Below are 57,671 nucleotides of genomic sequence, written 5' to 3'. Positions count from 1 at the left end.
CGCGCTCTTCAAGCGTAGCGTTTGGGCGATATCGCCAAAGCTCTGCCCCATGGATTCCATCGTTGGCGACGAAGTAAATCTCGTCGCCAAGCGCGATGTAAGAACGCGGGCTGGAACTTTTCGTCGCTCCCGAGATATCAGGCACTGGGACGATACTTCCGTCCCCTCCGTTAGACTCCGGCCGATAGATCCACAAGCGATCATCTATCCGCAGCGCAATCGCGTCCCCGAGTGCGACGGCGTGTTGCGGTAGCGACGCATTCAGATCAACGTCGGACATGGCAACCTTGGGCCCTACCATTTCCAATTTCGCAGGCAGGGACGAACCCTCGGGCGTTGGCGTATACCGCCACATTGCCCAGTTCCTAAAATCAGCCCTGGCGAGAAAGTAAAGGCTGTCTCCACTGGCGTGAAATTGGACGGCCGTGTCCCACAGCAGTTCATCGCTGACCAGTTCGATGCCTCCCATTGCGTTATCTAACGATGGATCGACACTCCACAGCATTGGGCTGGTTTGACCGTTGCGCATCCTCAAATACAACTTGCCATCGAGAACGACGAAGTCCGATGGATAGGCATCTCCGGCACCAACGTAAACATCACTTACCAGCGAAGTAATTCCAGTTCCGTCGTTACCTTCGGGATCGTACGACCAGAGTTCCATGCCGTGAATGCCGTCGTCGGCCGAAAAGTAAACTTTGCCCCCAACCGCAGCCAGATTGGGCTCCGAGGTGTAATGTTTCAGATTATTGACCACCATCGAGAGCGTGCCTGCTTCGCCTGCCGCCGGGTCGAACTGCCAAAGCTGAAACTCCTCGGCTGGGGCTACCAGGTAGAAATAGACCTTATCATCGGCAACGACCAGTTTGTCAGACGGGTGGATCGAATTGGACATGGTCCAGACCACAGTCGTCTTTTGTTCGGCAACTTGGTAACGAACCAGCCCGAAGTTGCCCTCGAAATCGCTCGTGCGAAAGTAGAGCGATCCGCCAACCGCGACGGCATCGCTGGCGCGGTCGACCAGGATATCCGTCAACTTGGTCAATTCCCCGGCTCCGTCGGCAGCGGTTGGGTCGTATTGCCACAACGAACCTGAGCCTGCGGCGAAGAAGATCTTCCCATCGACGATGACGAATTTACCTGGATTCTCCAAGCCAATCTCGTCGCCGCCAAGGTAGCTCAATTGGCCATTTCCCGAATTGGCTTGCGGATCGTAGCTCCAAAAGCTATTCCGCGAAGTCGGTTCGGCTTCACGCGAGCGGCCAGCAAAGTAAAGGACTCCATCGAGGACGATCCCGTGCCCGTACGAAATTGCCGGGGCCTGCTGGTTGATGTCCGCCACCAATTGCGTGACCGAAAGCAGGCGGCGGTCTTCCAACACTTCGGCATGACAAGCAACGCTCGGCAAAGCCGAGGCCCATTTGCGGCGCGAAGTTCGCTTACTGGCAAACCATGTAGAAAGAGTTTGGAGAGGTTTCACAAGAAGTCACCAAGCTGGGGCTAGGGCAAACGGAAAGGGCGACGGAAACCATCCACTTGCCAGAATCGATGGGGAGATGTCGTCGATGAGATCGACGAGTTTCGATTCTATTTAGAAGCTACCAACCAATAAAGTTAATTGTAGTAAGTATTATTCGCCCCGTTTTTAAGTAGGCCCAATACCATGACGATCAACCTCGCTATTCCATATACAGTTCAGCAGGAACCAAGAGTCGATCAGACGTTCTCTCGGGACGATCGTCGTTGATCCGCCCCTGGTCACTCGTCCAAAAGATGATAGGAAATGACGACTCATAAACAATCAAGCCATACATGCCGTGACATTCCTTAAGGATGTCGACCAGCGCAGTGCGGAACTTCATGGATGAAAAGAAAATGAACTGCAGGCGTTTCGTCCGGGGCCAGATTTCAATCGAAAAACAGTCGGCAGCGCGGATGTATTGTGCTTGCGGAGCGTAAGTGAAATCGATGATTCCGCAAAGGGTCGAACCGTCGGCAAGTTTGCGCAAGCCGTGCAACTGTTCCGCAGAAGCATCGCTGGGAGCCAGGAGGCAGATTTCAGCATCCCAAGAACGATTATCGAATTTGGCTTCCTCAACCAGATGTCGATGATCGGGATCACACCACTGCGCAAAATGCGCCCGCACACGCTCACGCTGATCGTTCCGAAAGCACAGTTCGATGGAGTAGTCGGGAATCACGTTGAATGTTTACACCTTACACTGTCTATCTTGCACTAAGATGAGACCACTTTCCTCGGAGTCATTAGGAGCGAATTTCACAGCTGCCAACTCGGAACGCACGTATCTCACTTGCTCACGGAATTTGGGAAGAGATCGATGCGCGAATGCTTTGGCAATCAAACAACAACAAGGTATCCTTCCAGTCTTCTAATTCATCGCCGCCGTCACGCCGGAAGCTGGCGACGATCATGTCGCCAAATCGCATAAAACCGTGGATATCAGTGCAGAGTGACTTATCTCCAACCAAACTTGGATACAACTGTTCCACTGGTCTTGGTTCGTGATTGGCAATCGCAACTTCATCGATCAAGGACATCGAGGGCACATCTAGCAAGAACGACCGACCAGCATTGGTGCCGACCATGGCGTACTGATCGTCGATGTAAGCGAACGAGCAGCCGAAGCAGTCATCGTCAGCGAACGGCCACTCCAATCGACTGAGTTCTCGTGTGTTCGGATAGCTAATTCGGCAAATTGCTTGATAGTTCTCCAGAATCAGAAACTCAGCTCCATTAGGTGAAAAGTCTGGTGGTGTCGTGTCCTCTAATAGCGCGTCTCGTTTAGCGTGCAATTTCCGATCGCAGGTAAGCCAATAGATTTCTTGTCCGTCTTGCCCGCCCGCAATCCAAAGTGCCAATGTCTTGGAATTGGGGACGGTATGAAAGGAACAGGAACTCCCACGATAGGGATCCTCCAACTCTACTTTATGTTTAATCGTCCAAAGAATTGGATCACGCACCTGTATTTCCAACTTTTCCGTCGAACGTGCCGCAACACTCCAAAGGGAACCGTCTTGTGGGTGAAACTGGCAATCATCAAACCCGCCGTTCAACCATGAAGGAGAATCGTCACTTAAACCAGGTGAAGCATCTCGGAAAATGATGTTTCCGCTTAAGTCGCAGATCGACAGGCAATCGTTGTCTGTGAACGCGAGCAAATCACTTGACGGATGAATAGAGATCCCGCGCAGGTGTTGCTTCACCGCGCGGATAGATTCGAATCGGAATTGCTGATCAAACAAACTCACATGGCCATCTTGCGCTGCGACCGCAAAGCGCTTCCCGGCATGTTTCATATAGTAGGCACGATGCGCCAATTCAATCGACCTGCTCGGGATTAGATTCATTTGGCCTTAGTCTTTTACGATACTTGATGATCTATTCGGTTAGCGTAACGCAAGTCTTGCCATGCTTCGACCGAGGCGGCCCGCTTCTTCTAACAACGGCGAGTTGGCAAGGCTATTCTATGGGGATGACAGTCCGAAAGCATGCCTTTGTCTGCGTGCACAGAGGGCGATAACTTGCCGACAGGGCTTTTCTGATCACGAGTGGTGTTTACGGCAATCTCTCTCGGATCGGAAGGATGTCATTTGCAGCCGTAACCGCTATTCTACGTGATCTACCTTTCCTCTGGATCACCAATCCGTTTTAACTCGCGATCGATCCAGACCTCGGCGTATGGCATGAAACGGAAGCCGCGCCGTTCGTCGAACATTCTTGTGGCCACGCGGGCCGCGTATCGGGCTGCTGCCAGGGAGACTTCATCGTGACGGCCCAATTCGTGTACGTAGGCATGAATCAATTCGCGGTGCCCCTCGACCACCGCCTCTCTTTCTGCGTCGATCTGTCGATTTAGCGAATCAATCTGGGACTCGATGTCCAAATAGTCTTCGATCGTCAATCGCAATATTCGTTCCAGACGAATCCGCTCGGCTGCGTTGCGGGGAAACTCTTGTAATGCTCGGGCGTCGTCCAGAAGTGGCTTCTCCGACTGTCGACTCAAGCGTTCGTAGGCAAGCGGCAAAAGTTGAACGGCGTCGTAAAGCTCGACCAACTGAACATAATGTTCCCGCATCGCCTCTCTGTTTTGCGGAGCATGCTCCCACGATGCGTTCGCCTGATCGTTGACCTGTTCCATACGTTGGATCAAATCGGGAAGGCACTTCTGAAAATGCGCAACGTCCTTCACCGAGGTGCGCCGACGAATCAGCTCTTCATCGTCGATCATATATTGTGCGTATTGAATGTGATAAGCCGCGGACATTCCCATTCGATACATGGCGAGTTGGATCTCGCGTCGGAAATTACGCATCCGTTCAAAATGGTAGGTAAGCTCGTCTGGCGTCATGGCATCGGGTTGTCAAAAACAGTTTCTCTCCGCGTCACGTTCATCCCTATCGAGTAGGAGACGGCTTAAGCTATCACGATTCAAATTGGGAGGCAACGAATTGGCATCTGCCAGCTAGATTCTTCTGGTCCGATCCGTTCTTAAACTTTCTTCAAACATTTCGCTTGACCTTAACCTGTTCACTGTACTACAACTGTGTACTCCTGAGGGCGTGAAGTGAGGAATGGGTATGTACATTCGGATTGAACGAGGTGCGGCGACGCCTATTTCGCGGCAGATTGCTGAGCAGGTTCGGGCTCAGTGCTTGGCCGGACTGTTGCCGCCGGGGCAGTGTTTGCCTTCGGTGCGGCAGCTTGCGGCTGAGTTGGTCGTGAATGTGAACACGGTCGTCCGCGTTTACGAAAAGTTAGCCGCGGAAGGGTTGGTGGAGATGCGACATGGCGAAGGGACGTTTGTCTTGCCGCAGTCGACCAACCATCAGCAAGCAGCCGAACTGAAGCAGCAGCGCGAGCAGTTCTCGCGGGAGTTCCAATCGATGGTCCGTCGAGGGCTGTTGTTGGGGCTGAATGCCAGTGATCTGCGGCGTGAGCTTTCCGCAGCCGTGGCAGAAGTCAAATCGCATATTTCTCCAGTTAAGGATGAAGGGAAACGGTCATGAGTGAGCCTGCGATCATTCTCGATAAACTGGCTAAGACTTTTGGATCGAATGAGGTTCTCAGCGACGTTTCGCTAACGATCGCCCCGGGGCAAACGTTTGCCTTGCTTGGTCGTAACGGCGCCGGGAAAACAACGACCATTCGTATTCTGCTGGGCCTGATCGGAGCAACTTCCGGAACGGCCCGCATCGGCGGACTCGATCCAGCCCAGCGGCCGCTTGAGGTTCGTGGCAAGGTCGGCTACCTGGGGGAAGATCAAACGATGTACCCCTGGATGACACCGATCGAACTTTGCCGGTTTCTCGCTTCCTTCTACCCTACCTGGGACGCGGCCTGGGCGGATCAATTGCTCAACCGATTCGAGTTGCCCCGGCATGCACGTATTGGCAAGCTCTCGAAGGGACAAACGGTGAAACTGGGGCTGGTCGCGGCGCTAGCCCATCGCCCGTCGATTGTCATCCTGGACGACCCGGCAATGGGGCTCGATCCGGTCGCTCGCAAGGAATTCAATCGGCATCTGGTCGAGCATCTTCAGGCCGAGGGCTCGACGGTGCTGTACAGTTCGCACCTACTGGACGAAGTGGAAGCGGTAGCCGATGGCATTGCGATTCTCGATCGTGGCCAGATTGTCCGCTCCGCTGGAACGGATCGGCTAAGGGACGATATCAAAAGGATTGTCCTTCCCTGGGATGCCTTGGCGGAAATTTCTCGACCTGAGCAACTGCTTGATCTACGGCGACATGAAGATCGAGCGGTCTTCGTGGTTGCGGACGCGTCAACCTACCTAGGTCAGCTTGACGCTCGGCAAATCGAGTATGACGTCGTCGACTTGGGCTTGGACGAGATCTTCGAGGCCTATGTCATCGGCCGCACCGAAGGCAGGCCCGATGCTTCTACGCCTGCCGAACCTGTTTCCGTTTAACCAAATCGCGTCAGGAGGAGGATTGCCATGAGAAGTTTGATCTGGAAGCAGTGGCGGGAGAATCGGGGCTATTTGCTTTTGTTCAGCGCGTGGATGTTGCTAGGGACGGCGTACTGCGTTGGTTACGAGTGTGCTTACCAGTTTCGTGCCGCGATCGGTAGTTTTAGCGGCACGGCGATGCTGTATGCAACGTGTGCCGCCGTGTTTCTGGCGATGCGAACCGCCCAGGAAGAGCGAACCAGTGGCACGCTTCCCTTTACCTCCGCGTTGCCCGTTTCCATGCGTCGAGTGGCTGGCGTTCGTATGACGGCCGCCGCGGCAACCTTGGCTTTGCCGATCGTCTTGGGTGCCATTCTCGTCACGCTTGCTCTTGCCACCGGGCTCATTGAACAAGTGTTGCCCCGCGACGCTGCTTACACAACCCAACTGCCCGACCGTGCTACGGGCTCGCTGATCGTTTCCTTGGAACAACTGTGGAGCGTCACGACGATTGCCATCTTGGGTGGCGTTGAACTGTTGATTGTGCTGAGCCTGGTTGGTTGCTGGTTAGGTAATCAAGCGCAAGTTGGCTTCCTCGGCGCCGTGTTCGGACTGGGAACGATGATTCTCGCAGGTTTCGGATGGATGTCGCAACCTCGGAATGAAATGTTTCAACTGGTTTACGGCTCCTTCATTCCGCAATCATTGGTCGTGCAGTGGGGATATGGCACCGAGACCGGTTCGTATACCGATCACGAGTTGGCCACCTATCGTTGGGCCGCGATGGGACTGGCCAGCTTGTTGCTACTTATCCTGGGTGCGATTTTCACGACGCAGTACGGCCGATTGCCACGTCCTGCTTCCGAAAAGACTGGCGGTAGTTGGCGTTGGCGATTGCCGTCGGTTTGGTCGTATGTTCCGTTTCGACCAGCGGGTCCCGCGATGGCGCAAATCTGGCTTGAACTTCGTCAAGCGTTTCCGCTTGCCTTCTATGGTGCGCTGCTGGCAATCCTAGTGACGGTCGCGACAATCGTTATGGAAGGGGATATCGAGTCACCGGGTAGCTCGTTCGCTCAATCCTTTCAAGCCCAGCTACCCCACACCGTGTTCTTTGTGGGCATGCTGTGGTCAACGGTCGTGGCAGCAGGACTCTATTCGGCGGACTTGGGAGAAAGGTTGGGTTCGTTTTGGCGGTCTCGCCCGATTTCACCGGCGATGTGGTTTTGGACGAAGTTCTTCGTCGGTCTGCTGATGGTGGAGATTTGCTTAGATGCCGTTTCAATCGCGGTTTCATGGAACGGACCACGGGGCGGCATGACGCAAGGGATGAGTTGGTCGTTCGTCGCCTGTTTTCCCTTGCTGCACGCTTGGATGTATACGCTGGCCGTGCTTGGGACATGCGTGGTGCGAAAGCCAGTGATCGGCGGCTTTCTCGCGATCTTCACCTACATGGTGCTGATGATCGTCGTCACGTCGTTCCCTCAGACGAACTGGATGGAGCCATTGCAAGTTTACAATGATTTGTTGTTCGCAGAACGACAATCCAACGACAGCTTCTTTGTCCTGGACAACCCGCTGCTTTATAAGTACTCGGTGGTGTATGGAACGATGGTGGCTTCGATCGTGTTGTTTTCTGTGTTGGCGTATCGCGCGGCGCGGCCGTTGGAACCAGAGCAGCGGTGGACACGATTTTTGACGGCCTAGCGACGTTACGCGCATTTACTGGCGCGAGCGCGGACCGCAATCGACGGCACTACGCCTGGCTTCGTCCGAGTTCACCTGGAGACACATCTTCCAGTAGCTGTGGGCTCACGTCACTCGAATGATTTCCGTGAAGGACAGAGATGTCGCCGGTCGTTTCAAAGACAACTGCCGCAACTTGATTCAGATCCCATACGTTCGCCTCACGCAACTTGGCAATGAGGTCGGCCCGGGTGACCTGGGCTTGGTTGAGATTCTCATCCAAGACTCGTCCGTTACGCATCAATAGGAGAGGTTCGTTATCGACGATGCGGCTAAACCAGGATGATTTACGCCGTGCCCAAGCGATTGCGAATTGGCTCGCAAACAACGTCGCTAACGCCACAAGGCCGGGTCCGAATTGCTGTTCAGGCGAAACAGCGGTGGACGCAAAGAGCGACCCAACGGCCACGGTCATGGCGAAGTCGGAGGCGGACATCTTCGAGAAGCTCCGCAGCCCCGTGAGACGCGTGTAGTATAGAATCGCCCCGTAAACCACGACGGTGGCCGCGACGATTGTTAATAATTGCTCAGCCGTCCCATCCATCGCTCGGTCCTGACTGTTTCATCCTAAGAAGAGATTCCTGTGGCCCTAGAATTCACGCGAATCGGGCAAGAATAAAAAAAACGGTCCCGAGGCTGTGGAGGCCTGGGACCGTCTTCGGAAGCAGCGAACTATTTGCTGCCGTTGAAGGCAGGGTTATCTACGACCTCCCAGTCGCCCCCAGTGTTCCACGGTCCCTCGTAGTCATCGCCTAGTTCGCCTGATCCGGTTGAATCGTTGAAATACTTGTTCACCCACTTCTCATCAATGGGCATGTTCCCAATTTCGAGCGGACCTTTCTCCAAGCTTTCGAGCGCCGCACCAAATGCCTTGAGATGAGTAATCTCTCGCGTCATCAGAAACTTGAGCGCGTCTTTCGAGCCAGGATCATCCGTAAAGTTGATCAAACGTTCGTAGGTGATCTTCGCCCTGGCTTCGGCGGCCATGTTCGATCGCAAGTCGACCTCCAACTGGCCAGAGACTTTCAAGTAGTCGGCCGTCCACGGATTGCCTTGCGAGTTGTTGAGCGAGATCCCGCCACCACCTACCACGGCAATGAGCGGATCTTGTTCCGCCGCTTCACCCTTTTCCTTCAGTGGCTTCAGATGGGCACGGGCTAGGGCACCGATTACTTCTAGATGGCTCAGTTCCTCGGTACCGATGTCCATCAACATATCTTTGACGGCGGCTTCTTCGCAGTTGAGCCCTTGCACGGAGTATTGAAGAGCAGCGGCCAGTTCGCCGTTCGCTCCACCGAATTGTTCGAGCAACATGCTGCCGAATCGCGGATCAGGATCATCGACCTGAACGGTATACATCAATTTCTTTACATGGTGATACATGAGTGTGTCCTTTCACGTTGTTCGGGGTGACGTCGCCGCGCGATTCGCCCGGGGTTCGGGGGCGAATCACGCACGCGAAAACATCTTGTATGAGAAATAGGTCAGGCCAATCAGACCGAAGTCGACGCATTACCGCTGCAAGTCGATGTTGTCTGGGAGCCGAAGCACCTAGTTGCGATATCGAGTTTGCAAAAGGTGCGCCAGTTCATGAGAAGAAACGTGTTGGACTGATTTCAGTGCGGATTAATCACGACGGAAAGCGGCATAACCAGCGAGAATCGATTGTTTTCGCTAGGCATTCGCTTCGCAGTTTGCCCTTTTCAGGAATGATCGATCGAGCACCATGTTGATTGACTGCTAGCCAGCACTCGAACAGAAACGGCGATTGTTTATGCTGGACGCCTCCCGCCAAACAGGTGACAATCCGTCCATCACAACAAGTTTGCCTGGCACCGCCTCCATCCTTTCCCGACACCTATGCAATACCTTCGAATCTCGATCGTCCGAATTCTGCTGGGTGTCTGGCTGCTGATTGTGATCGGGGTGATTTACGGCAACGCGCGGTTGTATGCTCCTTCGCCACTGGCCGCCAGCCTGAGCAAGGCTCCGCCTCAGCTAACCTCCCAACTTGCGGCCAATCGAGCGGCGCTCGAATCTGGGGCTGCCACGCGAATGCAAGCTCTTTTTCCAGAGGGCTATTATTTCAGCTACCTCTTTCACGGGCTCGCCTGGGTAGAGTTGGCAATGCGCGACGCAAGTCATACCGAAGAGGCGATCGAAGAAGCGTCATGGTGTTTGCAGCACATGGAATCACCAGAGGGCCACGCACCGTTTCCACCAGACCTGCCGCCCGACCACGGAATGTTCTACGCGGCCTGGAAGTGCCACCTGCGGGGCGGCATCGTGACGTTACAACAAGCAAGCGACGAAAAGCAGTTGGCTTTGTGGCGGGACGAGTGCGACGAAATCGTGACTGCTCTGCAAACATCAGAGACGCCATTCCTTCCTTCGTACCACGGGGCCGCCTGGCCGTGCGATACGGTTCCGGCCATTCACGCGCTGTGCACGTACGATCATCTGTTGAAGGAATCGCGTTATCGTACCTTTGTGAAACAATGGTTGGTCGAAGTGGAAGAGCGACGCGATCGCCAGACCGGTCTCTTGTTTCCGCATACCGCCAGTCTGCCGGAGGGAAGGGCAGGGAGTGTTGCTCGCGCTACCTCGCAGGTGATCGTGTTGCGGCTCCTTCCCGACATTGCCCCCCGGATTGCGCAGCTTGAGTACGAGTCATTCCGCCGAGATTATGTGACGACCTTCTTGGGCGCACCGTGCGTGCTGGAGTTTCCTCGTGGAATGTCAGGAACTGGTGACGTCGACAGCGGGCCGCTCGTATTCGGACGAAGCCTTTCCGCGACCGTCTTCCTGATGGGGGTCGCGCAAGTTTACGGCGACCACGCGTTGGCCGACGCCATCGCTCAAACGGGAGAAGTGGTTGGCTTGCCCTGGACATCCGACGGAAAGAAGCAATACGCCGCAGGCCTACTTCCGATTGGTGATATCATGGTCACTTACGCCCACGTGGCCCGGCCGTGGTTTGCCCAGACCCAGCATCACCCTGATCAACCTTACGAAATGTGCGCTTGGTGGCGTTTACCAATCCATGCGGTCTCGTTGTTAGTGCTTCTGCCAGCGCTGCTGCTGGTGTGGCGAAGATGGCGACACGGTTTGAAACCTAAGCAGGAATCCCAGGAGAGTTCGTCGCGACCATGAAGTATCTGTGGCACTTCCCGATCTTGATTGTTACCTTCTTCGCATCGATTTTCGTTATTCGGGCGTGGAATCCATTTTACGGAATGGGGACAGGCGAGGCGATGCTGATGATATTCGGTGGGATGCTTCTATTTCACCTATTTGCCTTGATTGCTGGCTTCGTTCTGATAGAGAAGACCTGGTGGCGAGCTTTCGTTGTCATTGCCATCGCGATGTTTCCGGCAGCGCTGTTCTCGCTTGTTGAAGGGCAAAATGCATGGCATTTGCATTACGTGGCTGTCTATGACCGTTTTCGCGACAACCTTGCCTCGCCCATCCCGGAGTCGGTGGAAGATCTCGAGTTCATATCGCTTGAAGAGAAGCATGCGCCCAATCTCTCATTCCGCTTCAAGATCTCTCCAGACGACCTGGACAAAATCATTGCGGCCAAGAATTTTGTTGCGATCGACCGAACGCAGTTTCCCCGGCCGGATGACTCATTCATCTACCCTGAATATCTCCCTTTAAAGGAGCCGACGAAGTTCTACATCTTCGAGGACGTCGACCAAGGTTACCCCGATGAAGGCATTGGTGAATTGTACACCTTAAAGGTCAGCGCGGATCGGCGTGAGGTAATCTTTCGACGAGAGTCTGCTACCTACTATTTCTATCGCTATTGGGAAGGCGAAGACGACTACGCCCGCGAGAGAAAGTTTCTGCGATCGATCGGTGTGCCTAAGCAGAAGGTTGCCGAGCATCAGTTCGTTAAGAAGCCGTCTGGTGAGGATGACGCGCCGTAGCGTCACGGCCTCGATACTTTCATGCGAGCGAGAGTTTAACGCCTGAGCGAAGGGTAAAGGTCGCACCCCAGGACGAGGTCTGGGGCTGGCATTCTCTCGCATAGAATATGCCATGTGGCAACATGGCGCAAGGTAACAGCCCAGCGCTTTCCTATGGCTATGGTTTGTGGTAGCTATAACTTATACGCGTCTGCTAACTGTTCTATAACATCGGATCTAGGTACGTGTTTCATGACATCTCCATTGGGTGCAACGCTTGAGGATAGTGGTTGTCGCTTTCGTGTGTGGGCACCGCATGCCGAGGAGGTCAGCGTGCTGTTGCAGACCGGCTCGACATGGGATTCTACCGAAACACCGACACGGGTTGCTTTAAAGAAAGATCAAGCAGGCTACTGGAATGGGTTTGCGGACGGGGTCGGCCCCGGCCAGTTGTACCGTTACGAGATTAAGAATAACGGCACCTTTGAACGAATCGATCCGGCGGCTCGGGATACGATTCATTCTGAGCTAACACGCAGTAACCGCGGTAGCCACAACGCTTCGATCGTGGTCACGAACGAGCCATACCCCTGGTCTAAATTCGATACTCCCCGCTTCACGAACTTCTTGATCTATCAGTTTCATTGCGGCAGCTTTGCTGGGCGAAACGATCACCTCGATAAAGAGATCGCCACCTTTCAAGATATTGAAACGAAATTGTCGTACATCCGTGATCTAGGTTTCAATGCTATCGAGCCACTGCCGGTTCAGGAGTTTGCTCATACCAGGTCATGGGGATACAACCCGGCAGCATTCTTCGCACCTGAGTCGGCTTACGGACGGCCGGTCGACCTGCAACATTTCGTTGAAGAGGCACATCGCCATGGCTTGGCGGTGATTTTTGACGTCGTCTACAACCACGCCGGTCCAAGCGACAATGTTCTTTGGCAGTTTGACGGCTGGTCCGATCACTCGCAAGGGAAGGATGGGGGCATCTACTTCGAAGGAGGCAAATGGACCGATTGGGGGCGCGGACCAGCGTGGTGGAAGCAAGAGGTTCAGGACTACTTCTTCCAGAATGCATGCATGTATTTCGATCACTACAACGCCGACGGCCTACGATTCGACGTCACCACGCAGATCGACGGCAACCACCTTGCTAAGGTCTTGGGGAAGTTGAAGAAGGCCTATCCCGACAAGTACTTCATTGCGGAACATTTACCGGCCAGCCCCTGGATTACCACGTTCGGTAACTTTGATGCCAGCTGGTTAGCCAAGTCCCATCATGAAATGCAGCGGGCATTGAACGGTCAGAGTCCGATCGAAAAGGTAAAGATGTTTCTCGGCTGGGACGGCTTCGCGCATCCGTGGAATCTAGTGAAGTACACGATGGGTTCGCACGACGATGTTGGTGACGACAAGAACGGCAATGCCAAAGATGGCCTTACGAACTGGGATGCCCGACATCGCTACTTCATCGATCAATTCGGCGGGCGTGACAATTGGCATGCCCGCGCCAAGTGCCGCTTGGCCTGGGCCTTGAATGTCGCGATGCCTGGTACCCCGATGATGTTCATGGGAGGCGAGTGCCATATGGGCTCGCCCACGGTGGCATGGGGATATTGGCACGACGGGCATGACAACCACGGCGATCATCGCTTCGATTGGGATATCGCTGGCGACCCGATCGGTATCGAAATGCGCCGCTTGGTCGCGGCTGTGAATCACGTGCGGTGGGCCAATCCAGCCCTACGAAGCGACACGCTAATCATCACGCATGAAGACGATACGAATCAGGTCATAGCGTTCAAGCGTTGGCAAGATGGCAATCTGATTCTGACCATTGTCAACATGAGTGATACGAACTTTAAGGATCACTCCTATGGCGTCGCCACCGACCAGCAGTACGGTCGGTGGTCGCAGGTGTTGTGCACGCAGGACAAAACGTTCGGCGGTTGGGATGGTGCCGGGAATGCCTTCCACGAACCATATACCCAGTCAGATGGGCGCGTTTATATTAATCTTCCGAAATGGAGCGTGGTGATGCTTCGTCTTCAGGCTGAGTCACCGTAGCGACCAGGTTCCATCGATAGATCGATTGAACTTGCATGGGGTGGGGCCAATCAGAAGTGCGTTCGTTCTAGTTCATTCACGAAAACGCATGCCTACTCGGCATTCGTACTTTCTGCACGTTGGTACGCACTGAATGGTTGGTTATTGAAATCACCGCCGGTGAACAGGAGATCGTTTTGCTTCTTCTCGGCGACCGTTAACATGAGGTTCATGGATTCGAGATTGCCGAAGGGGTCGCCATTACGCGGAAACCACATCAAAAGATGCGGGTTGCCATGGATGCTAGTGACAGCAAACGGACATTCTTTGTCCGCGAATTTCATCGTCCCCGCCATGTAGATTTTCAGGCTACGCTCGGTGAAGGCTTCGGCATGTTTCTCAGGTACGTTAGCCAAGACGGAAGGATCTGATTGGAAGGATAGCTTCGACGCAAATCCTCTTTCGCGTCCGGTGAGACGCTTTGTGAGGTTCGCTTCCGCTATCCAGTTCCCTTCCAAACGGCTGGCGACAACGTTCTCGGGATCTTTCTCAATGGTCAGTTCGGCAGCGAACCCTTGCATGCTGCTTAGAAGGAGGAATGTTGTCGTTAGCAAGAGGATACGAATTATGGACATGACACTTCCTGGTCTGGGGATAACGTATGGTGGACAGAAACTTGGTCGCTAGTTAGCGTCGTTCTGCGGTTTGGAATTTCGTTCGATGCGTTCCAAGACGTTCCGCAAGGTCGGTACGATTTGTTGATCTCCTTCGCTGGCTTTGATCTCGCGGCGAAGTTCGGGCAAGGCTGCTGGGCCGAGGGCTTCCAATTGTTGGGCCGCCTGGCGACGTTCCTCCGCATGGGGCGAACCAAGTCGCATGGCCAGTTCATGGACGATTGCAAAGTAGTCCGGGGAATACTTCACCTTCACGTGCACGGGTGTTGGATCGTACCAGAAGCGATCTTCCACGCCCCGCAGTTCCATGTCGTAATCGCCGGGCGATAAGTACGAGAAATCAATCGGCTGCGTCGGTTGAATCTTCTGCCACGGCTCGCCAGCGACGCGCCATTCAAGCGCTGTTTGCCTGCTCGCTTGCGTGGGGATCACTTGAACTGGCGGGCCCCACTTGGTGGTTTGAATCGTGTAAGGCTGCTCGGTGCTGGTCCAATTCGTCTCAGGCATCTCGAAAGCGGCTTCCACTTCAAACTCAAGGAGTTTCGGCTGGATTGCCCCTAGCCAGATCGCGCCGACCGAACATTGATACGTGCCCGCATGAGGAAAGCGAAACAAGATCTTGTCGTCGTCGGTCGGAGTTACCTCTTGTCGAACTCCGTTGACCGTGGTGAACAACTCGATCTTATCTTTCAGCCGTGTCGGTTTTACTTCAATGGCAAGCTGCATTTCACGGCCGACCCGCTGATCGATTGGTGGTGCTTCGATCTTAAGTTGCGAAGCGGACAAACGAAGGGCTCGGGGATGGTCGCCATAGTACGTGGTGAACCAGACGTCGCCATTGGCGGCCTCCAGGATCTCACGCACGTTTTGGGCGGCTAACGGTGTCCCATTCAGGTCGAGTTGGACCATTCGATCACGAAAGATACGATACGGCTGACTTCCGCCGTGCGACATGAGCAGCCACGCTCCCTCGTGACGCGACTCAATTACGCGACCGTAATAGTTGGGTAAAGGGAATGAGTTCATCGCCAACTTCGCAATAACGGCCGACTGGAACGACCGATGGTACGCCGCTAAGTCATAAAACACGCGCATCTCGCCTTCGACTTGGCGGACCGGATAGTAGCGGCCTGGGTGAGCTTCGATCAGTTGCTCGTCGAGGGGCTGGAACTCTTTCGGTCCTAGCATCAACGGCGGCCCCGATCGGAGCGCCTCTGGATCCTTGACCATTCGCCCGTCAACAGGTCGGTAAAGACTTCCTCCTTGGGTTCTAATTAGCACACCTTCGTCGGTTTCAAACAGATGGTAAACGTCATCTTGAAAGCGAGCCTCCTTCCACTTGTCACCCTCCCGCCAGAATACGCGACGATCGTTATGCTTGCCGTACCACAGTTCCCCGTTTTCGGTCAGAACTACCCCAGAGAATTCAGGCGAGGGATCGAACTGTTTCGCGCCTGCGGCGACGGCGGCAACCAAGGCATCTTGAATCGATTCATATTCTTCGACCCCATCGGGCCCCACGTCGAAAGCAGCTGACCGGAAGCTTTCGAGAATCAGATGGCCTCGGTCATCGACAATCGAGCCTTGGGTCTCTTCCGGTTTGAAGGGGACTGGCTGATAGGTGACTTGATCCCCGGTGCGGCGGGTCATTTGGTTGTTGTGTTCGACTTCGAACATCGCGAGCGTATCGTCGGTAAGCTGCCACAAACGGCTCCGACTTACCAGTTTGAACTCCTTCCAATCCTCGGCAATTTCTTGAATGGGTTCTAACGGCTGGCCAAGCTTCATCCGCGCGACTTGATGACCGCGTCGATCATGTGGGAACCATACCTCGCCTGTGGGTCCTTCCACGACGACATTCACTGGGGTGAACAGCCCATAATTGGCATCGTATGTGGTTAGCTTGCCGTCATGATAAAGGGCGATTCCAAATTCAGGTAAGCCGACAACGATAGAGCCGTCACTCGCTTCCAGGATCGACTTCGGAAACATCCGTAGTCGTGCATTGCTCCAGGGAATAATCCGCGAGCCGGGCAACTCGCGTACTTTGCCATCGACGTCAAGTCGACACAAGGCGAACTGATGAATCCCTGAGATTCGCGCCAACATGAGGACCGAGCCATCACGACATTCCATAAAGTCGGCGTAACTCCGCGGCTGGCCCTCTTCCGGGACAAGACTCAACTCGATGATTTCATTCGTGCGAACGTTGAACGCGAATGGTCGCGGTGACCGGTCAAGTGTGATGATCACCCGATCGCCATTCCAACTGCACGTCATGGGCGGAACGGGATATTGCGATCGCTGGTTGTGGGCGGCGATTGCCTTACCAACTTCCTCTGGCCCATCCTTCGCTGAAAGGATACTGTCGGCATCGCAGTGGTAAACACGATTATCCATGGCCGAGTAGAGATAAACTTCGTCTCCCAAATCGCAGATCTCAGGACGATAGTAGCCTGCTTTCCGATGGAACTCGCCTTCGATCCGCTTCCAATGCTGGCCATCAAACACCGCCAGGAAGGTCGTTCCCCAGTTGAAGATCCGTCCATTCTTCGAAACGTAAACGCCTGGCTTCTCGTGCCCGACCTCGTAAAAGAACGTGGTTATCTCTTCACAGTTACCGTCCCGCAGGCGATAAACGATTCCCTCTTGAGGATTCTTGCTCGTTTGGGTGAGAAAAACGCCACGATCCGGACCGCCATAGAGACCTGAGGTGTAGCTGCCGGAGCGAACGACTTCCGAATCGAGCGCGATGAACTGCTTGCCGTCGAAGTATTGCACCAGTCCACCCGCCAGAACCCACGGAGTCCCCGTTTCGTCGATCAGCATCTCTTGAAAGCTGGGAGAGCGCGTCGCTTGGAGCTCGAAGGTTTCTAAATGCTCGGCCGAAGCGAGCTGCGCCGGAGCCAAAAGAAATAACAACGCGACCATCAACGTCGATCGACGTAGCTGGAATGACACAAGCAAACTCCTTGGGGCTGGGTGCCGTGCGACAAGATGACAGGATGGTACGAGGATACCCCGATCGAGCGTCCATTGCCACCAATTTGCTCAGACTTTCGCCGGCTCAATCAGACGACGAAGGGGCCGCGACCGGTGGGTTGGTCTCAGCGGGTTGAAACTCGGGCGGAGGGAACAGCTTCCACTGGCCGAAACCTTCGTACACTTGGCCTGGGTCGTAGATATACTCTCGATCACCCCGTTTGATGGCGGCGTGAAGCTGATCGAGATTGCCAGCCCACAAGCGACTCTTCTTTTCCGCCGCCAAGACTTTGGCAATGGCAGATTTTGCTTCCTCGATCTGGCCGAGCTGTAGCAGTGCCGCAGCACGAAACGCAGGCAGGTCTTTGCTGGGATAGTCGTACACACCCTCAGGTCGGCTCCAGGAATCGCAGACAGCCAAGGCGACGTTTGGCGCGTTTTGCTGACACGCGTAGGTGGCAGCGTCGAACGCGAATGCATGCGGAACCCAGGTCGCATCGTCATCGAGACTAGTGAGTGGGTGCTCAGATCCTTTCTTAATCGCGGCAAGAGCTTCTGCATGTCGACCTTCTTCTCGCAGGTAGTTCGCCAGATACCACGAGTGAACGAATCCCGGCGAACGCTCGACCCAAGCCGTCAACGCTCTTTCGTGCTCGGCGCGGTAAATATCGGCTGAGAACTTCACCGCGCCGTATTGGGCCCGCCACCAATCGGGATAGACTTTCCTTGCCGCCAGGCACTCGGCGTGCAGATCATCGCTTCGGCCAAGAGAAAACAACATGGCCATCTTGGCCGTTCGAATGCGGCGATTGTTTTCCTCTTCCTGATAATCTGCGATACGCCGATCGTATTCGGCTAGCGCGGCTTCCACACGCTGCTGTCCGGTGACTACGCTTACCGTGGGTGTGACTCTGGGAAGCGATACGTTCGCAAAGCCGCCATGCCAACCTTCGTAGTTCCCTTCATCGAATTCGTAGCTGATGCGAATGCCGGAGAAGATATACAGCGAACCAGTCGAACCGCTATTCGACCAACCAACCCCTTCTGGGATATCCACGGGGAATCGCCGTTGTAAATCGTCCAGCGTATAAGGCAATAAGCCCGTTTCTGCTCGGTAGTTCACAATCGCTTGCACGATCGGCACGTGTTCCTTCGCAGCCTGACCGCCTCGCCAGCTGAAATACCAATTCGGTATCGCAATCATCAGAACCATGATCACCAACACGACGCCCAGCTCGATCAAACGTTGAGGAACCCGGAAAGGTTTACGATTCAGCCGAGTTTGCATCTCACTGGGAAGGTTCATTGTGGTTGAGTCGCCGTGGTATCGCGTGAAAAGACGGCATGTTTGCATCTTGCCAACCGCGATTGTACAGCTACGCTCGTTTGTGTCACGTGTTTGAACGACTTCGAAACGAGGACCTACTTGCCCAAGCATTATCGACTGGATGGCTTTGAGGATGCGAACACCTCCTGTATCTCGCTGCGAGTGACGCTGCCATCGCCGTTCCGATCAAACGTCGCGATCAGTCGTCGTCCCGGCTGGTTGTCAGCTTCCTGCCGATCGACCGTGCCGTCTTTATTCAGGTCGAGGCGTAAAAAGACACGATTCACTTGTTCGGCAGGTGGCAAGCGGAGGCTATTATTGACCCGACCAGGAGCGGCGGACAAAGGGGGCGAATTCGATGGTTTCAGCGGCATCTCAAAGTGTTTCGAGATAAAGGCCACGGCACGGCGAGCCGCTTCATCCGTCTCGGCATTTCGTGGACTACCGAAATAAAACCCATGCGGTCCGTTCTCGGGCATATAGACCTCGACCTCCCGTTTCGCTTTCTCCAGCACCTTGACATACGCCTCGATGACATTGGGCGGAGAACTCCAGTCATTTTTTCCGCTAACCAGCAGCAGTGGACATCGTAGTTTGCTGGCCTCTTCAAATATTGTGGGACCAGGCGTTGGATTGCCACCTGCCAAAACCCTTTCGAGAGCGGGACTCAGTTGATAACCGGCAGCTTTGGCCTTGGCAACTTCTTCCAAATTGATCGCTGGGGGCGCACACGCGATGGCGCAGCTTAGGCCGTGGCGCGCCGCAATCCGCAGCGTATTGTGACCTCCATGGCTACCGCCAATCATCGCAATCCGCGTTGGATCGATGAACGAAAACTGCTTCGCGTTTTCAACCGCGGCAATCGCATCGTCCCATTCAATCGGTTGAAATTCGGATCGACGGCGAAAATCAATTGAATAGACCGCCCAGCCTTGCTCGATGAAATTGGCCGTAGGTGACTGCTGCGATCGTCCCAGGCTCATCGTACCGGTGGTGGAACTGCCACCCCCATGCAACATGACGACCAGCGGAAACGGCCCATCGCCGGCAGGTTTACGCAGGTAAGCGGCGATTGGTGTCCCATTTTTTCCTGCGTACTCAGTTTCATATCCGAATGAACAATCGGGTAGCTTTCTCCAAGCTATTTCGCTTCTGGCGGTCTGTTTGCCTGCGGGTGGCGTCAATTGAAACGCGGATTTGAAAAATGCGAATCCCTGCTCTCCTAATGCCTCGTACAAGACGTTTGGGTTATGGATCGCAACGTCACGGCGCGGATCGTAAGTATGGGCGATTTTGTGTTGGTCGAGCATCGCATGCAACTCGTCACACTTCGCTAGAAATCCTTGCGTGTTTCCTTTCGCCCGAGGCACCAAACGAATGGTCGTTCGTCCACGTAACTTGTCGGCATTCTTGCCCAACAACACGAATGGGTTGTTGGCCTGATATCGTTTTGCATCGCCGCCAAGAGCAAAATCGATTTGCCCCTGCCAAGTTGGATGGGGCGCCGCGTTAGGATCGAGTCCAGTAAGAAATGCGGGATCGAGGATCGATATCACGCCGAACGTTTCAGGATATTGGAAACCGAGGTGCGCCGCGCCGAAACCTCCCATCGAGAACCCCTCGATCGCCCGTGCCTCGCGGCGAGCGTGCGTGCGGTAGGAGGTGTCGATATGCGGTATCAGGTCGTTTACGATCACCGATTCAAGAGGCCACTTTCCGTCTGCCGAATCGCAATAGAGGGTCGTGCCTCGCAATCCGTTAACGAGAACCATGATCATCGGCGGCATTTTTCCAGCCCGGATCTGCTCGTCTAAGAGGTTCGCCAGGTCAGCCCCTCGGCTTTGCTTGCCGCCGGTACCGTGTAACCAATAGATGACTGGGTAACGCTGAGACGATTGCTGCTGGTAATCGGGCGGAAGGTAGATCAAATAGCTGACGTCCTGCCGAATCGTTTGACTACGGAACGTTTTGTAGATAGTCGGTGCTGGAGCGGTTGTATCGGGATCGAGCCACGCGCGATCGAGTTTGTCGATGTTCTTGTTTGGCACGCGTCCGTTACTTGCGCTGGCCGGTGAGCGGCTTGGATTCATCGGGCGCTGCCGTTGACGCATGTCTGTGTTATCACGACGACGAGTCGGCCGCTCGGAACTCATCATCCCCACGATGCGATCGACAAACTGGTTCCAGCCAGAAGGATCGACGAATGGGTTGGCCAATTTGCCGGCATCAAGGCGATTCGCCTTCTCAAAGGTCTTGTTTTGATTGGGATGAACGGCCAGCCAGACTTCGATATCGCGCATTTCCTTCAAACGCTGGACGGTCAGTTGAGCGTCGCCTACTCGATTAGCGATGCCACCGATCAGGCCCGCTTTCACTGTTTTGCCGTCGGAGGAATGTAATGGCCATTCGATCGCCATCGTTCCTTCGGTCGCTAGTGGCGTGCGACGAAATGTGAACTGACGTCCTCCCCAATCAATTGTTTCTTTCTCTTTAATCAGCCGATCTGCTTGGAAGGGTGGATACGCCTCGGAAGCACGAACCTCACTTAAGTCAACCTTTTTTCCACCGACACACAAGGCATTCGCGGCCGCTGTCGCGTCGGCTTCTTGTATCCACACCTTTGAGCCAAATACTTTCTGAAAATACCACGCTCCTCCCGAGTGATCGATCGCCGCATGTGTCGCGATTACCAACTTCACGTCGCTTGGCGCAAATCCAAGCTGGCGAATGCTATCTATTAGCATCGAAACCGTGTGGGGAAAGGTCGAGTCAATCAAGATCAAACCGTCTTCACTTGTCAGAAGATGGCACGAAACGGCCGAGTTGCCGACATAATAGACACCGTCCATGATCTCGAATGGCTTGACCGGCGTCACGCGGCGGGCGACCTGATTGGGCATTTTTTCCAAGTCGTAACAAACCGGTGGTTCGTTTTGAGCGACAGCGGTTGAAGCCAGGAGGGCCGCTACCAGAATCGCACCACCCATGGCAGCCGCGAATGGAGGAAGAGAACGAGGCATCGCGTGTCTCCGAACAAACTTTTTTAGGGGGAAGAGATTTGCAGAATTCGACGATACGTTTCCGAGACTGGCTCGACGAAGCGTCGTAGTGGTGGTGTCAATTCACCGAAAGTTAGCGCACGGGCAACGCGCATCATCACGCCGTGACACTCAATAGCCAAAAGCAAGGGATCGTCGTTGCGCATGACACCCAATTGCTGACCACGCTCGATCACTTGCTGCATCGCGTTTGTTGCGGTGGGAAAACGTTCGGCCAGGCGAACGTGCACCCGGTCGCCTAATTGCAACGCGACGTAATAGAGATCCCAATCGTCGTCGAACAAGCCGAACGACAAATCGACAATCTGTCGAAGCTGATCAAACGGATCTTCTTCGCTCTGCGCGATTTCCGCCGCCCGGCGTCCTAACGGTTCGACCGCCGAGAGAATCAACTTCTCAATTAATTCGTCCTTGCTTGGGAAGTAATAGTGAAGTGTTCCATTGGAAACCTTAGCCTCGGTCGCAATTTCGCGAAGACTCGTTTCGGCGATTCCCTTCTGCGCGCATAGTGTTGCCGCAGCGGCGATGATTGTGTCGAAACGAGAGACCTTGGGAGCTCTAGAAGAAGACATAACCCATTATCCATTTGTCACTTAGCACGATTAGTCGGGCGCCCGACCGATACGCAACACTGATACAAACCCCTGGCTGAGCGCGTTGGTTTCGCAGAAAAAAGCAATTTCATGAGAATTGCGGACGAAGAATGCACCGGACGCGTGCTGGGTGCCACCAAATCGAGAGGTCAGTCCGTTTGCTCAGTCAGGTACTTCCCGTAGTAGTAACGGAACTGGTGATAACTGAGGCCTAGTTCTCGGGCGGCGGCGGCTTGGTTGTTTTGGGTTTGGGACATGGCTTCGCTGAGCATTAAGCGGCAGAAGTTGTCGAGCCGTTCTTTGAAACTGCCGCCCGGGATTTCCGGCGGGGTAGCGGCCAGCATACCGATGTCGTCGGGAGTGATCTCGTCCGTCGTGTCGCGATACGCGGCGCGTTCGATGATGTTCTTCAATTCCCGAACATTGCCAGGGAAGCGGTACTTTCGGAGCACTTCGATCGCCGAGCGGGCCAGCTTCTTACCGGCGAACAGGGGAATCTCTTTGGCGAATTGATCTAGGAAATGCTGGGCGAGGACTTCGATATCCCCTTCGCGTTCACGCAGGGGTGGCACTTCGATGACCTCGAACGCTAGACGGTCGTAAAGGTCGCTGAGGAATTCACCTTCGCTAATCTGCTTACGCAGGTCGACGTTTGTTGCGGCGATGATGCGGGCCGTGGTATGCAGCTCGTTACGACCGCCGACGCGGTTATACGTACCGTACTCGACCACGCGTAAAATCTTTCGCTGAAACGGCAGCGACATGTGGCCGATCTCGTCAAGGAACAACGTTCCTCCACTGGCCTGACCAAACTTACCATCGCGTGTTTCATCGGCCCCAGTGAAGGCACCTTTTTCGTGGCCGAACAGTTCGCTTTCGAGCAAGTCGGTCGAGAACGCCGCGCAATTAACTGTCACCATCGGTCGGGCATGATCGCCATGAGCAAAGTGAATTGCGCGGGCGACCATTTCTTTACCAGTGCCTCGTTCGCCTTCGATTAACACGGGCCGAGGAACGGGCGCTATCAGGCGAATCCGCTGGACAATCGACTGGATCTGGGGCGACTGGCCGATGATCTGCCCGCGGAAGTGAAGCTCTTCCTGCAATCGCTCGTTCTCGGCATCAAGCGACCTGGCCTCGCGCAGCACCTGCAGGAGGTAACCCATCTTGCCGAGCAACGTCGCTACGCGGGCGTTGAGTTGCGGGCCACGAACCAGGAAGTCGTTGGCCCCCATAGTGATCGCCGAAGCCGCCGTCTCGACGCTTCCTTGATCGGCGGCAATGACGATGAGCGCCGTCGACGAAAGCCCCCGCATCGCGGTGACGATCCCGGAACTAGTACGACTGCCATGAATCACGAACAAGCTGTCGTCAGCCTGGTCGCGAAGTTCACGCAAGATGTCAGGGTCTTCGCGTAAGACTTGGACGTTACTTTCGGGCGCAGCATCACGAAACGCGGAGCTTAGGTCGTCCAGCGGATCGTTGGGGGGCGTGAGGATCGTAATTCGAGCGATATGCATGGCCCCAATCGTAACTTGATGTGAGACTTTTCACTACATCTAGCGAAAAGTCTCACATCGCAAACCAGGGTCACTTTTCGTAAGTGTCTACTGCCTAGCAGTTTATGGATTTCGAAATAATTTGGCATGACCGATGCGTTAAGGAGCGGAAATCTAACCCGCACCCTTTGTGGAGACCATCGATGAACTGTGAATTGAGTTGGACTCAGTTACTAACACGCCGGGCAATGATGTTGGCAGGTATCGCCGCATGTGCCGCAGGGACCGAAATGAGCGTCGAGTATTACCTCTGGCCGAGCGTCGCCAACACGCTGGCGATGCATCAGTTCGATTCGGCCGGTTGGTCGCAGACTATGCAGTCGGCGGTGGCCTGGCATTCGATCATGCCGGTCGCATTGTGGTCGGCTGTGATGGTAGCCGCGGCGGTGCTGTTTGTTCCCCTGATGATCAGTCCGCGCTGCGTAGCTTGCAAAGTGGCTCGCGCGGCACGTTCGAGCGGATCGTCCCACTCGTCGCTCGGATTGTTAGCCGTCGGCGTCGTGGTTCTGGCCACGGTTGGTTGCCGCCCGTTCGATCGACCGGAGTTCGAGGAGATCGATACTTCGGAAACGGGTTTCCTGATTCCGCTGGAAGGCGAAACCGATCAACAAGTCACCTTCGAGTCGGAAAGCTATTTGGCCAAGCGTAAGGTCGCTGCCAAGCGAGTTCAGGTACCGCATCGCTGGGTACCAACCGGCCGCATGTACTATGACGGTGAATGGCTCGATACGGTGCGTCTGATCAAGGTCGATCGATCACCTGTCACCCGGGAATGGACTGCGGACGTTAACAGTGGGACCAAGAACGCCAACGAAGCGATTTGGATCGAGAGCAAGGACTCGGTCGGTTTTTCGGTCGGCTTCAACTGCACCGCGTTCATTGAAGAGGAAGACACGGCTCGTTTTTTATACATGTATCGGAGCCGCTCGCTGGCCGACATGATGGACTCGGAAGTGCGGGCCCGAATTCAATCGGTCGCGGCTGAAGCTGCCGCTCGCTATGACTTGGATGAACTTCGCTCGCGCAAACAAGAAATGGTCGACGACGTGCGCGAAGACGTGATTCCGTTCTTCAAAGAACGAGGGATTACCATCACCACGGTCGGCATGTTCGGTGGCTTCACCTACCAGAATCCCAAAATCCAGGAAGCGATCGACGAAACGTTTGTGGCTCAGCAAAAGAAGGTGGTGAATATGGCACTGTTCGATGCTCAGCAGAAAGAGAACGAACGGATTGAACTGGAAGCGGAAGGTCAAGCCAACATGGCCCGCACTGTGGCCGAAGGGGAAGCGGACGCAATTCGTAAACTGGCCGAAGCAACTCGGGAAGCTAAGTCCGACCCACTGTTCGTCCAGCTGAAACAATTGGAAGTCGAGCACGATCGAATTGAGAAGTGGAACGGCGAATATCCTAGCTACCTTTTCCAAATGGGCGGAGGCAGCGATTCACCGAACTTGCTTCTTGAACTGCCCGCCCAATCCGCCCATACCGAGTTGGGTAAATCGATCAGCAGCACGCAGCATTGATCGAGCATGCTGCGTGAACATGGCACCCAGTCGTAGGTCAGGCTGTGCCTGACGGAAGCTGGTACAAGCATGGTGGAACGATTCCCAAGGCGTGTCAGGCACAGCCTGACCTACGGAGCTGCGTTACCTGGAAGATTGCGTGCAACGCAACGAAAACGAACCACTCGTCGCGAAACATATTATTTGACTTGCCCGCTGCCGAAAGCAGTGGGCAATTTGGACGCAATCTCAAAATTAGCGAAACTTCTGCCCATCTTGCACTTGCAGAAGATCGTCGACGACGATCTGTTCCCCTTCGGAAACGCCGGACGCAATGACGAACTGGTCTTCGGTTTGGCCCTTGACTTCAATCTCACGCCGGTGGGCTACGTTTTGATCGTCGACCACGAAGAGGTACCGTTTGCCATCTTGCTCGAAGGTGGCACGTTGGGGAACGACCGTGGCGTCCTTGAACGTTTTGCTGATATGGATCTTTCCAGGCCGCGCGTGAAACGAACTTCCCCGGCGATTCTCGAAGCTGGCATGCATAATGACTTGTGCTGTTTCGCTAAGCGTTTCGAAGTTTGGCTCAAGCTGACCAAGTTCCCCGTAGGTCTTGCCATCCTCAAACTGAAGTTCGATCTTCAGATCACGTTGTCCTCGGTACGCCTCGTGTATTGAATCCGTTACATGGAAGTCGGCGATTAGCGGACCATGCTCGGTGACGCTCATCAGAATGTTTCCCTTGTTGAAGTCTTGCCTCGCAGGCGTTGTATGATCGATCACGATCCCGTTGCACGGAGCTCGGCACTCAATGATCGAATCTTTGGAATCACTCGCATTCTCGCCATCCTCCGTCGTCGGAGAAAACGTGAAAAGGAGTTCTCCTTTTTTGACGCTCTGAAAAGTACGAGAATACTTTTTATCGAAGCGGCCCTTGGCGGGTGATGGGATACTGTGAATCTTTGGCCCACTCACCAATGCCACGTGCTGATGTTCGATGGTGACCGTTTTCGATTCGACGCGGGCAACCTTCGCCGGGTCGCTGAAGGGTAACTGGGAAATGGATGCCGCAACTTTCTCCCCGTCGCGCACCTCGCGAACGCGATCCAAGACGATCTGCTCGCCTTGGCGGATACCAGAGGCGATGACGAAATTGTCTTCCGTTTCACTTTCGACGAAGATCTCGCGTTGATGAGCAATTCCCTGATCGTCGACGACAAATACGTAGTGATTGCCACTTTTCTCGAATGTGGCTCGCTGTGGAACGACCAGGGCATCATTCATGGTGTGTGCCAAAAGCACCGTTGCAGATTGCCCAATGCTCATCTTCCCATCAGGGTTCGGGAACTCGGCTTGCAGGTGAACATTTCCAGATGCAAGTTCGACTTCGCCGTCGATCGTAGTCAGCTTTCCAGGCAGGTCGTACCTCTTTCCATTCGAGAACATCAGGGACAGCTTTAACTCGTTGTTCGAATCCCACCGGATGATCTCCTCCAGTCGACTCGCCGGAACGTTGAAGTCGACAACCCCAGGTCCAGCTTCGGACAGGATGATCAGTTTATCTCCTTTTTTGGTCCGATCTCCCTTCTTGAATTTCACGCCCCAGACGAATCCATCAAACGGCGCTTGGATCGCACTGTTGGGGTCTTGAGCAGGGGTGTCACGATCACTTGAGCTTTCGGCCGATGTGGTCTCGAAAATCAAATCTCCCTTGCGGATCTTCTGCCCTGTCGTGACGTAAACTTGATCGACCGTCCCGTCCACTTTCGCCTCAACGTATCCGACCGTTCGCTTCTGAATTTCTCCGACGTAACGATTGGTGATCGTCACCGATTGAGCTTCCACGGTTCCGACTTGGATGGTCTTGGCAACTGGCCGATCGGCTGTTGTGGTAGGTGCCACCACCTTTTCTCCATCTTGGACCTGGTCGATGCCATCAACGATGACTTGCTCACCGACTCTTACTCCTGACTTAATGACGTAGCAATCCTCCCATGGATTCATTACGGTAACATCACGCAGGTGAGCGATTTGATGATCGTCCACAACCAACACGCAGGTTCGATTGTCCCTCCGGAACACGGCCTCTTTCGGGACTAGGGTGACATTTTCGAGCGTTGGGTTGATCTCGATCCACGCCCTTGTTCCCGTCCCAACCTTTCCTTCCGGATTGGGGAATTCGGCTTGCAGTTCGATGTTTCCATGCGAGTCAACCTTCCCGTCAACCTTCGTCAACTTTCCCGCGTGGTCGTACTTCTTCTCGTTTTTTTCAAACACGAGCTCCATTTTCGTATCGCCGTTGAGTACGCTTTGCACAAACAGCAGACGTTCGTCTGGAGAAATATCGAAATTGACGATCGCCGGACCGTTGGCGGATAACAGCATCAGCATATCTCCCTTTTTCACCTGGTCTCCCTCGGCAACCTTCAACCCAATCACGAAGGCATCGAAGGGAGCCTGGATAGCTTCTTTCTCGTTGTCGGCCGAAACAACTTCCGCAATCAGGTCTCCCTTCTTCACCTCTTGCCCAAGGTGAACATTCAAATCCTTGACTACGCCATCTCGGTTCGGGGTCAAGAATCCCAAAGCACGCTCTTGGAGACGGCCCAGATAGAGGTAACGAACCCTGACCGTCTTTGCTTCGACCGCGGCAACTTTCACACGTTTGGCAGTGACTTTCACCGCTTCCGCAGCGGGCTTTTCAGCAGGTTGGGGCTCGTTTACTGCGACCACTTCTCCAGGCTTTTCCTGAACCGTCGCAATGAGTTTTTCCCCCATCCTAATGCTGAACTTCTTCCGCGAGATGGTGATATTATCACTAGGTTGATCGAGGACAATTTCGTAATTGCCGCCGTATAGCTTAGTGACTTGAACGCCGGGATGGATTTCCAAGTCACGATAGGCCTGTCCATCCCGGCGAAGGTGGATGTGCAGGTTGGCGTCTTTGGAATCGATGATCAATTGGCCTTTGGAGGTGTCGAGGGTAAACCGGGCACCGAGAATTAGCAGTGCCAAACATGCGGCCAGGGTGGTCCATTTCCAAATGTTGTGCGGCGGCTGCGATTTGATAGGTCGAGGTATCGCGCTGGGTGATTCGGAATGTCCGTCGGCATCCGGAGATTGATCGCGTGCTGTCTTAATTACGCGATTTAGTTCTGACGTATCGCAGTACGGAGCCAAACGCTCGGCGACTTCCTCCGCCGACTGCGGCCTTTGTTCAGGATCGCGAGCGAGCATCTGCATCACGAGCTGCGTCAAAGCAGGAGGAAGATCGCCGCGAATGGATTCGATCGGCGGCGGATCGTGGCTGGCGATGAGACGTAACTTCTCGATCGGACTTCCTGCCCGGGAAGCCCACAGGGGAGGGCGGCCAGTCAGCAGACGATAGAGCGTTGCACCCAGGGCATAGATATCGGCCCGTTGATCTGGCAGTTCGCTTCCTTCAGCCTGTTCAGGGGCCATGTAATCGAGCGTTCCCATCAACTGACCGACGGTCGTGAGCTGCGTTGCTTCGTCACTCCACAGTGACATCTGCGCCAGGCCAAAGTCTAAGATCTTCACCTGGCCGTTCTCGTCGAGCATGAGGTTCGATGGCTTGATGTCGCGATGAACAATCCCTTTTCCATGGGCATACGCTAAGCCGACGGCGGCCTGACGGGCGATTTCGCAAGCATCGGCAAACGATAGTGGTCCAAGATTTCGGCATACCTGGCCGATATCAAGCCCGTCGATAGCGTCCATCACCAGGAAATGGATTCCATCAACTTCGCCAGCATCGGTCGCCCGGACGATCGCAGGGTGATCGAGCTGACCCGAAGCGCGAATCTCACGTTGAAAACGGGCGACAATATCTTGTTGTTGGGCGGAAAGGGCTGGCAGAAGCTTGATGGCAACCTGCTTGTCGAGGTTTCGGTGCCGCGCCAGGTACACGGCTCCCATCCCACCACGTCCGAGGAGACGAATGAGTTGATAAGCTCCGATGGTCGGCGATGTAGCCATTGTCAGATGACTGGCCACTTTCAGGCGATCGGCCAGGTTCGCCGAGAACGCTTGGGCCGCGGCGATTTCTGGACTAGCATCTACGGAGCTTACTCGATCCGAGGACTTCCACTTCCGCAACACTTCGACCATCGAATCGGACTCGGCTTCGAGCTGATCGATTGTTTGTTCGCACGATTCGCACTGATCTAAGTGGCTTTCCAGGTCAGCGGCGGCGATGCTATCCAATCTACCAGAAAGATACTTCTGCAGATCGTCAAGATCTGGACAGTGGGCTGCGATCATGTTGGAACATCCTAGGAAATAAAAAGATACGTGTTACTATTATCAAGATCGCTGCAGGTGTGACACGTCTTTTCTTGGAGTTTCCCCGATGGCTCGCTCGTCGGAATCGACCAGTCCCAGCTTGATCCTTCGCGTGCGGAACGACGATTCGGCTGCCTGGCGGGAATTGGTCGAGCTCTATTCGCCGTTGATCGCCTATTGGTGTCGGCGAAAGGGTTTGCAGCCGGCCGCGATTCATGATTGCTTGCAGGAGGTTTTCTTTGCCGTGCTGAAGTCGCTCGGCTCATTTACCCCGACCGGTACCACTGGCTGCTTTCGTGCGTGGTTGTGGACAATTACACGCAATAAGATCATCGATTCGCTCCGCCGCGAAGGCCAGCATGCCGACGCGACCGGTGGGACCGAAGGGCTTGCCGCGATGCAAGCACTGCCCGACTTGGCGGAGGCGGATGAACCAACCGATGATCTCCACTTCAATCAACTCTTGCACCGAGCATTATCGCAAGTGCAGAACGAGTTTGAAACGAAAACCTGGCAAGCGTTCTGGCGAACCACGATCGACTCGATCTCTGCTCGACAAGTGGCCGAGGAACTCGAGATCAGCCCAGCATCCGTTCGCAAATATCGCTCTCGTGTGTTGCGACGTCTGCGTGAACAGTTGGGGGATGCGGGCTAACTAGCATTCGGATTTGCGACCCGAGTTTTGACGCTCAGTCTCGACGTGATCTTACCTCATCCAGCCGTCGCGCAGTCGTGCCGAGCACCCCTAATTGTGGCTTCTGGTAATGGCATGAATCGAGCGTTGTCGGAGAGATCGACCAAGCTGCGGCGATTTGCATGACGTGATCCTCGTCGGGATAGCTAAGATCTTCGCGATCCCAGTAGGAATCGTCTTCCGCCTCTGGTAAACGTTCGTCGAAGAAGCGGAAGCCTAGATTGTGTTCTTCCGGAGTCATCTCGCCTTCGTCCCAGAAGGTTTCGCCTGACTCGCCGAGGTAGCCAAAGCCGCGAATGAGTTGTCCCGATACCGCTTTAGCCCAGACATTGTAGCCGACCACTCGGTGGGTAGAAAAAGCCTGAGCTTCGCCGAAGACCTGACTCAGCTGAAGGAGCGGATCAATCACCTCTTGGCGTGCATTCGTGCTACTCGGGGGCAGATCAAAGCCTGCCACGAACGTCCATTTACCGATCGGCGGTGCCACGAACACCGACTGCTGGTAAGCATGCAGGATGCCGGTTTGCCAGTTCGCAGGCTGCGGATTTTGAAGTTCAATGGCAGCGACCACTGCGCTGGTGTCTTGCGTTGGGAATGCCCACCAGGTGTTCTTGTAGCCGAATCCAGAGGGAAGATCCGGTATCTGTGGTTGCAGACAATAGACCGGCGGCGATTCCGATTTCGGTGGGGTCGGCTTCTTGCGTCGAAAGGGCCACATGATTTACCTGGACATCAGACTCGGTTAGGACGGTGCGACAAATTAGTATAAATGGTTTTGAGGTTCAGCTACCGTTCATCTTGCGACTTGAAATCGCCAAGTTTCTTCGTCCGTTTCTCCGCGTCAACTTCTGGAACGTAAGCATGATAACGATTGGTGTTGGGCTTCTCTTGAAACCATAGTCGCCCACATTCGTCGCACTCTACGGCCGCGAGTGTAAGATCCAAAAACTGAGTCACGAGTAGGTCGTGAATCATGTCCCCTGGCGAGACGGTGGTTGGGTAGCCGTCGCCCAAATGTTCTCGTCGCCAACTCTCGACGTCGTCATTAGCAAAATGCTGAACGTAGCTATCGACGATTCTTGAAATCGAGATAAAGAATTCATCCATGCAAATATCCGATAAAAGACAACCTGAGACATCACTCGGACTTAGCGTATCCGAGATAATATTCCCGCAGGTACATCGCAGTTTGCTCATGCCATTTCTCCATTTCGTTTTCGCTGAAGTGAAACAGTCTTGCATTGAGACATGCCTATTTGCGTTGTTATGCAAAGCTGATGCAACCTCCTAACCTATTCCGGTGAACCAAAGCTTACGAAACCTTGTCGGAGAAACTGTATGCGCCTTAATTCCAACCAATCGTCTCACTTTCTTAGCTTTGTGTAACAAACATGTCACGCCGTATTTGCTTCATTGGCCTCGATCAACCTCAGAATGACTGGTTCCGCGCTCGGATAGAATCGCCGATCGTTTGTTACGAAACGTTGCCCAAGATCGTTGTGCGGGACGGCCAGCTGCTGGTCGAAGCGCTGAGCGGGTTTGGTTATCGGCCTGTTTCCGATGTGGTGTTTCATGGCATCTTCGCGGACGATCACGACTTGATCGCGGGACTTGCGTTGTGGGGAGGCCGTTGTTTGCCAGATGCGCGGGCGATGATGGATTGTCGCTTGAAATTACCATGTTTAGTTCGTGCCCTACAGGTCTCGCAGTTTGCTGCGCCGAACCGGGGGTTTGTTTCGGCGGGCGCGACCTTTACCACCGACCAGCCGCGGGTAGCGAAATGGGGAAACTTCCATTGCGGCGAGAACAAGCAAGTCTTCGATGGCCAGTGGCAAGCTGAAGAAGTGGCGATTGTTGAACCTTTCCTTGCGGGGGACGCCGTGCGTGTCGTCGTCATTGGCGAACGAGCATGGCAAATCAAGCTGGAAGGGGACGGCTGGTTGAAGTCGATCCACCATCCCACGGCCCAGCTAATTGAAGCCGACCCAAGCTTGGTAAGCGATACCCGGCAAGTCGCAAAGGCGTTGGGCTTGGAGATCGCGGCGAACGATTACATTGTCACGCCGGACGGACAACCGCATCTCTTAGAAGTGAACCACATCCCGAACGTCACCCGTTTTCCGGAAATCTGGGAAGCGTATTCGCAGTACGTGGACGAGTGGGTGCGTCGCGGCCAGTGAATTGACAATCGATAGACGGTTATCCAAATTAGGCAGTGAAAGTTCGTCCGCGATTCCCTTCGAATTCCTCTCACGAATGTCCCACATCATGGCCAAGTCGAAGCGAAACTCGAAAAAGACTATGAAGAAGCATTCGATGCCGCGGCTTAAGTTCGAACACGCGGGCAAGCCTCTCACGACGGCCGAGCTCAACTATTGGGCTTCCGAGCTACGCCTGACCGAAGAGCACCAAAAGCTGTTGAAGAAGTCGAATGGCGGTCGGCCTGATCAGGAGTATTTTCGTTGGGAGCGGCCCCATGACGAACTCGAAGTCATGTGCCTCGACCGCTTTTTCGGACTTGACCCAAGTCCCTTTGGGCCTGACCGAAGTATCGACTGCTTGAGCATCATGGTGCGATTCCGCGATTACTTGCCACGTTACGCGATACCGGTGGCGGCGTTGTCTTCGGATGATTTACTGCTCACGTTTCACTCTGGTCCTCGTGTTGGGCAGATCTGGCTCTTCTATTCACCCCATCATGTTGACGTGGACGATCCGGAAGATGGCATCGCGTTTGTGGCGAGCTCGCTGAACGAGTTTCTGAACATGCTGACCGCGCCGGAAGATCCGTACGATCCGATAACCATCGCGCTCGATTCGCCCAAGGTGCGGGGAAAACAACTCGCGATCTTATTGAAGTCAGTGGGATGCAAAGTGTTCAAGTATAAGGGGGTTATGTACTCACAGGTCGCCTTGCCACCCGCATGGGAATGGCCAAACTATCGCCGCGCTGCCGGTGGCCTAGAGGAAACAGATTTACCAGCCTTTTTGGCGGTCGAAAAGAATCTGACTTACGGATACGCACCGAAGTGTGACTTGCGTAAGAAGGGGCATCCGATGCTACGAATCAACGTTACGAAGTCGCAGCGAAAGAAGTGCGTGAAGGAACTACTTGGCCTGCTTGGCGAGCACGCTGAGGTCGTGGACGCTTAGGTCGTGGTGAACTTGGATTGAAACCACTCGGCCTATTTCGCTTCGTGATCCAGCAGTTCGCTGAATACTCGCTCCAGGTCGCGGATATCGACGGGCTTGACGATATATCCGTTGAAGCCAGCGGCGTTGGCGACCTCGCGGTCGGTCGCTTGGCCGTAGCCGCTCATGGCGACGATGACCGTTTGCTGATCGGTTTCGCGAATCTTACGAACCATCTCGATACCATTCATCATCGGCATCGAGATATCGGTCAGGATCACCTCGGGGCGAAACGCTTCGACTTTGTCCAAGCCATCCAGCCCATTCACCGCTTGCTCGACGGTGTGACCAAGCTTTTCAAGCAGACGCACAAGAATCGCACGATTGGCCCGCGCGTCTTCGACGACAAGCACGCGGACGGCACGGCCATTTCCGGCTTCTTCGTATCCGGATGCTGGTAGTTTGGCGGTCTCCATTCCTTCCACTAGAACTGGGAGGCGGACGATGAAAGTCGAGCCATGCCCGACCCCTTCGCTGCGGATTTCAACCGATCCCTTATGCAGCGCCACCAGCGACTTCACGAGCGACAGACCAATTCCCAATCCGCTTTGGCCATGCTGCTGCTTCTCTTTGACCTGATGGAACATCTCGAACACGCGAGCCAGTTCATGCTCTTCGATGCCAATTCCATTATCGCGGACCGAGACGACAACCTCGTCTCCCTCTTGCTTTGCCGTCAGCCAAATGTCGCCTGGTTGTTCGGTGTACTTCGCCGCATTGTTCAGCAGGTTAATCAGGATTTGCGCGAGACGGGTCGAATCGCCTTGCACCAGCAGCGGTGATTCGCCAATGTCCACATGTAGCCGGTGTCCCAAGTTTTCGATCAGCGGCGTCGCCGATTCCAAGGCGCTGCGAATGGCACTTCGGACATCGCATGCCTCAGTCTTCAACTCGATTTTGCCGAGGCTGATGCGGGAGATATCGAGTAGGTCGTCGATCAGTCGCACCATTTGCACGACCTGACGATCGATCAATTCGCTGAGCTCGCGAAACTGGTCCGGGTCGTTATCGATCAACCGCATCAATTGCGTCGCGGACTTGATTGGCGATAGCGGATTTCGTAGCTCGTGCGCCAAGGTCGCGAGGAACTCATCTTTGCGACGATCCGATTCGGAAAGCTCGGCAGCAACGCGTCGCAATTCCTCTTGTAGCTCGTGCTGTTCGCTGATGTCGGTATTCGTACCAAACCAACGCGTGACGTTGCCCGCTTGATCGAGCAAAGGCATAATCTTCGTGAGAAACGGGCGGAAAACACCGTCGGCCCCGCGAAGTGGAAACGACATGCTGAACGGCTTGCCTGATTTGATGGACGCCTGCCAGCGTTCCAGCACTTTCGGCAACACGTTCTCGTCATGAACCGATTGCCATCCCCAGCCGAGCATGTCTTCTTTGGTCGTGCCGGTGTATTGATACCAACGATCGTTGTACCAATAGATGTGCCCATCAGGATCGGCCATCCATGCCAGCTGCGAAATGGCATCGGCCAACTGGCGGAATTGTGTCTCGCTTTCCCGCAACTTCTCTTGGATCTGCACGCGATCGGTGATATCGATCACAGTTCCATCAAAGCTGATCAGCGACCTCTCACTGCCATAATGCTCGAACGTTGCCCGCCCTTTGGCATAAACCCAGTGGATCGATCCATCGGGATGAACTACTCGATACTCGGCTGCGTAGGTTTCGGGATTTTCTCGGTCTACGGCGCGCGCCACTAGACTGCGTACGCGGTCGCGATCGTCTGGGTGAATCGCCTCGTACGCCTGCTCGAGATTGATTTGTTTCGGCGATCCGGTGTAGATCATGTTAAACCGAGAGTCGCTAGTAAGCGTGTTGGTGCGTTTGTCGACGTTCCAGGCACCCATCCCGGCCGCTTCTAGGGCCAGTCGCCATTTGGACTCACTGACGCGCAGCTGCTGTTCTGCACGACGTTCGCCAGTGATGTCGACCACCACGCCTGGAAGTCGAACTGCTTTTCCATTTTCATCTCGTTCGACCTGACCACGAGCAATCAACCAGCGTGTTTCGCCTTCGGCGTTGATCACGCGGCAGGACATTTCCAGCGAGTTGTCATTCTCTAAGGCTTTGGCAATTTTCGCGGCGACTTCTTCCCGGTCGTCCGGATGGATAGCCGCGGCGAACTCTGAGAAGGGCCCTCCGTCGGCCGACTCGTCGCTGACGCCAAAGATGCGGGCCATGTTCTGGTCGGCATCGACCCGATCGGAGGAGATATCGAATTCCCAAGTTCCAATCTCGCCAGCGGCCAAGGTCGTATTCAATCGCGAGCGGGCCGAGCGGATCGCTTCTTCCGCCTGGCGACGTTCGGTAACATCGCGAAAGACCAACACGGCTCCGCGAACCTTTCCCTGGTGGTCGCGAATGGGTGCAGCGCTATCGTCAATTGGAAACGTTCGCCCATCCTTGGCAATCAAAATTGTATGATTTGCCAAGCCGACGACGTGTCCCTCTCGTAAGCAGCGGCTGACCGGATTCTCCGCAGGAAGACCGGTTACCTCGCTCTGGATAACAAACACCGTTTCCAGCGGTTTGCCCCGGGCATCGTCGTTGGACCAGCCAGTTAACTGTTGGGCAACGGGGTTCAGAAACTCGACCTCGCCCTGTTCATTCGTCGTAATGACCGCATCGCCGATGCATTCCAGGGTGACTTGAAGAAGTTCGTTCTCGGCCAACTGGTGCGAAACGTCACTTTTACGAGCAACGAGATCATTCTGCAGCGACGTAAGTTGAGCTTGAGTTTCGGCGAGCTGACGCTTTAACGCGTCGAATTGTTCCTGCAGACTATCATCCGCCATATCAGAGATCTCAGGCTCCCGTTATGCCACTGGCCGTACAAATCCCGGCGGCCTGGGCCGAAAGATGTCTGGGGGGGACGTTTGAATTGTGGTAGTTGACCACTTTGGGTGATCTTAGCCAGTGGTTGCCGGATTGGTAAATCCTACACGGGGGTTTCGGACGCAAGAAGGGTGAAAGTTGCGGTTAAACACGGTTATTCCGAACTTTACCGCGATTGATCGAAGATGTTCCTAATTCCGCCGCGACTTCCTCGGTTAAAGCAAGTGCGATCCCTCCCGAGCACCCAAGTTCCGCCACTTAACCGGCAAGGTCGCCTTCCTTTCCAATCCCGCGAGAAGAAGATTTGTATCGCCAGACGAATCTTCGTAAACTGCCGTCATCGTAGCATGTTACGTGTGCGCCAGAACTGTGCGCGATTCCGGAAAGGGAGCGTGCAGTTGGTCGATTTCTCGAATCTTTCTGTGTAGTAGGCCAAAGTCTAACCGTGCAATCGTCGTCTCATTCGTTCAAACGGGCCGAAGCGGATCTCTCGCTTATCGAGCTACTGGCTTTACAGTTTCCTAACATCGACGCGGCAATCGCCGAATCAGCACGATTGGCCGCGGTTCAAACGCTCCCCAAGGGGGTCGTCCATGTGATAAGCGATATTCATGGCGAAGATAAAAAACTACAGCACGTGATTAACAACGCCTCGGGAACGCTCCGCCCTCTAGTCGAGGAGATGTTTGCCGAGACACTGACCGAAGCCGAACAGGAAGAGTTTTTGACCCTGATCTTCTACCCGGCCGAAGTCACCCAGCGCGTAGGCGAAACGGTCACCGAGCCGGATGAAATCCGGGCCTATGCCCAGCGGATGTTGATGCCGCAATTGGAGCTGCTGCGGTTCCTCGTCTCGAACTTCAGCCTGCGTCTGGCAACCAATGTGTTTCCCGCCGAGTACCGCGAACTGCTGCTGGAAATGATGCACGCTCCGTCGACCGAGCGGGGGCCAGCGTTCGTGGGTGCCATTTTGGATGAACTGGTTCGACGGGATCGCGCGCTGCATTTGATTCACTTGCTGGGACGGTTAATTCGTAACCTGGCAGTGGACGAATTGATCATCGCAGGCGACCTGTGGGATCGTGGGCCGCGAGGTGACCGGGTGATGGACTATCTTCGCTTGCAGCCAAATGTGGAGTTCATCTGGGGCAATCATGATGTGCTGTGGTTGGCGGCCTCGCTGGGACATGAAGCGGCGCTTTGCACCGTGCTTCGTATCTCACTACGGTATCGCCGGATTGGTCAGCTGGACGAAGGCTACAGCGTACCGCTCACGCCGCTGGAACACTTAGCCCGAACCGTTTACGCCGACGACCCGGCAGAGCGCTTCATGCCTAAAGGGGAGGGGATGCGTCCGCGGGAAGTGGTGGCCCGCATGCAAAAGGCGATCGCGATCATCCAGTTCAAGATGGAAGGAAAGATGATCGAGCGGAACCCGCAGTGGGATCTCGATCATCGCCGCTTAATGCATCGGATCGACCATGCCCAGGGCACAATCCAAATCGATGGCAAGACGTACGAACTACGCGACACCAACTTTCCCACCGTCAATCCCGACAACCCGTACGAATTGACGCCAGAGGAAGCGACCTGCTTATCGGCACTGAAGAACTCGTTCCTCAACAGCCAGAAGCTACGCGAGCAGATGCGTTTTCTGGTGGGCTACGGATCGATGTATCTGAAGCGTGACGAGTGCTTGATCTTCCATGGCTGCGTGCCGACCGACGAAGAAGGGAACTTCCTTCCGCTGGAAATCGATGGACGTTCTCTCTCCGGGCGCGCGATGTTCGAAGAGATCGAGAAAGTCGTTCGCCGCGCGGTAGTCGACTCGGACGAACCCGACCTCGACTTCCTCTGGTACCTGTGGAGCGGGCCGCGTTCGCCCCTGTTCGGGAAAGACCGCATCGCCACACTCGAGCGTGACTTCATTGCCGATAAATCGTCGCACCACGAATCGAAAGACGCCTACTTCTCGCTCATTCATGAGGTCGATTTTTGCGATAAGGTCCTCGCCGAGTTCGGCATGGATCCCGAAGGTGGGCTCATCGTTAACGGCCACGTGCCCGTAAAGGTCGAAGCTGGCGAATCGCCGCTGAAGCGGAGCGGCAAAGCGATCACAATCGATGGGGCATTTTCCGAAGCCTACGGAGACTTCGGCTATACATTGGTACTGGAACCAGGCCGAATCGTGCTGGCCCAACACAGTCACTTCGAATCGGTCGATGCAGCCATCCGAGATGGCGTCGACATCATCCCGCAAGTCCAAAGCATTCGGGAGTTCGCTTCCCCCAGACATACCCGCGATACCGAACGAGGCCAACGTATCCGCTACCGCATCGAAATGCTGGAACGCCTCATCGAAGCGTACCAAACCAATCGCCTTCACGAACGCCCGATGAAGGTCTCTGGGTAGGCGTTATGCTGCGTGAAGTTCGTGAGGAAGAGGCTAATTGCGGATGACACCAATAGGCGCGGATTTGAGCTCAAGGATGTCTGGCCATTCGGCTTCACCCCGATACGGATACGCTTCTCACTCTTGGCAGTCTAAAGAGGCTACCGTAAATAGCACTCTCGGCGAAAGTTGAAGTGCGACAAGACGGTACCGTACGCGTCCCTGTTGTCTGCGGTTGCTCCTTACAAATCTTTTTCATTCTCACAAACTACGACAAATGTCGTTGACATCTACGACTCGCGTCGTATATCATGCCAGGCATGAAGAAGAAACTCCCCAAACCGACCGAGGCTGAGCTCGTTTTGTTGAGTGTGTTGTGGCAACGCGGGCCGAGTACGGTTCGTGAAGTTCACGACGCGTTGCCAGATTCGGCGACCGGCTACACGACGACCCTTAAGATCTTGCAGAAGATGTTTGATAAGGGTCTCGTCACGCGTGATGAAACGCAGCGATCGCATATCTACTCTGCCGCGATCGCCGCCGAGCAAACCCAGCGGCAACTGCTCCGAGACTTCGTACGCCGCGTGTTTGCGGGCTCACCAGCACAGATGGTCATGCAGGCACTTTCCGACGAACATGCCTCGAAAGAAGACCTGGCAGCCATCCGCGAACTGCTGGACGACCTGGAATCCAAAGGACAAAAGGGAACTAAGAAATGAGTATCGATCACCTTCTCGATGCCTGTGGCTGGACGTTGATTCACTTCCTGTGGCAAGGCACCGTGATTGGGGTGGTCTTGCTTCTGGCGCTGGCCTGTGTGCCGTATGCCCGTGCACAGCTGCGTTATCTGATTGCCTGCACGGCGTTGACCAGCATGGCGGCGATTGCGACGCTGACCTTCGCCTGGGAAGTCGCGCAACCAGCAGTGGTTGCTGTGGTGCAAGAATCCAAACTTCTCGAAGCTTCAGAACCCTCTGCGGAACCCGTTCCCATCGAGGATCGTTCGATTGAGCCCGCCTCGCTGACGGAGGTTCCACCTGCGATCGAAATGGAGCGGATCGGTGTAGGAACATTTACCGCTCCCACAGACAACGAATTATCTTGGGCACAATGGCTATCCGTCGGCCTGGCCCCGTGGCTTGATCGATTCGTACTCGTGTGGTCGGTGGGCGTCGCGTTACTCGCCTTGCGACTGGCTGTGAATTGGTTCGCCGTACAACAGCTTCGCAGCACTGGCCATACAATCGAAGAGGTTCGCTGGCAGGAACCGCTCATGCGGCTGCGTCAACGTTTGCGGATTCGTGGTTCGGTGTCGCTGCGACAGTCGGCGGCGATTACCGTGCCAATGGTCTTGGGCTGGCTGCGACCGGTAATTCTAGTTCCGACGGAAATGGTCAGTGGGCTGACGCCGGGACAACTCGAAGCGATCTTGGCCCATGAACTAGCCCACATTCGCCGTTACGACTACGCGGTTAACCTGCTACAAAACCTGGCCGAAACAGTCCTGTTCTTTCATCCGGCCGTATGGTGGGCCTCGGCCCAGATTCGGAAAGAGCGGGAATGCTGCTGCGACGCGATCGCGGCCGAGCTTTGTCATGGTCCGCTACCATATTCCGAGGCCCTTCTGGCGGTTGAAACCTTCCGCAGCAGCACACCGTTGGCGATTGCTGCCAGTGGAGGCTCGCTGCTGCAGCGCATCCGTCGCCTGACCGGCCAACCTTCGCGTTCGCCACAAGCCGCCGGAGCAATGCTGGTACTCTTGGTTGTGGTAGGACTGGCAACGATCTTCGCGTTGCAAACGTCCGAAGCTTCCGCCGAGGACGATGCGTCCACGATTTCGGACGAACAGGCAACAAAGCTGGCCATAGCGGCTCATGCGAAAGCCAGAGCGATCGACCGCTTGCCCCGGTTTTACAGTCAGATCGATTACCGCAACGGTGATGTGGCAACCATGACGGCTGAAGAGGTCGTGTCCCTTGAAAACCTCCGCCGCGCACTGACAGAGCCGGTCGCCGAAGAGAAGTGGGTCAACATTGACAACCTACTGGCCTGGGATGCCACTCGTGTCTTGAGTGAATCCCTCTCCCACAGAAACTCGCGAGATAACGATGGAGGATCGGATTGGTACGCCGTACGGTATTACGATTCGAAAGAGGCATGGTGTCAGGAACGGTCGGGCACGCGTCCAGCTCGCTTCTTTCGACTACCCAGTTTCGAAAAGTCGTGGCAACATTCTTCTCCCCTTGCTTATCAATTCATTCAAGCGACACCGCGTACGTTTTGGTGGGGTGACAACGATTATCACAACACGTGCCACAATCGCGTCGATCCTGCCATCGTTACCTATCGTCATCTGGGTCAAGAGGAGATGGGAGGTGAAACATGCGACATTGTGGAATCGAAGGGGCGCGCGGAACGGCTTTGGATTGGTCGCAAAACGGGACTGATTCATGCCGCGCTCTATTACGTGTACTACGGTGGCAAAAGTGACTTGGTGCATGAGCATCCAGCGGTGAAGAAGATCGCAGGCCAAATGTTTCCCTCGGCGAAAGATTACTATGCGTGGTATCGACAACAAAAATCACAGCTGACATCTGCGGAAATCGACGAATTGGGCGAAGCATTTTTTGAGGCCAATTTCGACCACATGGCCAACGCTTCCTGTTTTGTCCAGTTCGGTGACTATCAAGAGATCTCTCCCGGAGCTTGGTATCCCTTCACCCAGGATCGAATCGTTTGCCACACCAGCAAAGAAGGCGAGGGAAAGTATGCTTACATCCGCTGCGAGAGTCGTGTGAAGAAGTGTACGACCGATGTCGATCTCACCGAGCGGATAGAAAAACTGAAACCGCAGACGGGTGACTTTGTACAAGACCAACGGGTTGCCGATGCAGTTATCGAGTACGACTGGCGAGACGACATTTCTCAAGCGGAAATCGATCACCTAGTGCAACAAAAGCAGCTGGAACTACAGAAAAGCCAGGAGTTGATCGATAAGCTGAAAGTCCCCATGCAAAAGCTAGTCGGTCAGGCCGCGCCTCCCTTAACGGATGGCAAGTGGCTGGGCGAGCAGCCGCAGCTAAGTGGCAAGCCGACGCTGGTTCACTTCTGGGCGGCGTGGTGTGGTCCTTGCAAAAACGATTACGCAATCCTAAATCAAATCGCGAAAAAAGGGCAAGTGATCGGCATTCATCCGCCAGGGACGCCAGCGGATGACATCGCTGCCGCCATCCAAGATGGCGCGCATGTCTATCCAACGTTTGCCGCGGCCAAGTCAGACGAAGACCTGGTCGGTGGTTACCCAGTGAAGATGTATCCCTACTGCGTCGTACTCGACGCCGAAGGCCGAGTCGCCGCACATGGTTCGCTGCACGATGTGGCCAGCAAATTTCATGAGTTGAACGATGCTGTCGCGTTGGCGGCAGAGAACAAGGAAGCGGAAGATCCGCAAGAGTCGCCTGAGGAGGAGAAACCCAAAGACGCGAAACTCTCGTTCGCCGAGCGGCAAAAGAAACTCAAACAGGAAGCCGCACCTTATTTACAAGCGATGATCGAAGCAGGCTATCGACTTGATGATGACCAGAATATCAAACGGATTGCCCCACCGTTTCCTGATTCGCGGGCAAAGTGGTACAAAGCCGCCCATCCGTCCCAGTATCAGTCGATTCCCGCTGGCCCCGATTTGCTGACGTTCCACTACAGCGAAGGCAACCTGGAAAGCTGGCGGATGGTTTTCGGTGGCCAGCACATCGGTTCGATCGTGGAGACGATGTTCGATATCTATCCACAAAACATCGCAGGACCAAGCGACTTCCTATCAACCCAAATAACTGGCGACTGGGTCGTGCGCCCGGAGGCCAAAGGTGAGAAGCTTTTGCCAGAACTGAGCACCATTTTCAACGATCAGTTGAAGCTGAACGTGAAGATGCGTTTCGAGGATCAGGAACGGGAGGTCTACGTCATGAAAGGAAAGTACAAGTTCAAGCCGCTGCCGGAGTTCGTACCGAAAGAGGATGCCCCGCGCCACGCCTACTCTCAGTACGATACGATTGAAATCTTCGGCGCGAAAGCCTTTCCTGATGGCGGGGCCGGGGGAGGAACGGGCACTTTCCAGCTCTTCAATCAATGGCTGGGACGCTGGATTGACGTCCCGATCGTCATCGAAGCGACCAACTTGCCGGAACAGAATGTCTCGTTCCGCCTTCATGCTCCGAGTCCGGCCACCCCGGTCGAACTACAGATGGCGCATGATCCGGACCTGGTGTTAGCAACTATCTCGTCCCAGACAGGGCTGGAATTTGTGAAGGAGAAACGCAAAGTGCGGATGCTGGTGATTGAGCCGGGTGAATAACAGGCTGCTACTGGTTGGCTCAAACGCTAGGGGGCGGACAATACATCGAGACGCGCCCTCCCAGTTTCTTCTGTCAATGGCGAGCGAGGCTGTCTTCTACTCCTCGGTCGCCAGCTGGTAACAGGCCGCTTCTTCGGCGTTGCGAACGAGCAGCAAGTCGCCGTAGAGGCAGAGTGGGTTCCAGGTGGCGGCGACTTCGCTGGAGAGCGCTTTGAGGCGGCCATATTCATGATACTTGTCCGAGCTAGTGTCGACGGCAGCCAAGTTACCTTCTTCGCCCATCACGAGTAACACATCACCGACCAGCAGAACCTGTCCATGTCCGAAGCCACGCTCGCGCCACTCAGGGCGCTTCTCGCCGATCGTGACCTTTTCAAGGATGCCGTCGTCAATTCCGAAGATGTCGTCCTTCAAAATCGAAACGTTGGTGAACTTGGTATTGAGCACGCGGCTGTTATCCCACAACGCTTCGACGGTGAAGCCATCTTCGCCGGACGGCTTGACCTCGAAAGTGCGCGCCCCTTGGCCGTACCCCTTGGAGACAAAGAACTGGTTGTTACCCAGCGAGTGAACTTGCGAGCAGGTCGCATTGGCGTGCGAGCTGCCTGGCCACTCCATCGACCACAACTCTTTGCCGGTTGCCGGATCGTGACCGGTGATCGTGGCTTCGTTGATACTACAAATCTGATCGGCACCGTCGACTTGAATGATGCAGGGTGAAGCATAGCTGATTTGCTGGTGGCCACCTTCCCACACCGTTTCTCCCGTAGCGGCATCGAAGGCAACCAGCGAAACCATCTCTTCCTCGTTCTTGGAATCAGCACCGCCGGCAGGAATGATCACGATCTTGCGATCATCAAGTTCATAGGCCAGCGGGCTGTTAGCTCGGCCCCAAGCGATATTGGCGGTCTCGACGTCGGGAGTGACCCCGTACATTTCCTTCAGATCGTGCTGCCAGACGACTTTCCCACTGGCTTGATCGAGGCAGCGGAGAACGCCTGTGGCTCCCGAAGCATAGACGCGACCATCGAAGAGCAGGGGAGTGCAACGCGGGCCAGCGTAGCCCATTACGGTGTAATGCCGAGCTTCGATACCAGTCGCCCAAATCAACGTCGGCTTTCCTGCATCGTCGAGCTTTTCGATGTCGTAGCAGGTGACCAACTCGTTCTCACCACGCTGCTCCATAGTGTAGATGCGACCATGCTGCACGGCGAAGCCCGACCAGCCAGCGCCGATCGGCATTCGCCATAGCTCCTGGGGTGGCTTCGCGCCCCAATCAGTGGCCAACTTCGGACCAGGCAAGCGGTTGTTACGCTCGGGACCGAGGAACTGCGGCCAGGCGTTGGGATCAGGCGACAGCTCGGTTTGCGCATCTTGTTCCGCAACGGCTTCAGGCGCCGTGCCAGCGATATCTTCAAGTCGTTGGTCCGGTTCTTTCCCCCAGCGATAGCCGAAGCGGGGAACGGTGTAACCGGAGACCGCTTTGATCTCAAAAACGGCGAAGAAGCCACCGACCATCAGCACCACGACTGCCAAAGGAAGCAGGCGAATTCCGGTCGGCCAACTGCTACGGAACGTGATCCACATCAGCGGGATAAAGAAGGCGAAGAAGCCGCCAATCAGGAGAAACAAATTGCAGATCGCTCCATCACGCAGAAACCAAACGGAATCGTACCACGCTGCGAGTGGGCCTTTGCCGAGTTCGCTGCCAAAAAAGCCGATCATGCCAATCACCAGCAACACGACCGATGTGATCCAAACCCACATGGGTGGCACGTAGCGCGGCGTTTTCTGGTTCGCGGCGGATGGATTGACGTCTTGGTTGGGTTGGTCGCTGCTCATGGCCTGGTCAGTGCTGGGGGAAACTTCGGACTATCGGCATCAGTATACCTGTTTTACCCCTCGCGGTCCGAGTCGGGTTTCAGGAACTTTACGGAAGAACGATTGGTTGGCGTTAAGCATGCGCAAAGAAAAAGGGAAGCGACAACAGCTTCCCTAATTTGTTTTGTTCGATGGTTCACACTGGCAATTTAGTTGCTGAACGAAACACCCCAGCTTACCCCAGGGTGGTGATGATGCACATGACGTCGCGGCGGCGGTCCCCAACAATGTGGACCGTAATGGTATTCTTCCACGATCACCGCGCGCGGTGGAGGCGGGGCAACCGTTCGGACGACTTCCGTTGGAGGTGGTGCCTGTAGGGTTCCAATCACGGCGTCGCTGACACCGTTGCTCTTCAGATAAATCAAATCTTGGGCCTGAGGAACTTGGGCGACCCCGTGACGACGAATGTGTGTGGTGATGACCTGATCGCTGAGACCAGCGTTGCTCATCGCGATCACGTCGGCGTAAGTCGTCGCCCCTTCCACGCTGCGGCCAAGACGCTCTTGAATAAGGGCCTGATTGCGAGCTTCGACTTCGTCCATGTGCGAGCCAACCGCTCCGCCTGCTGTGGCACCGACGATACCGCCGATAATCGCACCACCGGCCGAATGCCCCGAGGCATTCCCGATTGCGGCACCGGCAAGTGCTCCAGTGCCAGCACCAATCAGGGCCAACTTATCTTGGTAATAAGGCGAGCGGCAACCGACACTACCGGCCAATAGGGTCGATGCTAAAAGCAGCAGAGGCGCTACGTGGCGCATGGGGTTCCTCCTTGAACGATTCACTAGCATGTTTAGTATCGTCCAGAGTTGCCATGGAGCGCTACTGAAAACAGGCGGCCGAATCATGCCAACTTCACCCAATCGCGTCAATGCGAACAGCCAGCACGCTAGCAGTAGACTATTCGACCGGCGATTACTTAGTCTCGGCAGTCGATTCGTCCGGTTTTGGCTCGGTCTCTTCTTTGCGGCTTTGTTCCCATTTTTCGAAGGCCGCGGTTCGTTCTTCTTGCGATAGAAAGCCGATCGAACGGACGTTGTAGAGGAAACTCGGATCGGTCGCCAAGCGTGAGAAACCGTAATCTTTGGGCTCTTCGCCCATCAGTTTTATTGAGGCAAGCAAGGCCACATCACGAAGCTGCGTGGTGAAACGATCGGTAATTCCCAAGTGGGCGTCGATTGCGGTTTCGTCGTCGAGGAATGGCTTGAGGATCTTGAGATCTTCGCGCGAACCCAGTTTGGCCAAGGCCAGCATCGCGTACATCATTTGCTGATCGGAATCGATCCCAACATTAAACTGGGTAAACTCTTCGACTCGCAACGGATTAGATCGATCGTCGAGCATCTTGCGAGCGAGGATAACACCACTGGGCAAATGCTCGCGCATGCAAGTCGCCAATACGACAAAACGCATTTCGGACGTGAAGCGTCCCATCTCGATGTTGGCTCTCAGCCAATGATCGAACACGCTGAGCAGAGGTTTGTTGTTTTCAGGATCTTGCAAACTTCCTGAAAGCTGCGGCGTGGCCATCAGAAAACGCATTTGCTCCATGGCGGGCTGCGTGATCCGCACATCTTTCTGCGATGCCGCATGGAACATGGCCGCCGCACTTCCTTCACTAACTCCCTGACCTTGATTGGGGAATTGGAAGTTGCCACGCATCTTGTTGGCACGCTGATAAAACAGATAGTCGATCAAGTGAGGCTGATCTTCTAATGCGACCAGCAACTCCCACTCCTGCCGCAGCATCTCGACGTACAGCTTTCGATTCGCCGGGGAATCGCCGTGTTGCTCTTTGAATCGCTTCCAGCCAGGGAGATCCGTTTTCTTATCCATCGATAAGAAACGTTCAAACCGCTCGTCGCGTAGACGGATCGATAATTGACGGTAGATATCGTTCGCCCGAATGCGAACTTCCGGATCGGGCGATTTACAGGCCGCTTCGACCAGGGAAACGATTTCTTCGCCTCGGGTGAGAATCTCTGCCTCGGCTGCTTCACGAACATCGAAATCATTTGCGCCAAGCTTTTGGACGAGTTCCTCGCCAGTCGCCTCTTTCAGATGGGCGCCGAGCTGCTCGATGTCCTCCTGAGCGTAAGTCGGAACAATTAGCCCAAGCAGCAACAAGAGGCTGGTCGCCCAACCGAAGATTCGCGAAGACAAGTTGTGGTTCGTTTTCCAAGCCAACATGCAGGTCCTGGGCGAGAAATCGGCGATTTATTAAGGAGGGAAGATAGCTCGTTAATTGTACACCCAAATTATTGCTGACGTCCACGACGATGGCAGACCAAGCACAATTTCAGAAGCATGATCCAAGCCGAAAAGAAAAACCCCAACGACAACGATGCGAAATGCAATTGATTTCTGTTGCGACACCCTCCTAAATACCCCTTCTTTCGTACAAGACGCAGGCTTACCGACCGTAAAATCTGCGAAGAAACTTCGTCGTTTCCCCATGCATCCCCTTGCAAAACATGGCACCGTCATTTGCCAGTATTTGCATCTTTTTACTACGACAGTCAAGCTAGTTGATGAGATATCACTTATCCATGAACGCTTTGCAACGCCGACTTGAGCACCACTGTGCTATCTCAACGACGCAACATTCCTCAATATGGCTCTAGCCGGGGCGATGTAAAGTTTCTACAATCGCACGCCAACGACCTCCTGCCAGCGATTACCCCTCCCTTCGAACCCGCCTGATACAACCCACCTTAACGATGCTGATCTCGTCACGTCGTATACGATCTTTTTCTCGGATTCTTACAAACAAAGGTGCCTTTCCATGCCTGCACGTACCCATCGTGGCTTTACCCTTGTCGAATTGTTGGTGGTCATCGCCATCATTGGCGTCTTGATCGCTTTGCTCCTGCCGGCTGTCCAACAAGCTCGCGAGGCAGCTCGCCGCATGCAATGCACCAATAATTTGAAACAATGGGCATTGGCCTCCCACAACTTTGCCGACATCAACAAAGGTTTTATGCCGCTGGGCGCGATGAATAGTGGCGGCAAGGTCGAGAACGGTCAAACGTATCAACGTGTTACCTGGCCCGTCTTCTTGTGGCCATTCATCGAACAAACCGCTTTAGCGGACCAATACGATTTCAACATTCCGTTCCACGACGCACCGAATCTTGCCACGCAGCGCGTGTTCGTGCCGGGCTATTACTGTCCTTCCGACAAGGTCAACGTCACTCAAGATCAAAACGATCAGTACTGGCGCGTCATGGGTAGCTATGTGACCAACATGGGCAACACGCATCTTCACCAAAATGCCGCCGATCAAGCGATCTTTACCGGATCGCCGTTTGGTGTCCGGCACATGTATCGATTTGCTGATCTGGTCGACGGAACCTCGAATACCGCTGGCTTTTCCGAGATTCTTATCGCTTCACCAGGCAAGTTGGACGACAACCGCGGTGACATGTTGAACGATGAAGGCAGCCCTGGCTTCATGTCGATCAACACCCCGAATTCGAACGTGCCAGATCAGTGCCGGGCTTGTACTCCGCGGACGACATTAGCTACCAACCCAGAATACCGCCGCATGCCTTGCCAGCCGGTTGGTAGCAATCAGGAATACCAGATCGCGGCACGCAGTAACCATCCAGGTGGTGTCAACGTGAGCATGATGGATGGTTCGGTCCGCTTTGTTACCGAAACCGTTTCGCAAAATATTTGGCGGGCTGCCCTTTCAGGCCGTGGTGGCGAAGCCACACAGCTTCCGTAGTTCGTAGCTTCTCTTGTTCAAACTCGTTTCGTCATCGAAGGTAGAACTCGTTCGATGACGAGACCGCTCTTATCGCGAAGTGCCGTTCGCGCTTTGTTTATTTCAGTCCCGCCTAAAGCCTGATTCGAGACATTGAAGATGATTCGTTTTCCTTTTGCTGTATCAATGGTCGTCCTGAGCGCCGTCACTATGCTGACCGGCTGTGGCGCCGAGTCAAATAACACGGTCACCGTTCAAGGGAAGGTGACCGTCGACGGTAAGCCAGTTGAACAAGGATCGATTACTTTCCTTGCTACCGATGGCGAAACGCCTTCGTCGGGCGGCGTGATTGCTGGTGGGGAATACTCCGCAGAGATCGTGCCGGGAGAAAAGACCATTATGATTCTCGGAAACGAAGTTGTCGGTCAAGAGTTGGTTTTGGAGGGCGTGCCCGCTAGTGGCATGCGTGACAAATTGAAGACGACCACGCATCCGAACTACAACGCAGCCCACCTGACTCCGCTCAAAGCTTCGATTACCGAAGCGACGGAAAGCCTCGACTTTGCTTTGACGAAGGATGGCAAGGGAAGCTAAAGCCTGACCATCCCTGTTCAATCTCTTGGAAGCCATCGCTTCGGTGCGTTATCTTCGAGGAAACAAGTCGACTTTGATGACCGTTTCCTGGAGCTCTATCGATGACCGATGACACGTTGATTCCGGTGTTTATCCCGAAGCTCGGTGCTGTGTTGCTCAGTGCCGAGGATTCAAAGGGATCGCCTCTCTCCCTGGAAGAAGTCATTGCCATACGTGACGGTGCCACGTGCATCATGATGACTCCGCAGGCTGTGGCCAAGTTTCGAGAGAAGCGAGGCAACGATATCTCGCCAGAAAGCTGCTGGTACGACTTTCAAATGCTGCGACGCGACCTAGGCCGCCAGCCAGACCTTGATCCAGGTGCTCAGGTTAACCTGGTCGACAGCCAAGATGCCTTGTTTCAGCAAACGATCCACGACGCCCGAAAAACCCTTGATACCTTTCGGCAATCGCTTCCTGCCGATGGTAGCGGGCTGAAGTCGGCGATGATTAAGACTCGGATCGAGACGGACGAGCAAACATGTTATGTCTGGTTGCACGTTGTTCGCTGCGATGGCGCCAACTTTGTCGCTTCCTTCTTTGAAGTGCCCGCAGGGCTGACGGGCATTGCCGTAGGTGACGAGCGTACGATTGCGGAGAACGACGTCGTCGACTGGGCCATTAATGACAACGGTGACCTCTCCGGCGGTTACTCGCTACGTTATCAACGACAACAGTTACCCGAAGACCAGCGTGCCGAGTACGACGAATACATCGGCGTGACTCATTATCGGTAATGCAATGCAAAATACGGCCTCTGTTTTCATCAACGATGATGAATCGGACCTCCAGAAGGTCTACATTAAATGGTTGAAAAGTCTGGCTCTTTCGATGCGTCTACTCAGCGATGCGCCCTCAATCGAACAGGCGAAGACAATGCCCATGCTCACATGAAGCGTCAGGTCATGAGCCGGGTAAGTTGTCGTCGTTATTACGAATGGCAAACTGGATTTCGCCGCTTAGGATCATCTTCTGCAGCGAGTTCGACGGTCGCGCGCCCAAAAGGGTGCTAGTGAAGGTCATAGGCGAATAGCGGTCCCGATATATGACACCACTTTCAACGTGTGGAGTGCAAAGATCAAATGAGAAGCGAAGTCTGTTTTGTAATGCACCCGGAAGATGAAGAAGACTTCGCGCGGTTCGTCACTTCAGAACAGGGAGTTGTGTATGTGGATGGCCCGAAGTGGGATCAGCCAAGTCCGCCAATTTGCTCCGAAATTGACAAGGCCGGAAGCTATCTGATGATCTGGAATCCGTCAGAGACAGCTGGTCTGACAGCAGATCACCATCGGAAGAAGGACAAGGAATGGTGGTATTGCAACAATGAGTATCTGACAATTCAATTCCTTCGATCTGGCTTTCAATTTGGTGAGCCATACTTGTTTGAAGGAAGAATCGCAGTCAGCACGACAAGTACAGAAAAAACAGTTCACGATTCTTCGTCTACGGATCAAATCGAAAGACGCTTCAAGAACCTGCGAAAATACATAAAGAAGACATACAGCAACTCGAAGCTCATCTGGCAGAACACCGAATTGCCTCGGTCTAGGACGAATCCCTCGAAGCCGGCACCGAATGTTTGGATTGGGCCTCATGCCATCCAGTGGTTAGAGGAACAGCCTAAAGAACGATGGGTACAGCAGTTTCGAGGGGCGGGAGCGAGAGGCTATATTCTTGATCTTGTGCAGGAAGGAGAATCATAAAGTGATCTCTGTAGGTTCATTGGAATGACCGTCGCAATTTCACGATCTGCTGGGGATGCTGCCAGAATTTGCCGTTGCGAGTCCTGAACCCAAGATCGGTCAGGGCGTTACAGACCTCCATTTAGGTCTTACCCTGTTCACGGAGTTCTACAGGGGCTTCGCAACGACTTCGGCGTAAACATCCCGAAGTTCTACCGGTATGATGTTCTTCGGTCGTCGTGGTGTTGGCATCGGTAGGGCCGATTTTCGACGAGAAATCAAGAGTATCCAAACCGGATTTGAGGGACGCTAGGTTCAAAGCGATTAGAACCCATCGACCATGTCTTGCGAGACATCGATTTCTCCTTCCATGATCTGTGGGGCCAAGCTCTCGGTGATCGGGGTGATCACACTGAAGTGATCGTGACCCGGCACCTTCCAAAACTGGATCAGCGGGTTCGGATTTTCTTTTGCCATCACCTCAATCGAACCATCCCAATTCCCTTGATTCGCCCCTTCAAAGACAAACATGGGGCTCTTCACACAGTGCAGCCAGAACAGGGGAGAGCGTAGTTCCAGTTCCTTTTGATCATTTAGGTCGCAGTACATGTATTCGCCACCATACTGCACTACGCCAGCCACAGGACCGAACGCGAAGATAGCTTTGTACCGATCCGAACATTCGCCAACGAGCATCGCCAGCGTTCCGCCGGTACTGTGTCCGCCCAGATAGATTTGGTCTGGATCGACGTACGGCAAGTTGGCCAGGTAATCGGTAGCGGCCAGGATATCATCAACCTCGCCGTAAAAACCTTCACGCTGACCAGGATTGTCGTTCCCACCGCGCTGCGAGGGAAACATCATGATCATGCCCGCCTTGCGAAAGGCACTCGCCGATTGATCATTGTCGCGATCTTGCGGTGTCCACACGTCACCAATCGTGTTGTTATCGCCCCCAGTAATCCACACGATCGCCGGATGCTTCTGACCATCGCCCGGATCAGGTGTGATGTAGGCGGCAAGATCACCAACAGGCGACTTGTATTTGATCAGTTCAAACAGCTTTCCGTCGGGTTGATCTGGCGGGCCATAGTCTTCGCCCGTCTCGACAATCTTGGTAACGAAGCCATCCCGCGCTTCGACCAAGGTCTGCTGATTGTTTGACGAACTGTTGGGTGCACGTAGTGGATTCACGGGATTGCATCCAACTGCAACCAGCAAGACGAGCAAAAGAGCCGTACGCATTGCAACTCCAAAGCAGAAGCGATATGTCATGATGTCGGGGATCTCTTCGTCCACCGGGACTCTATTAAATGTGCCCCGGCGATACCGAAATCAGGGATGACCTAGCGATCGATGAGGGGTAATTCGTAAGTGATGAACCCCAGATACCGGCATCTGGTGTCACACAAAATCATTTATTCCACCAGACAAAACCGACTACCGCGGTCCTTAACACGTTTACAGATAACATGTTACGGCATCCCAGGCAACCGTTTACAGGGAATTCGCTTGATACAGGTCGACGGTTTATGTAGTTTAACGCAGCCGATCTTCGTATACTAAGCGGAGTTATGCCCCGCCGATTTCCCCCTCAATACCGCTTTCCCTCACGCTGTGATCTCGCCCTCATTCGAGGGTGCCCCAGAGACCTATCAGCTATACCAGCATTAAGCCATCCTCCAGAGTCCTCACTCTGGCCGGATTCGCTGTTACGTCGTGGAAGGATCGATGATGCTTAACCGCCGCAAAATGTTGCAAGCCGTAGCAACCGGTACGAGCGCTGCCTTAGGCCTTTCTCTCGTTCCGCAACCGTTGTTCGCTTCGTCCGACCAAGGGCGAACGCCCAAGCGGGTCATCTTCTTCCTCCAGAATCAAGGTTTCGACCCGGCGACCTGCGTTCCCAAGGGAATGCAGCATAGTGGGTCGTTGGGTAATGCCAAGCTGCCGGAACCAATTCAAGATTTGGAACCATTCAAGGATCGTTTGCACATCATCAATGGTCTGCATGGCCAACACACGAGTCCCTCGCACAGTGCTTTCTTTGGAGCGTTGGGTGGTTATCGCGGCGGCGATGGCGTTCCGCCCAGTGCCGCGACGATCGACTATGAAATTAGCAAGGCGTTGCCGCAAACGCTTCTGCCGCATCTTTGCATCGGGATGGATTCGATCGAGAACATGACCTCGAAGCCAACCTTGGCAACGCTTTCCGCCAGCGGAGCCGGTTCGCCGATCTTCATGTACTCGAATCCCAACCAGCTTTATCAAACGCTCTATGGAGGAATCTCGACTGGGGACATTCGTCGTCAGCATGAAGCCCGCTCGAATGTCTTCGACCAAATCGAAAAGCTGGCCACGGCCAAAGGCCAAACGTTGCCGACGGCCGAACAACAGCGTTATTCGCAGTACGTCAACGGTTTCCAAGACATCAACGGGCTTCGCGATCGACTGGCAACCGTGTCCGATCACTTGCGACAGTTCGCTCCGGAAGTGGATGAGCGGTATACCAAGCCCGAGTTTGAAACCGACTGGCACGACGCGCTTCTGGATCTTGGTATTTCGGCGCTGACCTCCGGCATTACGAACACGCTGACCATCGGTTCAGGCCGCGGCGAGATCTTTGGGGCATGGAAAGGACTGGGCATCGATCAGCAAGGACATAATCTGGGGCACATGAAGCAGCCCGACAACCCGATTTGGATCAAGATCCGACAATACAATTGCCGCATGCTGGTGAAAATCATGCAGTCGCTGGAAAACATTCCCGAAGGAAGCGGCACGATGATGGACAATACCCTGATCGTCTATACCAGCAACAACGCCGACAGTCAGCACACCAACGGTGCGAACTGGCCCGTCATGCTGCTGGGTAACTTTGATGGTGCCTTCAAAACCGGTTGCTTCACGCAGCTCGACGGAAAGCGACCGATCAATGCCTTGTACACATCGCTGCTCCGAGCGGCGGGCGTAACCTGCGACCGTTTCAACATGACCGACAAGCTGGCGACCAAGTTCGATTCGAGCACTGGTCCGCTGAAGGAAGTCTTGGCATGATGATGCGTTTGGCAACCCCAGCAATCTTTTGCTTGGTGATGGTCGCAACGGTAAGTGCCCAAAACTACATGCCTGGGCAAAAAGTCACCGGCGACTTCCGCAGTTTAGCCCAGCCCTTTCTCACCAATCATTGCATTGATTGCCACGGCGAGACCGACCCGGAAGGTGGCTTGTCGCTGACCAATTTGGGTCCGGTCGACGAGGTTAATGCCGACACTTGGCGAACCGTCTGGGCTCAGGTCACCCTCAAAGAAATGCCCCCGAAGGACATGGATCAGCCTGAGGTGATCGAGCGGCTGATGTTTTCGGATTGGGTTGTCAGCGAGTTGAAGGAAACGCTCCGCGATCAAGGTGGCTTCCATGCCGATCGTGATCCTGGCAAAGGAAACTTCGTCGATCACGCGCTGCTGTTCGGAGACCTGCCAGAAGGCATACAACTTCGCCCGTCGTCTTCCCCTGCGCGGATCTGGCGGGTAACTCCCCAGGAACATATCACTCGCCTCAACGAACTGATCAACCGCGAACCGAAGTTCAACCCAGCCAAGCCAGGTCTGCGAACGCACGGCGACGTGGTGCCGACCAATCATGGCGGGGAGTTGAAGCTATACTTTGGAATCGACCGTATCATCAAGTGGCAAGGTGGTACCGTCGCTTATGCCACGGCCGTGAAAAGCGTGCCGGCGGTTCTCTCGACGGCCCGCGATCATGGCTTGGAGAACTACCCCGATTTCTATTCCGTGAATAGTGCCGAGGCTACGCAGATTGCTGGCGTTGCCGAAGACATCATCCGCTACATGGCATACGGTCCGCTCAGCATTGCCGAGCCATATCAAATCACGGACGATCCGAACTCAATTAAAGACAAGATGCAGGGAGACCTCCGCGGCCTGCCAACTTCCATCGTCTATAGCACGAAAGTCATGCGTCCGCTGACACCGGTAAGTGATTTGATGAACAACGAAGGGGTTACCACCGAGCGGTTACGCGCCGCGGTCGATTACCTGTTTGAAGCGTTAACGTTCCGTCCGCCGACTCCCAAAGAGTCCGACACTTACCTGACGATCGCCCAACAATCGATTGAAACATTGGGGAAAGAAGAAGGGGTTGTCCTGGGACTTTCGGCGATCTTCCTCGATCGCGATGCGTTGTTTCGCCCGGAACTCGCTGCGCACGATTCGCCGGACGAATACGGACGAGTGATGCTGAGAGACTGGGAGCTCGGCTTGGCGTTGAACCATGCTCTTCGTTACATCAAACCAGATGAACAGCTTCGCACGGCAATTCTCGATGGAAAGATGCGGACCAAGGAAGATGTGAAACGGGAAGTCGAGCGGATGCTGGCCGACGAGAGTATTCGCAAGCCGCGCGTCTTGCAATTCTTCCGCGACTACTTCGACTACGACTTGGCAGGCTACATTTGTAAGGACACGAAAGCCCTGGCCGATACCGGCGCGAGTGCCGCTGGCCAAGCCCATTACCGCGCGATGTTCGATGCAACGGCGAGTACGGATCGCTTGATTGAACTCGTCCTGCACGACGACCAAGATGTCCTTAAACGACTTCTCACCACCGAACAGGTTGTCGCCACCAAGGGTGACAACATCTATTACGGACAACGAAGAACCCGCCAGGAAACAGCCGCTTCCATCGCTGCCGCAAAAAAGGCGACCGAAGAGGAGTTGAAAGCCTGGCGCGAAGCGAACCCTGGCAAAAAGCCGCCCGCTTCCCTCACCAAGAAACGGAACGGTATCAACCATAAAGTAACACCAGCCGATCTCTCAGGCGAGAAGATCTATGCTCGCGTCAGCCGACGAAGTTTTGGCAATGGATCGATGCAGCCAGATCGAATGTTAGCGACGGTGCCCGCAGGGGAACGACTCGGCATCCTGACCCATCCAAGCTGGCTCGTTTCACACTCTGATGCCATGGACAACCATGCGATTCGCCGCGGCCACTGGATTCGCGAACGTTTGCTCGGAGGTGGCATTCCTGACGTACCGATCACGGTCGACGCGATGCTACCTGACGAGCCCGAGAACACACTCCGCGAGCGGATGCGCGTCACCCGAGAGGCTTACTGCTGGACTTGCCATAAGAAGATGGATCCGCTGGGCTTGCCGTTCGAGATGTACAACCATGCCGGTTTGTATCGCGAAACGGAACAGGACAAGCCGGTCGACAGTACCGGCGAAATCATCGATTCAGGCGATCCCGAGCTCGACGGCGAGGTGGCTAATGCGATCGAACTGATCGAGCGAATCGCTGATAGCGAGCGGGCTGAGCAAGTGTTTGTCCGTCATGCGTTCCGTTATTGGATGGGCCGCAACGAAACGCTCAATGACGCCCCGATCTTGCAGGCTGCCCATGCAGCCTATCGGGACAACGGAGGAAGCATGAAGGCGCTGCTTATGTCTCTGCTAACCTCTGACGCGTTTCTCTACCGAACCGTCGATCGCACCGAGTGATTCCCTTCGTTCCGGTCGGCCACGTGATCGACGAAGATCTCCCCCCAACTTGGTCAAGATTTGACTAGCATTCCCCTCGGGAAGCGGGTACGATCACGCGTACTCTCATCATTTTCGAAGACACCTTCTCTTTTCCTTTTCGAGGCAACAGCATGACTTGGGCAAGAAGCTTGCAGTCTCTCGGTTTGGTTCTTGTACTACTGGCTTTTGGCGGCTCGCTACGATCGGTCAAAGCAGACGAGTATCGAACGTGGGTCGACAAGACCGGTAAGTTCAAGGTGGAAGCGTCACTGCACTCGTTCGCCGATGGCAAGGTCACTTTGCATACCAAAGATGGTCGAGAGGTCGTGGTGCCCGTTGCCGCACTCAGCGAGGGAGATCAAAAGTTCGTCAATAAGCTAGATGTTAACCCGTTTAGTGGCGGCACGTCGCTTGATCCGGCTCCGGCAATGCGGCCGCAACCATCTTCGGCTGCCTCCAACGCGGTGAGTTCTCCGACCAAGAGTGGCGGTCTATTGGCCAAGGGTGCGGCGGCCACCGAGTTACCGGTCGATGGGGTCGATATCTTCATCAATATTGATCAGGGGCTGGACAAGATCGCGGCCGATCCTGTGCCCGCGCCCGTCAAGTTTCGCCAGATGGTCGTACCGCTCGAAAAGCTCGACGCTTATGCCAAAGTTTCGCAGCCGATCGTGATCGATCCGGAAAAACCGACCTTTGCCGTCTCGACCAATCGCGTCGGCAACGCTGTTTCGCCTGACAACTTCGGACGGATTTACCTGGCCTCCTTCGGTAAGTCGCGGCCGGTTACCGCCATGGATCTGGACGACACTCTAAAACTGATCGATCACCATGTTGGAACCGACCGTAGCGTGGCAGTGATTGGCGTTGATGGCTCAACCGAACGAGGGGGCGACCTGATCTTGCTAAGCGGTTTATCCACCGGCAGTCCCAAGGCACTCGCACGTTGGCATCTGCCAGAATGGGAGAAACCTGGGTTCAAGCCGAAAGTGGAATTCGGCAAGATGCTTGATGGCGAACGTGCTGCCGTGCAAGTGAACGACACCCTTTACATTTGGAACCTGCAAACCGGCAAGTCGTTGTTCGTGCTCGACAAGATACGTG

General features: G+C 54.7%; 39 protein-coding genes (2 of these 39 cut by a window edge). 19 read left to right on the top strand and 20 right to left on the bottom strand.

What is annotated here, in order from left to right; genetic code table 11:
* From C5Y83_RS07395 to C5Y83_RS07380, 4 genes are all read right to left on the bottom strand, one after another.
* Positions 1-1,480: the 5' end (the start) of a hypothetical protein gene (locus C5Y83_RS07395; RefSeq protein WP_146117689.1), read on the bottom strand. Its footprint begins 2,084 nt before the window's first position; only the first 1,480 of its 3,564 coding nucleotides appear in the window; its start codon is at positions 1,478-1,480; its stop codon lies beyond the left edge, outside the window.
* Between the two features lie 199 nt (positions 1,481-1,679).
* On the bottom strand, positions 1,680-2,201 hold the full coding sequence (locus tag C5Y83_RS07390; RefSeq protein WP_105329009.1) for a hypothetical protein: 522 nt from the start codon (positions 2,199-2,201) through the stop codon (positions 1,680-1,682).
* A 115-nt stretch (positions 2,202-2,316) separates the two neighbouring features.
* Complete coding sequence (locus C5Y83_RS29100) at positions 2,317-2,982, bottom strand: hypothetical protein (RefSeq protein WP_146117688.1); 666 nt, start codon at positions 2,980-2,982, stop codon at positions 2,317-2,319.
* 659 nt (positions 2,983-3,641) lie between these two features.
* Entirely contained in the window at positions 3,642-4,370 is a 729-nt protein-coding gene (locus tag C5Y83_RS07380; protein WP_105329007.1) for a hypothetical protein, read from the bottom strand.
* Positions 4,371-4,599: 229 nt separating this feature from the next.
* On the opposite strand from C5Y83_RS07380, the gene C5Y83_RS07375 reads away from it, so the two are divergent.
* Genes C5Y83_RS07375 through C5Y83_RS07365 form a run of 3 tightly spaced genes read left to right on the top strand, consistent with a single transcriptional unit; the run spans position 4,600 to position 7,631 of the window.
* The gene (locus tag C5Y83_RS07375; RefSeq protein ID WP_158262272.1) at positions 4,600-5,028 is read left to right on the top strand and encodes a GntR family transcriptional regulator; all 429 of its coding nucleotides are present in this window, start codon (positions 4,600-4,602) and stop codon (positions 5,026-5,028) included.
* Complete coding sequence (locus C5Y83_RS07370) at positions 5,025-5,948, top strand: ABC transporter ATP-binding protein (RefSeq protein WP_105329005.1); 924 nt, start codon at positions 5,025-5,027, stop codon at positions 5,946-5,948. Before C5Y83_RS07375 ends, C5Y83_RS07370 begins: the two co-directional genes overlap by 4 nt.
* A gap of 27 nt (positions 5,949-5,975) precedes the next feature.
* The gene (locus C5Y83_RS07365; protein ID WP_105329004.1) at positions 5,976-7,631 is read left to right on the top strand and encodes a hypothetical protein; all 1,656 of its coding nucleotides are present in this window, start codon (positions 5,976-5,978) and stop codon (positions 7,629-7,631) included.
* 49 nt (positions 7,632-7,680) lie between these two features.
* On the opposite strand, the gene C5Y83_RS07360 is transcribed toward C5Y83_RS07365, so the two are convergent.
* Positions 7,681-8,214, bottom strand: coding sequence for a DUF421 domain-containing protein (locus C5Y83_RS07360; RefSeq protein WP_105329003.1), 534 nt, complete (start codon positions 8,212-8,214; stop codon positions 7,681-7,683).
* Positions 8,215-8,342: 128 nt separating this feature from the next.
* Positions 8,343-9,053: a manganese catalase family protein gene (locus tag C5Y83_RS07355; protein WP_105329002.1), complete on the bottom strand. Its 711-nt coding sequence runs from the start codon at positions 9,051-9,053 to the stop codon at positions 8,343-8,345.
* A gap of 477 nt (positions 9,054-9,530) precedes the next feature.
* Here C5Y83_RS07355 and C5Y83_RS07345 point away from each other — a divergent pair, with 477 nt between their 5' ends.
* From C5Y83_RS07345 to C5Y83_RS07335, 3 genes are all read left to right on the top strand, one after another.
* Complete coding sequence (locus C5Y83_RS07345; RefSeq protein ID WP_105329000.1) at positions 9,531-10,823, top strand: hypothetical protein; 1,293 nt, start codon at positions 9,531-9,533, stop codon at positions 10,821-10,823.
* Positions 10,820-11,602 (top strand): hypothetical protein, encoded by a 783-nt coding sequence (locus tag C5Y83_RS07340; RefSeq protein WP_105328999.1) that lies wholly within the window; start codon positions 10,820-10,822, stop codon positions 11,600-11,602. Before C5Y83_RS07345 ends, C5Y83_RS07340 begins: the two co-directional genes overlap by 4 nt.
* Before the next feature lie 231 nt (positions 11,603-11,833).
* On the top strand, positions 11,834-13,654 hold the full coding sequence (locus C5Y83_RS07335; RefSeq protein WP_158262271.1) for an alpha-amylase family glycosyl hydrolase: 1,821 nt from the start codon (positions 11,834-11,836) through the stop codon (positions 13,652-13,654).
* A gap of 92 nt (positions 13,655-13,746) precedes the next feature.
* Here the strand turns inward: C5Y83_RS07335 and C5Y83_RS07330 are convergent, their stop codons facing one another.
* The 6 genes from C5Y83_RS07330 to C5Y83_RS07305 form a co-directional block, all read right to left on the bottom strand.
* Complete coding sequence (locus tag C5Y83_RS07330; RefSeq protein WP_105328997.1) at positions 13,747-14,268, bottom strand: hypothetical protein; 522 nt, start codon at positions 14,266-14,268, stop codon at positions 13,747-13,749.
* 48 nt (positions 14,269-14,316) lie between these two features.
* Positions 14,317-17,268 carry a hypothetical protein gene (locus tag C5Y83_RS07325; protein ID WP_105328996.1) on the bottom strand — a complete coding sequence of 984 codons (2,952 nt, stop codon included), beginning with the start codon at positions 17,266-17,268 and terminating at the stop codon, positions 14,317-14,319.
* Positions 17,269-17,374: 106 nt separating this feature from the next.
* Entirely contained in the window at positions 17,375-18,643 is a 1,269-nt protein-coding gene (locus C5Y83_RS07320) for a hypothetical protein (RefSeq protein ID WP_146117687.1), read from the bottom strand.
* 83 nt (positions 18,644-18,726) lie between these two features.
* A complete protein-coding gene (locus C5Y83_RS07315; RefSeq protein WP_105328994.1) occupies positions 18,727-21,636 on the bottom strand; it encodes an alpha/beta hydrolase-fold protein in 2,910 nt (969 codons plus the stop codon).
* A 23-nt stretch (positions 21,637-21,659) separates the two neighbouring features.
* Positions 21,660-22,247: a TetR/AcrR family transcriptional regulator gene (locus tag C5Y83_RS07310; protein WP_105328993.1), complete on the bottom strand. Its 588-nt coding sequence runs from the start codon at positions 22,245-22,247 to the stop codon at positions 21,660-21,662.
* Positions 22,248-22,417: 170 nt separating this feature from the next.
* On the bottom strand, positions 22,418-23,788 hold the full coding sequence (locus C5Y83_RS07305; protein WP_105328992.1) for a sigma-54-dependent transcriptional regulator: 1,371 nt from the start codon (positions 23,786-23,788) through the stop codon (positions 22,418-22,420).
* 182 nt (positions 23,789-23,970) lie between these two features.
* On the opposite strand from C5Y83_RS07305, the gene C5Y83_RS07300 reads away from it, so the two are divergent.
* On the top strand, positions 23,971-25,353 hold the full coding sequence (locus tag C5Y83_RS07300; RefSeq protein ID WP_158262270.1) for an SPFH domain-containing protein: 1,383 nt from the start codon (positions 23,971-23,973) through the stop codon (positions 25,351-25,353).
* A gap of 234 nt (positions 25,354-25,587) precedes the next feature.
* Here the strand turns inward: C5Y83_RS07300 and C5Y83_RS07295 are convergent, their stop codons facing one another.
* Complete coding sequence (locus C5Y83_RS07295; RefSeq protein WP_105328990.1) at positions 25,588-29,619, bottom strand: efflux RND transporter periplasmic adaptor subunit; 4,032 nt, start codon at positions 29,617-29,619, stop codon at positions 25,588-25,590.
* A gap of 88 nt (positions 29,620-29,707) precedes the next feature.
* Between C5Y83_RS07295 and C5Y83_RS07290 the strand changes: the two genes are divergently transcribed.
* Positions 29,708-30,295, top strand: a complete 588-nt coding sequence (locus C5Y83_RS07290) for an RNA polymerase sigma factor (protein ID WP_105328989.1) — start codon at positions 29,708-29,710, stop codon at positions 30,293-30,295.
* 34 nt (positions 30,296-30,329) lie between these two features.
* Here the strand turns inward: C5Y83_RS07290 and C5Y83_RS07285 are convergent, their stop codons facing one another.
* Together C5Y83_RS07285 and C5Y83_RS07280 are read right to left on the bottom strand one after the other, a co-directional pair.
* On the bottom strand, positions 30,330-31,052 hold the full coding sequence (locus C5Y83_RS07285) for a hypothetical protein (protein WP_105328988.1): 723 nt from the start codon (positions 31,050-31,052) through the stop codon (positions 30,330-30,332).
* 68 nt (positions 31,053-31,120) lie between these two features.
* Entirely contained in the window at positions 31,121-31,531 is a 411-nt protein-coding gene (locus C5Y83_RS07280; RefSeq protein WP_146117686.1) for a hypothetical protein, read from the bottom strand.
* Between the two features lie 194 nt (positions 31,532-31,725).
* Here C5Y83_RS07280 and C5Y83_RS07275 point away from each other — a divergent pair, with 194 nt between their 5' ends.
* Entirely contained in the window at positions 31,726-32,514 is a 789-nt protein-coding gene (locus C5Y83_RS07275) for a hypothetical protein (protein WP_105328986.1), read from the top strand.
* Positions 32,515-32,635: 121 nt separating this feature from the next.
* The gene (locus C5Y83_RS07270; RefSeq protein ID WP_146117685.1) at positions 32,636-33,487 is read left to right on the top strand and encodes an SMI1/KNR4 family protein; all 852 of its coding nucleotides are present in this window, start codon (positions 32,636-32,638) and stop codon (positions 33,485-33,487) included.
* A gap of 32 nt (positions 33,488-33,519) precedes the next feature.
* Here C5Y83_RS07270 and C5Y83_RS07265 read toward each other — a convergent pair whose 3' ends face one another.
* Entirely contained in the window at positions 33,520-36,336 is a 2,817-nt protein-coding gene (locus tag C5Y83_RS07265; RefSeq protein ID WP_105328984.1) for a PAS domain S-box protein, read from the bottom strand.
* 485 nt (positions 36,337-36,821) lie between these two features.
* Between C5Y83_RS07265 and C5Y83_RS07260 the strand changes: the two genes are divergently transcribed.
* From C5Y83_RS07260 to C5Y83_RS07250, 3 genes are all read left to right on the top strand, one after another.
* Positions 36,822-38,789 carry a fructose-bisphosphatase class III gene (locus C5Y83_RS07260; RefSeq protein WP_105328983.1) on the top strand — a complete coding sequence of 656 codons (1,968 nt, stop codon included), beginning with the start codon at positions 36,822-36,824 and terminating at the stop codon, positions 38,787-38,789.
* Positions 38,790-39,088: 299 nt separating this feature from the next.
* Positions 39,089-39,487, top strand: coding sequence for a BlaI/MecI/CopY family transcriptional regulator (locus C5Y83_RS07255; protein ID WP_105329141.1), 399 nt, complete (start codon positions 39,089-39,091; stop codon positions 39,485-39,487).
* Complete coding sequence (locus C5Y83_RS07250; RefSeq protein ID WP_105328982.1) at positions 39,484-43,119, top strand: M56 family metallopeptidase; 3,636 nt, start codon at positions 39,484-39,486, stop codon at positions 43,117-43,119. Before C5Y83_RS07255 ends, C5Y83_RS07250 begins: the two co-directional genes overlap by 4 nt.
* Positions 43,120-43,215: 96 nt before the next feature.
* Here the strand turns inward: C5Y83_RS07250 and C5Y83_RS07245 are convergent, their stop codons facing one another.
* The 3 genes from C5Y83_RS07245 to C5Y83_RS07235 all read right to left on the bottom strand — a co-directional run bounded on the left by C5Y83_RS07245 (position 43,216) and on the right by C5Y83_RS07235 (position 47,166).
* Positions 43,216-44,961: a PQQ-binding-like beta-propeller repeat protein gene (locus C5Y83_RS07245; RefSeq protein WP_105328981.1), complete on the bottom strand. Its 1,746-nt coding sequence runs from the start codon at positions 44,959-44,961 to the stop codon at positions 43,216-43,218.
* Between the two features lie 188 nt (positions 44,962-45,149).
* A complete protein-coding gene (locus C5Y83_RS07240; protein WP_105328980.1) occupies positions 45,150-45,764 on the bottom strand; it encodes a glycine zipper domain-containing protein in 615 nt (204 codons plus the stop codon).
* Positions 45,765-45,918: 154 nt separating this feature from the next.
* Positions 45,919-47,166: a hypothetical protein gene (locus C5Y83_RS07235; RefSeq protein ID WP_146117684.1), complete on the bottom strand. Its 1,248-nt coding sequence runs from the start codon at positions 47,164-47,166 to the stop codon at positions 45,919-45,921.
* A gap of 622 nt (positions 47,167-47,788) precedes the next feature.
* Here C5Y83_RS07235 and C5Y83_RS07230 point away from each other — a divergent pair.
* The 3 genes from C5Y83_RS07230 to C5Y83_RS07220 all read left to right on the top strand — a co-directional run bounded on the left by C5Y83_RS07230 (position 47,789) and on the right by C5Y83_RS07220 (position 50,082).
* On the top strand, positions 47,789-48,733 hold the full coding sequence (locus tag C5Y83_RS07230) for a DUF1559 domain-containing protein (protein ID WP_105328978.1): 945 nt from the start codon (positions 47,789-47,791) through the stop codon (positions 48,731-48,733).
* Between the two features lie 138 nt (positions 48,734-48,871).
* A complete protein-coding gene (locus C5Y83_RS07225; RefSeq protein WP_105328977.1) occupies positions 48,872-49,306 on the top strand; it encodes a hypothetical protein in 435 nt (144 codons plus the stop codon).
* Between the two features lie 101 nt (positions 49,307-49,407).
* Positions 49,408-50,082: a DUF2314 domain-containing protein gene (locus C5Y83_RS07220; RefSeq protein WP_105328976.1), complete on the top strand. Its 675-nt coding sequence runs from the start codon at positions 49,408-49,410 to the stop codon at positions 50,080-50,082.
* A 1,269-nt stretch (positions 50,083-51,351) separates the two neighbouring features.
* On the opposite strand, the gene C5Y83_RS07210 is transcribed toward C5Y83_RS07220, so the two are convergent.
* Positions 51,352-52,272 (bottom strand): alpha/beta hydrolase family protein, encoded by a 921-nt coding sequence (locus C5Y83_RS07210; protein WP_105329140.1) that lies wholly within the window; start codon positions 52,270-52,272, stop codon positions 51,352-51,354.
* Positions 52,273-52,761: 489 nt separating this feature from the next.
* On the opposite strand from C5Y83_RS07210, the gene C5Y83_RS07205 reads away from it, so the two are divergent.
* The 3 genes from C5Y83_RS07205 to C5Y83_RS07195 form a co-directional block, all read left to right on the top strand.
* A complete protein-coding gene (locus C5Y83_RS07205) occupies positions 52,762-54,081 on the top strand; it encodes a DUF1552 domain-containing protein (RefSeq protein WP_105329139.1) in 1,320 nt (439 codons plus the stop codon).
* 2 nt (positions 54,082-54,083) lie between these two features.
* The gene (locus C5Y83_RS07200) at positions 54,084-56,546 is read left to right on the top strand and encodes a DUF1588 domain-containing protein (RefSeq protein ID WP_409994585.1); all 2,463 of its coding nucleotides are present in this window, start codon (positions 54,084-54,086) and stop codon (positions 56,544-56,546) included.
* A gap of 152 nt (positions 56,547-56,698) precedes the next feature.
* A protein-coding gene (locus tag C5Y83_RS07195) for an SHD1 domain-containing protein (protein ID WP_105328974.1) crosses the window boundary here: on the top strand, positions 56,699-57,671 show its 5' portion. 983 nt of this gene lie beyond the right edge of the window; only the first 973 of its 1,956 coding nucleotides appear in the window; its start codon is at positions 56,699-56,701; the stop codon falls past the right edge of the window.

This window comes from Blastopirellula marina (assembly GCF_002967765.1).
In the GTDB taxonomy this organism is placed as follows: domain Bacteria; phylum Planctomycetota; class Planctomycetia; order Pirellulales; family Pirellulaceae; genus Bremerella; species Bremerella marina_A.
The sequence above is the reverse complement of the archived record's forward strand: the minus strand, read 5'-3'. Positions and strand labels throughout refer to the sequence as shown.

Bases quoted from the DNA above. Each gene is read 5' to 3' on its own strand.
- C5Y83_RS07255 (WP_105329141.1), top strand. From the start codon at position 39,089: ATGAAGAAGAAACTCCCCAAACCGACCGAGGCTGAGCTCGTTTTGTTG.
- C5Y83_RS07360 (WP_105329003.1), bottom strand. From the start codon at position 8,214: ATGGATGGGACGGCTGAGCAATTATTAACAATCGTCGCGGCCACCGTC.
- C5Y83_RS07370 (WP_105329005.1), top strand. From the start codon at position 5,025: ATGAGTGAGCCTGCGATCATTCTCGATAAACTGGCTAAGACTTTTGGA.
- C5Y83_RS07220 (WP_105328976.1), top strand. From the start codon at position 49,408: ATGACCGATGACACGTTGATTCCGGTGTTTATCCCGAAGCTCGGTGCT.
- C5Y83_RS07285 (WP_105328988.1), bottom strand. From the start codon at position 31,052: ATGTGGCCCTTTCGACGCAAGAAGCCGACCCCACCGAAATCGGAATCG.
- C5Y83_RS07230 (WP_105328978.1), top strand. From the start codon at position 47,789: ATGCCTGCACGTACCCATCGTGGCTTTACCCTTGTCGAATTGTTGGTG.
- C5Y83_RS07280 (WP_146117686.1), bottom strand. From the start codon at position 31,531: ATGAGCAAACTGCGATGTACCTGCGGGAATATTATCTCGGATACGCTA.
- C5Y83_RS07305 (WP_105328992.1), bottom strand. From the start codon at position 23,788: ATGCATATCGCTCGAATTACGATCCTCACGCCCCCCAACGATCCGCTG.
- C5Y83_RS07345 (WP_105329000.1), top strand. From the start codon at position 9,531: ATGCAATACCTTCGAATCTCGATCGTCCGAATTCTGCTGGGTGTCTGG.
- C5Y83_RS07375 (WP_158262272.1), top strand. From the start codon at position 4,600: ATGTACATTCGGATTGAACGAGGTGCGGCGACGCCTATTTCGCGGCAG.
- C5Y83_RS07320 (WP_146117687.1), bottom strand. From the start codon at position 18,643: ATGCAAACATGCCGTCTTTTCACGCGATACCACGGCGACTCAACCACA.
- C5Y83_RS07225 (WP_105328977.1), top strand. From the start codon at position 48,872: ATGATTCGTTTTCCTTTTGCTGTATCAATGGTCGTCCTGAGCGCCGTC.
- C5Y83_RS07365 (WP_105329004.1), top strand. From the start codon at position 5,976: ATGAGAAGTTTGATCTGGAAGCAGTGGCGGGAGAATCGGGGCTATTTG.
- C5Y83_RS07250 (WP_105328982.1), top strand. From the start codon at position 39,484: ATGAGTATCGATCACCTTCTCGATGCCTGTGGCTGGACGTTGATTCAC.
- C5Y83_RS07315 (WP_105328994.1), bottom strand. From the start codon at position 21,636: ATGCCTCGTTCTCTTCCTCCATTCGCGGCTGCCATGGGTGGTGCGATT.
- C5Y83_RS07265 (WP_105328984.1), bottom strand. From the start codon at position 36,336: ATGGCGGATGATAGTCTGCAGGAACAATTCGACGCGTTAAAGCGTCAG.
- C5Y83_RS07210 (WP_105329140.1), bottom strand. From the start codon at position 52,272: ATGCGTACGGCTCTTTTGCTCGTCTTGCTGGTTGCAGTTGGATGCAAT.
- C5Y83_RS07335 (WP_158262271.1), top strand. From the start codon at position 11,834: ATGACATCTCCATTGGGTGCAACGCTTGAGGATAGTGGTTGTCGCTTT.
- C5Y83_RS07295 (WP_105328990.1), bottom strand. From the start codon at position 29,619: ATGATCGCAGCCCACTGTCCAGATCTTGACGATCTGCAGAAGTATCTT.
- C5Y83_RS07290 (WP_105328989.1), top strand. From the start codon at position 29,708: ATGGCTCGCTCGTCGGAATCGACCAGTCCCAGCTTGATCCTTCGCGTG.
- C5Y83_RS07245 (WP_105328981.1), bottom strand. From the start codon at position 44,961: ATGAGCAGCGACCAACCCAACCAAGACGTCAATCCATCCGCCGCGAAC.
- C5Y83_RS07380 (WP_105329007.1), bottom strand. From the start codon at position 4,370: ATGACGCCAGACGAGCTTACCTACCATTTTGAACGGATGCGTAATTTC.
- C5Y83_RS07200 (WP_409994585.1), top strand. From the start codon at position 54,084: ATGCGTTTGGCAACCCCAGCAATCTTTTGCTTGGTGATGGTCGCAACG.
- C5Y83_RS07310 (WP_105328993.1), bottom strand. From the start codon at position 22,247: ATGTCTTCTTCTAGAGCTCCCAAGGTCTCTCGTTTCGACACAATCATC.
- C5Y83_RS07355 (WP_105329002.1), bottom strand. From the start codon at position 9,053: ATGTATCACCATGTAAAGAAATTGATGTATACCGTTCAGGTCGATGAT.
- C5Y83_RS07275 (WP_105328986.1), top strand. From the start codon at position 31,726: ATGTCACGCCGTATTTGCTTCATTGGCCTCGATCAACCTCAGAATGAC.
- C5Y83_RS07340 (WP_105328999.1), top strand. From the start codon at position 10,820: ATGAAGTATCTGTGGCACTTCCCGATCTTGATTGTTACCTTCTTCGCA.
- C5Y83_RS07240 (WP_105328980.1), bottom strand. From the start codon at position 45,764: ATGCGCCACGTAGCGCCTCTGCTGCTTTTAGCATCGACCCTATTGGCC.
- C5Y83_RS07330 (WP_105328997.1), bottom strand. From the start codon at position 14,268: ATGTCCATAATTCGTATCCTCTTGCTAACGACAACATTCCTCCTTCTA.
- C5Y83_RS07300 (WP_158262270.1), top strand. From the start codon at position 23,971: ATGAACTGTGAATTGAGTTGGACTCAGTTACTAACACGCCGGGCAATG.
- C5Y83_RS07270 (WP_146117685.1), top strand. From the start codon at position 32,636: ATGAAGAAGCATTCGATGCCGCGGCTTAAGTTCGAACACGCGGGCAAG.
- C5Y83_RS07205 (WP_105329139.1), top strand. From the start codon at position 52,762: ATGCTTAACCGCCGCAAAATGTTGCAAGCCGTAGCAACCGGTACGAGC.